The 57,671-nt window shown below is 68.2% G+C and carries 48 protein-coding genes (1 of these 48 running past the window's edge); 17 read left to right on the top strand and 31 right to left on the bottom strand.

The window, feature by feature from the left end; translation table 11 throughout:
• Window positions 1–735, top strand: the 3' portion of a protein-coding gene (locus tag AP428_RS12400; RefSeq protein ID WP_054928114.1) for a xanthine dehydrogenase family protein subunit M. Its footprint begins 267 nt before the window's first position; the window shows 735 of its 1,002 coding nt (coding positions 268–1,002); the start codon falls outside the window, past its left edge; the stop codon is at window positions 733–735.
• Window positions 732–2,957 carry a xanthine dehydrogenase family protein molybdopterin-binding subunit gene (locus AP428_RS12395; protein ID WP_054928113.1) on the top strand — a complete coding sequence of 742 codons (2,226 nt, stop codon included), beginning with the start codon at window positions 732–734 and terminating at the stop codon, window positions 2,955–2,957. The genes AP428_RS12400 and AP428_RS12395 overlap by 4 nt, the downstream gene beginning before the upstream one ends.
• 21 nt (window positions 2,958–2,978) lie before the next feature.
• Here AP428_RS12395 and AP428_RS12390 read toward each other — a convergent pair whose 3' ends face one another.
• On the bottom strand, window positions 2,979–3,899 hold the full coding sequence (locus AP428_RS12390; protein WP_054928112.1) for a LysR substrate-binding domain-containing protein: 921 nt from the start codon (window positions 3,897–3,899) through the stop codon (window positions 2,979–2,981).
• 111 nt (window positions 3,900–4,010) lie between these two features.
• Between AP428_RS12390 and AP428_RS12385 the strand changes: the two genes are divergently transcribed.
• Complete coding sequence (locus AP428_RS12385) at window positions 4,011–4,649, top strand: glutathione S-transferase family protein (RefSeq protein ID WP_011546356.1); 639 nt, start codon at window positions 4,011–4,013, stop codon at window positions 4,647–4,649.
• 69 nt (window positions 4,650–4,718) lie between these two features.
• Here the strand turns inward: AP428_RS12385 and AP428_RS12380 are convergent, their stop codons facing one another.
• Complete coding sequence (locus tag AP428_RS12380) at window positions 4,719–6,002, bottom strand: MFS transporter (protein ID WP_054928111.1); 1,284 nt, start codon at window positions 6,000–6,002, stop codon at window positions 4,719–4,721.
• 106 nt (window positions 6,003–6,108) lie between these two features.
• Here AP428_RS12380 and AP428_RS12375 point away from each other — a divergent pair, with 106 nt between their 5' ends.
• The 3 genes from AP428_RS12375 to AP428_RS12365 all read left to right on the top strand — a co-directional run bounded on the left by AP428_RS12375 (window position 6,109) and on the right by AP428_RS12365 (window position 7,865).
• Window positions 6,109–7,152: a LysR substrate-binding domain-containing protein gene (locus AP428_RS12375; protein ID WP_054928154.1), complete on the top strand. Its 1,044-nt coding sequence runs from the start codon at window positions 6,109–6,111 to the stop codon at window positions 7,150–7,152.
• Between the two features lie 93 nt (window positions 7,153–7,245).
• Complete coding sequence (locus tag AP428_RS12370; protein WP_077179876.1) at window positions 7,246–7,485, top strand: type II toxin-antitoxin system Phd/YefM family antitoxin; 240 nt, start codon at window positions 7,246–7,248, stop codon at window positions 7,483–7,485.
• Window positions 7,485–7,865 carry a type II toxin-antitoxin system VapC family toxin gene (locus tag AP428_RS12365; protein ID WP_027811667.1) on the top strand — a complete coding sequence of 127 codons (381 nt, stop codon included), beginning with the start codon at window positions 7,485–7,487 and terminating at the stop codon, window positions 7,863–7,865. Before AP428_RS12370 ends, AP428_RS12365 begins: the two co-directional genes overlap by 1 nt.
• Window positions 7,866–7,886: 21 nt before the next feature.
• Here AP428_RS12365 and dapA read toward each other — a convergent pair whose 3' ends face one another.
• Window positions 7,887–8,780: a 4-hydroxy-tetrahydrodipicolinate synthase gene (gene dapA, locus AP428_RS12360; RefSeq protein WP_054928110.1), complete on the bottom strand. Its 894-nt coding sequence runs from the start codon at window positions 8,778–8,780 to the stop codon at window positions 7,887–7,889.
• Between the two features lie 452 nt (window positions 8,781–9,232).
• On the opposite strand from dapA, the gene AP428_RS12355 reads away from it, so the two are divergent.
• Complete coding sequence (locus tag AP428_RS12355) at window positions 9,233–10,252, top strand: sulfate ABC transporter substrate-binding protein (RefSeq protein WP_011546350.1); 1,020 nt, start codon at window positions 9,233–9,235, stop codon at window positions 10,250–10,252.
• A gap of 164 nt (window positions 10,253–10,416) precedes the next feature.
• On the top strand, window positions 10,417–11,385 hold the full coding sequence (locus tag AP428_RS12350) for an ion channel (protein ID WP_054928109.1): 969 nt from the start codon (window positions 10,417–10,419) through the stop codon (window positions 11,383–11,385).
• A 32-nt stretch (window positions 11,386–11,417) separates the two neighbouring features.
• Here AP428_RS12350 and AP428_RS12345 read toward each other — a convergent pair whose 3' ends face one another.
• The gene (locus tag AP428_RS12345) at window positions 11,418–12,032 is read right to left on the bottom strand and encodes a glutathione S-transferase family protein (protein WP_012329338.1); all 615 of its coding nucleotides are present in this window, start codon (window positions 12,030–12,032) and stop codon (window positions 11,418–11,420) included.
• 391 nt (window positions 12,033–12,423) lie between these two features.
• Between AP428_RS12345 and AP428_RS12340 the strand changes: the two genes are divergently transcribed.
• Window positions 12,424–12,981, top strand: a complete 558-nt coding sequence (locus AP428_RS12340) for a DapH/DapD/GlmU-related protein (protein ID WP_011546348.1) — start codon at window positions 12,424–12,426, stop codon at window positions 12,979–12,981.
• Window positions 12,982–15,007: 2,026 nt separating this feature from the next.
• Complete coding sequence (locus tag AP428_RS12335; RefSeq protein ID WP_054928108.1) at window positions 15,008–18,580, top strand: indolepyruvate ferredoxin oxidoreductase family protein; 3,573 nt, start codon at window positions 15,008–15,010, stop codon at window positions 18,578–18,580.
• A 96-nt stretch (window positions 18,581–18,676) separates the two neighbouring features.
• Here AP428_RS12335 and AP428_RS12330 read toward each other — a convergent pair whose 3' ends face one another.
• A complete protein-coding gene (locus tag AP428_RS12330; protein ID WP_054928153.1) occupies window positions 18,677–20,344 on the bottom strand; it encodes a Na+/H+ antiporter in 1,668 nt (555 codons plus the stop codon).
• Between the two features lie 306 nt (window positions 20,345–20,650).
• On the opposite strand from AP428_RS12330, the gene AP428_RS12325 reads away from it, so the two are divergent.
• The 4 genes from AP428_RS12325 to AP428_RS12310 all read left to right on the top strand — a co-directional run bounded on the left by AP428_RS12325 (window position 20,651) and on the right by AP428_RS12310 (window position 23,728).
• Window positions 20,651–21,937 (top strand): EAL domain-containing protein, encoded by a 1,287-nt coding sequence (locus AP428_RS12325; protein WP_011546344.1) that lies wholly within the window; start codon window positions 20,651–20,653, stop codon window positions 21,935–21,937.
• Between the two features lie 157 nt (window positions 21,938–22,094).
• Entirely contained in the window at window positions 22,095–22,481 is a 387-nt protein-coding gene (locus tag AP428_RS12320; protein WP_054928107.1) for a hypothetical protein, read from the top strand.
• Window positions 22,482–22,488: 7 nt separating this feature from the next.
• Window positions 22,489–22,893 carry a hypothetical protein gene (locus tag AP428_RS12315; RefSeq protein ID WP_054928106.1) on the top strand — a complete coding sequence of 135 codons (405 nt, stop codon included), beginning with the start codon at window positions 22,489–22,491 and terminating at the stop codon, window positions 22,891–22,893.
• A gap of 109 nt (window positions 22,894–23,002) precedes the next feature.
• On the top strand, window positions 23,003–23,728 hold the full coding sequence (locus tag AP428_RS12310) for a copper homeostasis protein CutC (protein WP_053524072.1): 726 nt from the start codon (window positions 23,003–23,005) through the stop codon (window positions 23,726–23,728).
• 97 nt (window positions 23,729–23,825) lie between these two features.
• Here the strand turns inward: AP428_RS12310 and AP428_RS12305 are convergent, their stop codons facing one another.
• The 6 genes from AP428_RS12305 to AP428_RS12280 all read right to left on the bottom strand — a co-directional run bounded on the left by AP428_RS12305 (window position 23,826) and on the right by AP428_RS12280 (window position 29,769).
• Window positions 23,826–25,181 (bottom strand): cytosine permease, encoded by a 1,356-nt coding sequence (locus tag AP428_RS12305; RefSeq protein WP_054928105.1) that lies wholly within the window; start codon window positions 25,179–25,181, stop codon window positions 23,826–23,828.
• A 221-nt stretch (window positions 25,182–25,402) separates the two neighbouring features.
• Entirely contained in the window at window positions 25,403–26,398 is a 996-nt protein-coding gene (locus tag AP428_RS12300; protein ID WP_006483468.1) for a biotin-dependent carboxyltransferase family protein, read from the bottom strand.
• On the bottom strand, window positions 26,388–27,263 hold the full coding sequence (locus AP428_RS12295) for an allophanate hydrolase subunit 1 (RefSeq protein ID WP_054928104.1): 876 nt from the start codon (window positions 27,261–27,263) through the stop codon (window positions 26,388–26,390). Before AP428_RS12295 ends, AP428_RS12300 begins: the two co-directional genes overlap by 11 nt.
• Window positions 27,260–28,717, bottom strand: coding sequence for an acetyl-CoA carboxylase biotin carboxylase subunit (locus tag AP428_RS12290; protein WP_054928103.1), 1,458 nt, complete (start codon window positions 28,715–28,717; stop codon window positions 27,260–27,262). Before AP428_RS12290 ends, AP428_RS12295 begins: the two co-directional genes overlap by 4 nt.
• 4 nt (window positions 28,718–28,721) lie before the next feature.
• Window positions 28,722–28,964 (bottom strand): acetyl-CoA carboxylase, encoded by a 243-nt coding sequence (locus tag AP428_RS12285; RefSeq protein WP_027812637.1) that lies wholly within the window; start codon window positions 28,962–28,964, stop codon window positions 28,722–28,724.
• 22 nt (window positions 28,965–28,986) lie between these two features.
• Window positions 28,987–29,769, bottom strand: coding sequence for a 5-oxoprolinase subunit PxpA (locus AP428_RS12280; protein WP_054928102.1), 783 nt, complete (start codon window positions 29,767–29,769; stop codon window positions 28,987–28,989).
• Between the two features lie 259 nt (window positions 29,770–30,028).
• On the opposite strand from AP428_RS12280, the gene AP428_RS12275 reads away from it, so the two are divergent.
• Window positions 30,029–30,946, top strand: a complete 918-nt coding sequence (locus tag AP428_RS12275) for a LysR family transcriptional regulator (protein WP_006483476.1) — start codon at window positions 30,029–30,031, stop codon at window positions 30,944–30,946.
• 79 nt (window positions 30,947–31,025) lie between these two features.
• Here AP428_RS12275 and bioB read toward each other — a convergent pair whose 3' ends face one another.
• The 9 genes from bioB to aceK all read right to left on the bottom strand — a co-directional run bounded on the left by bioB (window position 31,026) and on the right by aceK (window position 41,165).
• Window positions 31,026–32,045, bottom strand: a complete 1,020-nt coding sequence (gene bioB / locus AP428_RS12270) for a biotin synthase BioB (protein ID WP_006477646.1) — start codon at window positions 32,043–32,045, stop codon at window positions 31,026–31,028.
• Window positions 32,046–32,086: 41 nt separating this feature from the next.
• Window positions 32,087–32,806, bottom strand: coding sequence for a dethiobiotin synthase (gene bioD, locus AP428_RS12265; protein WP_054928101.1), 720 nt, complete (start codon window positions 32,804–32,806; stop codon window positions 32,087–32,089).
• Window positions 32,803–34,023, bottom strand: coding sequence for an 8-amino-7-oxononanoate synthase (bioF, locus tag AP428_RS12260; protein WP_054928100.1), 1,221 nt, complete (start codon window positions 34,021–34,023; stop codon window positions 32,803–32,805). The genes bioD and bioF overlap by 4 nt, the downstream gene beginning before the upstream one ends.
• On the bottom strand, window positions 34,020–35,366 hold the full coding sequence (bioA, locus tag AP428_RS12255; RefSeq protein WP_197285594.1) for an adenosylmethionine--8-amino-7-oxononanoate transaminase: 1,347 nt from the start codon (window positions 35,364–35,366) through the stop codon (window positions 34,020–34,022). Before bioA ends, bioF begins: the two co-directional genes overlap by 4 nt.
• A gap of 515 nt (window positions 35,367–35,881) precedes the next feature.
• Complete coding sequence (locus AP428_RS12250) at window positions 35,882–37,153, bottom strand: dienelactone hydrolase family protein (RefSeq protein ID WP_023476792.1); 1,272 nt, start codon at window positions 37,151–37,153, stop codon at window positions 35,882–35,884.
• 106 nt (window positions 37,154–37,259) lie between these two features.
• Complete coding sequence (locus AP428_RS12245) at window positions 37,260–37,691, bottom strand: YchJ family protein (RefSeq protein ID WP_054928098.1); 432 nt, start codon at window positions 37,689–37,691, stop codon at window positions 37,260–37,262.
• 42 nt (window positions 37,692–37,733) lie between these two features.
• Window positions 37,734–38,411 carry an SDR family oxidoreductase gene (locus AP428_RS12240; protein WP_011546335.1) on the bottom strand — a complete coding sequence of 226 codons (678 nt, stop codon included), beginning with the start codon at window positions 38,409–38,411 and terminating at the stop codon, window positions 37,734–37,736.
• A gap of 112 nt (window positions 38,412–38,523) precedes the next feature.
• The gene (gene can / locus AP428_RS12235) at window positions 38,524–39,291 is read right to left on the bottom strand and encodes a carbonate dehydratase (RefSeq protein WP_011546334.1); all 768 of its coding nucleotides are present in this window, start codon (window positions 39,289–39,291) and stop codon (window positions 38,524–38,526) included.
• 56 nt (window positions 39,292–39,347) lie between these two features.
• Entirely contained in the window at window positions 39,348–41,165 is a 1,818-nt protein-coding gene (aceK, locus tag AP428_RS12230) for a bifunctional isocitrate dehydrogenase kinase/phosphatase (protein ID WP_054928097.1), read from the bottom strand.
• Between the two features lie 302 nt (window positions 41,166–41,467).
• Between aceK and AP428_RS12225 the strand changes: the two genes are divergently transcribed.
• Window positions 41,468–42,547 (top strand): MBL fold metallo-hydrolase, encoded by a 1,080-nt coding sequence (locus AP428_RS12225; protein WP_054928096.1) that lies wholly within the window; start codon window positions 41,468–41,470, stop codon window positions 42,545–42,547.
• 16 nt (window positions 42,548–42,563) lie between these two features.
• Here the strand turns inward: AP428_RS12225 and AP428_RS12220 are convergent, their stop codons facing one another.
• The 6 genes from AP428_RS12220 to argS all read right to left on the bottom strand — a co-directional run bounded on the left by AP428_RS12220 (window position 42,564) and on the right by argS (window position 50,795).
• Window positions 42,564–44,219, bottom strand: a complete 1,656-nt coding sequence (locus AP428_RS12220) for an ABC-F family ATP-binding cassette domain-containing protein (RefSeq protein WP_054928095.1) — start codon at window positions 44,217–44,219, stop codon at window positions 42,564–42,566.
• 192 nt (window positions 44,220–44,411) lie between these two features.
• Entirely contained in the window at window positions 44,412–46,016 is a 1,605-nt protein-coding gene (locus AP428_RS12215; RefSeq protein WP_054928094.1) for an ABC transporter substrate-binding protein, read from the bottom strand.
• Window positions 46,017–46,494: 478 nt separating this feature from the next.
• Window positions 46,495–47,268, bottom strand: coding sequence for an SDR family oxidoreductase (locus AP428_RS12210; protein WP_054928093.1), 774 nt, complete (start codon window positions 47,266–47,268; stop codon window positions 46,495–46,497).
• Window positions 47,269–47,287: 19 nt separating this feature from the next.
• Entirely contained in the window at window positions 47,288–47,926 is a 639-nt protein-coding gene (locus tag AP428_RS12205) for a thiol:disulfide interchange protein DsbA/DsbL (RefSeq protein ID WP_011694426.1), read from the bottom strand.
• 70 nt (window positions 47,927–47,996) lie between these two features.
• The gene (locus AP428_RS12200; RefSeq protein WP_027809035.1) at window positions 47,997–48,893 is read right to left on the bottom strand and encodes an SPOR domain-containing protein; all 897 of its coding nucleotides are present in this window, start codon (window positions 48,891–48,893) and stop codon (window positions 47,997–47,999) included.
• Window positions 48,894–49,013: 120 nt separating this feature from the next.
• Entirely contained in the window at window positions 49,014–50,795 is a 1,782-nt protein-coding gene (gene argS, locus AP428_RS12195) for an arginine--tRNA ligase (protein ID WP_054928092.1), read from the bottom strand.
• A gap of 200 nt (window positions 50,796–50,995) precedes the next feature.
• Here argS and AP428_RS12190 point away from each other — a divergent pair, with 200 nt between their 5' ends.
• Window positions 50,996–51,319, top strand: coding sequence for a DUF1840 domain-containing protein (locus tag AP428_RS12190; protein ID WP_006489103.1), 324 nt, complete (start codon window positions 50,996–50,998; stop codon window positions 51,317–51,319).
• A 314-nt stretch (window positions 51,320–51,633) separates the two neighbouring features.
• Here AP428_RS12190 and AP428_RS12185 read toward each other — a convergent pair whose 3' ends face one another.
• The 5 genes from AP428_RS12185 to AP428_RS12165 form a co-directional block, all read right to left on the bottom strand.
• Window positions 51,634–52,221 carry a hypothetical protein gene (locus AP428_RS12185; protein ID WP_054928091.1) on the bottom strand — a complete coding sequence of 196 codons (588 nt, stop codon included), beginning with the start codon at window positions 52,219–52,221 and terminating at the stop codon, window positions 51,634–51,636.
• Window positions 52,222–52,408: 187 nt separating this feature from the next.
• Window positions 52,409–55,138 carry a methionine synthase gene (gene metH, locus AP428_RS12180; protein WP_374104997.1) on the bottom strand — a complete coding sequence of 910 codons (2,730 nt, stop codon included), beginning with the start codon at window positions 55,136–55,138 and terminating at the stop codon, window positions 52,409–52,411.
• A 29-nt stretch (window positions 55,139–55,167) separates the two neighbouring features.
• A complete protein-coding gene (locus tag AP428_RS12175) occupies window positions 55,168–56,235 on the bottom strand; it encodes a homocysteine S-methyltransferase family protein (RefSeq protein ID WP_054928089.1) in 1,068 nt (355 codons plus the stop codon).
• 201 nt (window positions 56,236–56,436) lie between these two features.
• On the bottom strand, window positions 56,437–56,694 hold the full coding sequence (locus AP428_RS12170) for a DUF3567 domain-containing protein (protein ID WP_006477667.1): 258 nt from the start codon (window positions 56,692–56,694) through the stop codon (window positions 56,437–56,439).
• 253 nt (window positions 56,695–56,947) lie between these two features.
• Window positions 56,948–57,671, bottom strand: a 724-nt coding sequence (locus tag AP428_RS12165) for a DUF3108 domain-containing protein (RefSeq protein ID WP_156349312.1), incomplete at its 5' end; no start/stop codon positions are given.

The raw sequence follows: 57,671 nt of genomic DNA, 5'->3' as shown, positions 1-57,671 counted from the left end.
CTGCTGTCGCAGGCGCTGCTCGCCGGCGCGTCCGCGCAATTGCGCAACATGGCGACCGTCGGCGGCAACCTGATGCAGCGCACGCGCTGCCCGTATTTCTACGATCCCGCGTTCGCACAGTGCAACAAGCGCGAGCCGGGCAGCGGCTGCGCGGCGATCGGCGGCCACAACCGGATGCACGCGATCCTCGGCGCGAGCCCGCAGTGCGTGGCGGTGAACCCGTCGGACATGAGCGTCGCGCTCGCCGCGCTCGACGCCGTCGTGCAGGTGAGCGGCCCGCGCGGCGCACGGCAGATTCCGATCGCGTCGTTTCACCGCTTGCCGGGCGACCGGCCCGATCTCGACACGACGCTCGAACCGGGCGAACTGATCACCGCGGTGGACTTGCCGCCGCCGCGCTTTGCCGACCATGCGCACTATCTGAAAGTGCGCGATCGCGCGAGCTACGCGTTCGCGCTGGTGTCGGTCGCGGCCGCGCTGCGGATGGACGGCCCGCGCGTCGCCGACGCGCGAATCGCGCTCGGCGGCGTCGCGCACAAGCCGTTGCGTGCGACGGAGGCGGAAGCGCATCTCGCGGGCCGCACCCCGACCGACGCGACGTTGCGCGAGGCGGCCACGCTGGCGTTGCGCGATGCGCGGCCACTCGACGGCAATGGCTTCAAGGTCGCACTCGCGCAGCGGGCGATCGTCCGTGCGGTCGGAACGGCAGCCGCTGCCACGGGAGGTACCGCATGAACACGTTGACGGGACAACCGCTCGACCGGGTCGACGGTGTGCTGAAGGTGACGGGCGGCGCGCATTACGCGGCCGAATTCTCCGATGCGCGGCTCGCGCATGCGGTGCTCGTGACGAGCACGATCGCGTCCGGCCGCATCGAATCGATCGATGCGGCGCGCGCCCGCGCGATGCCGGGCGTGCTGATCGTGATCACGCACGAGAACGCGATGCGGCTGCCCAACGGCGGCCGGCCGCCGCTGTCGCCGCCCGCCGGGCGCCGGCTCACGTTGCTGCAGGACGACACGGTGCGCTACAGCAACGAACCCGTCGCGGTCGTCGTCGCCGAAACGCTCGAGCAGGCGACCGACGCCGCGCATGCGGTGCAGGTGCGTTATCGCGCGAGCGATGCGGTGGTGGATTTCGCGCAGGCGAAGCGCGGCGCGCGCGTGCCGCCGAAGCAGCAGGGCCGCGCGATGGATACGCAGCGCGGCGACGTCGAGGCCGGCCTGCGCGAAGGCGCGGTACGCGTCGACGCAACCTATACGACGCCGATGCAGCACCACAACCCGATCGAGCCGCACGCGACGATGGCGCGCTGGGACGGCCCGACGCTCACGCTGCACGACGCGACGCAGGGTGTGTCGAGCGCGAGCACGGCGGTGGCCGCGGTCTTCGGCATCGCGCCGGAACACGTGCGCGTGATTTCACCGTTCCTCGGTGGCGGCTTCGGCTGCAAGGGTTCGTCGTGGTCGCACGTGTCGTTGTGCGCGATGGCCGCGAAGCAGGTCGGGCGCCCGGTTCGTCTCGCGCTGACGCGGCCTCAGATGTTCGGTCCGGTCGGCGGGCGGCCGTTCACCGAGCAGCGCATCGTGCTGGCCGCACGCCAAGATGGAACGTTGACCGCGATGCGCCACGACACGATCGCCACCACGTCGACGTTCGAGGACTGGATGGAGATGTGCGGGATGCCGTCGCGCATCATGTACGCGGTGCCGAACCAGGCAACCACGCATCGGATCGTGTCGCTGAACGTCGGCACGCCGACGTTCATGCGCGCGCCCGGCGAGGCGTCGGGCTCGTTCGCGCTGGAATCGGCGATGGACGAGCTCGCGTGGCGGCTCGGCATGGACCCGGTCGCGCTGCGGCTCGCGAATTACGCGGCGGTCGATCCGCAGGAGGGCAAGCCGTGGTCGAGCAACAAGCTGCGCGAGTGCTACGAGGCCGGCGCGCGGCGCTTCGGCTGGTCGCGCCGCACCGGCGCGCCGCGCACGATGCGCGACGGCGACACGCTGATCGGCCTCGGGATGGCGGCCGCCACGTATCCGGCGAACCGCAGCGAAGCGTCGGCGCGGGCGCGCATCCTGCCGGACGGCACGGCCGAAGTCGCGTCGGGCACGCAGGACATCGGCACCGGCACCTATACGGTGATGACGCAGGTCGCGGCCGATGCGCTCGGTTTCGCGCCGCAGAACGTGCGCTTTTCGCTCGGCGATTCCAGTCTGCCGCGCGCGCCGGTATCGGGCGGCTCGCAATCGGCGGCAAGCGTCGCGCCCGCCGTGCGCGAGGCCGCGCTGCAGGCGCGCGCGAAGCTGATCGCGCTGGCGATTGCCGACTCCGGATCGCCGCTGCACGGCGCCGCGGCCGACGACGTGACGGTCGACAGCGGCTGGGTCGTGCATCGCGGCGACCCGTCGCGGCGCGATCCGGCCGCGGCGGTGATCGCGCGTGCGGGCGGCCAGCCGATCGACGCGCAGGCGACGGCGAAGCCCGGCGACGAGAAGTCGCGCTATGCGTCCCATTCGTTCGGCGCGGTGTTCGCCGAAGTGCACGTTGACGCCGAGCTCGGCACGATTCGCGTGCCGCGCATCGTCGGCGTCTACAGCGTCGGCCGCCTGCTCAACGCGAAGACGGCGCGCAGCCAGTTGATCGGCGGGATGGTGTGGGGGCTCGGCACCGCGCTCGAGGAAGGCTCGCATCTCGACGTGCGGCACGGCCGCTTCACGAACGCGAATCTCGCCGAATATCACGTGCCCGTGAACGCGGACATCGGCGAACTCGACGTGAGTTTCGTCGACGAAAACGACACGCATTTCAATCCGCTCGGCATTCGCGGCATCGGCGAGATCGGCATCACCGGCGTGCCGGCCGCGATCGCCAATGCGGTCTATCACGCGACCGGCGTGCGGGTGCGCGATCTGCCGATCACGCTCGACAAGGTGGCGATGCCGATGCGCGCGTGAGCGTCGGCATCGGCATTGGCGTTAGCGCCGCGGCGTCCTGCGCCGCACTTCGCTGCGCAGCCAGTCGAGCCAGGTGCGGATCGCGGCTTCGTGCGGATGGCCGGGGCGCCACACGACGTAGTGCGCGTACACGTCGGTGATGCGTACCGTCGACACACGCACGAGCGTGCCGTCGGCGAGTTCCGGCTCGATCAGCGAGCGGCGCGCGAGCGCGACGCCGCGGCCTTTCAGTGCCGCGTCGATCAGCGCGTTCGTGTCGGTGAAGCGCGGCGCGCGCGCGGATTCGGTGAGGTCGAGCCGCGCGGCCTGGCACCACGGTTCCCACGGCTGCGCGGTATGGCGCAGCAACGTCGCGCGCACGAGATCGGCCGGCGTACGCGGCGCGACGCCGTCGCGATTGCGGTATGCAGGGCTCGCGACCGGGAAGATCGTCTCGTTCATCAGCTTCTCGGCGACGACGCCGGGCCACGTGCCGGGCCCGTAGCGCAACGCGACGTCGATGCGGTCGCGCTTGCGCAGCGGCGCGAGCGCCACGTCCGGATGCAGCACGATCGAGATGTGCGGATGCGCGGCGGAGAAGCGCGGCAGGCGCGGCGCGAGCCAGCGCTCGGCGACGCTCGGCAGCACGCTCACGTTCAGCGTTACGTCGCAGGTGCGCGGGCGGCGGCGCACCGCCAGCGTCGGCTCGAACGCGCGTTCGAGCACGCTCAGGCCCTGGCGAACCTGCAGTGCGAGGGCATGCGCGGCGTGCGTCGGCGTCGCGCCGTTGCGTTCGCGCGTGAACAGCGGATAGCCGAGCTGCGCCTCGAGCGCGCGAATGTGCTGGCTGACCGCGCCTTGCGTGAGTGCGAGTTCGTCGGCCGCGCGCGTGAAGCTCTGCAGCCGCACGGCGGCTTCGAACGCGCGCAGCGTCTGCAGCGGAGGGAGGTGGATGCGTCGCATACGGGTATTAGTATCACTAATGTCCGAGCACGACAATTCATCGTTTGCCGCGCATCGGCATGCGTTCCTACACTCGGTTCCGTCTTCCACAGCCCGTCGGGCCACCCCGCCATGAACGCCTATCGTCTCTATCTTTCGCCGGGCGCCTGCTCGCTCGCCGCCCACATCGCGCTGGAGGAAACCGGCGCGCCGTTCGACGTCGAGATCGTGTCCGTGCGCGAGCAGCAGAACCTCGAAGCGCGCTATCTCGCGATCAACCCGAAAGCGCGCGTGCCCGTGCTCGCGATTCCGGGCGAGCCGCGCGTGCTGACCGAAACGCCGGCGATCCTCACGTATCTCGCGCGCCGCTATCCGGATGCGCAATTGCTGCCGCTCGACGATCCGCTGCGCGAGGCGCGGTGCCACGAATGGCTCGCCTGGCTGGTCGGCTGGGTGCATGGTGTCGGTTATGGCGCGCTGTGGCGGCCGGGCCGCTTCATCGACGATCCGGCGCTGCACGGCGCGGTGAGCGCGCATGGGCGCGGCACGATCGACGCCGCGAACGCGTCGATCGAAGCCCTGCTGGCCGACGGCCGCACGTGGGCCGAGCCGGGCGCGCATTCGATCGTCGATCCGTTCCTGCTCGTGCTGTATCGCTGGGGCGTCGCGATCGGGCTCGACATGACCCGGCATCCCGCATGGACCGCTCATGCACAGCGCGAGGCCGAACGGCCGGCCGCGCGGCGCGCGCTGGCGCGCGAGGCGGCCTGACGAGGGGGAGCGGGCGTCGCGGGTCTTTGCTGCGACGCCCGCGTCGCCCGAGTGAAACGGGCGGGGCGGCTATTTCGCCGCGAACAGCGGGTAGGTCGCGCCCGCGACCAGCGCCGCCGCGAGCCACACCACGCTCCACGAACTCGCGGCGAGCAGCGGCGGAATCGCGAGCGGCGTCGCGAACAGCCCGAGGTAGACGACCGTGTTCGCCATCCCGAGCGCGGTGCCCGCGTGGTTCGCGCCGGCGAGCGTCGCGAGCTCCGTGTACGCGACGCCGTGCCACGCCGACACACAGATGCCGGCGAACACGAGAATCGCGACGATCGCGGCGAGCGGCACATGCGGGCTGCCGGCCGTCGCCGCCGCGAGCAGCGTGAACGACCCGGCCGCGACGAACACGGAGCCGCGCAGGTACGCGCGCCGGTTGCCGTGCCGGTCGGTGTGGCGGCCGCTCCAGACGCGCATCACCATCGCGCCGAGCTGCAGCGCGACCATCGCCGCGCTGATGCCGGCGAGGCCGAGCCGGCCGAAGTCGTGCAGGAACACCGTCGCGAACGTGAGTACCGCGAACTGCGGCGCGCACAACAGGCCGATGCCGAGCACGATCCGCCACACCGGGCGGCTCGCCAGCGGATTGCGCGTGGGGCTGGCGGCCTGCGGCCGTTGGGCCGCGCGAGGCGTGGAGACGTGTGGGGCGAGGTGCGCCGCGGCCGGCTCGGCGGGCGGCTCGTGCAGCCAGCGCCACGTGAGCGCGGCCGATCCCGCGCACAGCAGCATCAGCGCACCGAACACCGCGGCGAAGCCGGCATGCGACGCGAGCGACGGCAGCAGCGCCGCGCCGAGGCCGCCGCCGAGCGGCACGGCCGTCTGGCGGATGCTCATCGCGAGCCCGCGTTCGCGCTCGCCGAACCAGCGCATCACCGCGCGCCCGCTCGAGCCGTTCACGCTGCCGCCGAGCAGGCCGACGCAGCACATCGCCGCGACGACGCGCATCAGCGGCGGCACCGCGTGCGCGGTCGGGACGATCGTGCACACCATCAGCGCGAGCATCGCGGCCGTCGCGACGAGCCCGGTCAGCAGTACACGGCGGTCGCCGAAGCGGTCGGCGGCGATTCCCCACGGCAGCTCGGACAGCGCGACGCCGAAGCCGAGCGCGCCGAGCACGAGGCCGAGCGCGCCGTTGTCGAGGTGATAGGCCGAGCGCATCCACACGGCCGTGGTCGGAATACCGGCCGCGGCGGCCGAAAAGCTCAGGTTCGCGGCGACGCCGGCCGCCAGCACGCGCCAGCGATGGGCGGGCCCGCGCACGTCGCGGGCAAGCGAGGAGGGAGAAGCGATGCACGACGTATCCATGACGACAGGCCCGGTTCGAAGTTGACGTCCACAGTCTGGCGGCCTACATTCATCCTGAAAATCGGAAAGTTTTTGATGAATCGTTCGATAAATCAGGATGATTGAGATGCCCGGACAAGACATTCCGCGCGACGGCGGCGAGCCGCTCGCGGGGGCCGATGCCGCGCTGGCGCGGCCCAACTTCGACGTCGCGGCGCTGCGCAGCCTCGTCGCGGGCGTGGATCTCGGCAGTTTCGCGAAGGCGGCCGACCGCGTCGCGCGCTCGTCGTCGGCGGTGAGCGCGCAGATTCGCAAGCTCGAGGAGCAGGCCGGCACGCCGCTGTTCGTGAAAGCCGGGCGCGGGCTCGCGCTGACCGACGCCGGCGACGCGATGCTGCGCTACGCGCGGCGGATGATCGAGCTGAACGACGAGGCGGCCGCGGCCGTGCGGGGCGTGAAGCTCGACGGCTGGGTCCGGGTCGGGCTGCAGGAGGATTTCGGCGAGGCGATCCTGCCGGACGTGCTCGGGCGGTTCGCGCGCGCCCATCCGAAGGTGAAGATCGAGGCGCGCGTCGCGCGCAACGCCGATCTGCTCGACCGGCTCGATGCGAACCAGCTCGATCTGGCGCTCGTGTGGGGCGATCCGGCGTCGGCGGCGCTCGTGTCGCGGACGGGCGTCGACAGCGAGGCGATCGCGCAGGTGCCGATGCAATGGATCGGCGCGGTGGCGGGCGGGGGTGTCGGGATGATGGACGGCGGCGGGGATGCGGGTGGGGAGGGCGGTGTGCGCGGTGAGGGCGGCCGTGCCGTGCGTGCGACGGACGAGCCGTTGCCGCTCGTCGTGTTCGACCGGCCGTGCCGGTTCTTCGGCGCGGCGACCGATGCGCTCGACCGTGCGGGCGTGCCGTGGCGCGTCGCGTTCACGACGCCGAGCCTAGCCGGCTTATGGGCGGCCGCGGCGGCCGGTCTCGGGCTGACGGTGCGCTCGCATTACGGGCTGCCCGCGTCGGTGCGCGTGCTCGATGCGGCGTCGTGCGGGCTGCCGGCGCTGCCGAGCCTGCCGCTGATCCTGCTGCGGCGCACGTCGTCGGCGACGCCGACGGTCGATCGGCTCGCGCGGATCGTGACGCAGGCGGTGGGGGAGGCGACGGAGGGAGCGCTTGCGGCGTGATTCCGGACGCGACGACCAGCCAGTGTCCGAGCGGCTGGACGTTCGGCCTATTGGAGCAATGACGCGAATGTCGTAACAATGGTGGGTCACTCAATGGAGCTCATCATGCAAGTTGCCACTGTTCCCGAAGCCACGCTCGATCTGCAGCGGCTTCTCGATGCCGCGATTGCCGGCGAACGTGTCGTGATCACGCAGGCCGGCAAGCAGGCGGTCCGGCTCGTGCCGCTCAGGCCGATTCATCCGTACGGGGCCATGGAGGGCGAGATATGGATAGCCGACGACTTCGATGCACCGCTTCCCGACGATTTGTTGGACGCGTTCGAAGGCAAGTAATGCGACTGCTGTTCGATACGCATATCTTTCTCTGGATGGTTGCGAATAATCCGAAGCTGAGTGTTCGCGCGCGCAGGTTGATTGATTCCGCAGACGAAGTGTTCATCAGCAGCGCGAGTATCTGGGAAGTGGCCATCAAAGCCAGCAAGGGGAAGCTGGACGTCGATGTGGATCGGCTGGTCGACAAGCTCAAGATGAGTCAATACCGGGAACTGCCCGTTCGGGCCGCACACGGTGCGGCCGTTCGTCATCTTCCCCATCACCACGGCGACCCGTTCGACCGATTGCTGGTCGCGCAGGCCTCGTACGAGCCGATGGTGCTCATCACCGCCGACGGCCACCTTGCGCAGTATGGTGCGTCAAGAATCTTGACGGTCTGAAACAGTTTCGGGATCGAGTCCCTACGCTGTAGCAGCCGCCGACGCGGACGCTTCGAGCTCCGCACGGAGCTTGTCCAACCGCTCCCGCAACCCCTCGCTCGCCGGCACGAACGGCAGCCGCAACCCGTCCTCGCACCACCCCTGCGCGGCGAGCACGGCCTTCACCGGCGCCGGGTTGGGTTCTGCGAACAGCGCTGCGACGAGCGGCTGCAGCGCGACCGACAGGCGCCGCGCATCGGCGAGCCGCCCGTCGCGCAGTAGCGCATGGATGCGCACATGCCATTCGGGCAGCACGTGGGCGCTGCTCGCGATCGCGCCGTGCGCCCCCGCGCACATCGCCGCGAAATTCTGGTTGTCGTCGCCGGACAGGATCGCGAGCGGCGTGTCGTGCACGAGCCGGCTCATCCGGTCGAGCGTACCGCCGCATTCCTTGATGCCGGCGACGCGCGAGTCGCACGCGAGCGCCTGCAGCGTGTCCAGTTCGACGTTCACGCCGGTGCGGTACGGGATGTTATAGACGAGCACCGGCAGGTCGGCCGCGTCGACGATCGCTTCGACATGGCGGCGGATGCCGTCCTGCGTCGGCCGTACGTAGACGGGCGGCGTGACGAGCAGCCCGTCGGGGCGCAGCGCCGCGAGTTCGCGCGCGCGGGCGGCCGCGAAGTGCGTCGCGCTCGCGGTCAGCCCGACGACGATCGGCAGCGCGGGCGCCGCATCGCGCAGCGTCGCGAACACCGCGTCCTGTTCGCGCGCGTCGAGCAGCACGCCTTCACCGGTCGTCGCCCCCGCGACGAAGCCTGCGATGCCCGCGGCCACATAGTGGCGTGCGAGCCGCGCGAGCGCTGCATGGTCGACCTCGCCATGATGAAACGGCGTGATGATCGGCAGCCAGATACCTTCGAAACGTGTGTTCATGCAAAGCCTCATGGTGGAAACGGAGTGAGAAGGAACCGTTCCGCCGGCGGTGTGCCGGAGCGAGGCGTGCGTGCAAGGAGAAAGAAACGACCTGCGGGCATCCCGTCCGGCATTCGCCTGACGGGACGCGACGTCCCCGTCAGTCGAGGAGTCGTTTTTTCAGTTTCAGCCCGGCCGCGCGCGCACCTGCCGCGACGGCGGCGAGGATCGAGGGCGAGCGCAGGGTAGCGGACATGGATGAACCGTGAGTGGGCTGAGCGGCGATCTTAACACCGGGGCGGCGGCGCGCGCGAGCCCCCGGCCGCCGTTTAGCAGAATTCGAGATTTGCTTTCCACGACTGATTGGAAGGCGCGCCGCGGCCGGCCGCTAGAATGCCCGCTTACGTTTCGATGACAGCGCGTACGCGTGCGGTCACGCACATTCACCACCACTGGAAACGGGGCATATCACGATGGCAAGCATCAAGGGGATCGGCCGCTGGCTGCACACGGGTGCGGCGGCGGCGCTGGTCGTGGCGGCGACGGCCGCGCACGCGGACACGTCGATCCTGAACGTGTCGTACGACGTGACGCGCGAGCTGTACAAGGACATCAACACGAGCTTTGCCGCCGCCTACAAGCAAAAGACCGGCGAGACGGTCACGATCAAGCAGTCGCACGGTGCATCGAGCGCGCAGGCGCTGTCGGTGCTGCAGGGGTTGCAGGCCGACGTCGTGACGATGAACCAGCCGAACGACATCGACCTGCTCGCCGAGCGCGGGCAGCTTCTGCCCAAGGACTGGCGCGCGCGCTTCCCGGACAACAGCTCGCCGTACTCGACGACGATGGTGTTCCTCGTGCGCAAGGGCAACCCGAAGGCGATCAAGGACTGGAGCGATCTCGCGAAGCCGGGCGTCCAGGTGATCATCGCGAACCCGAAGACGTCGGGCAACGGCCGCTATGCGTATCTCGCCGCATGGGGCTTCCAGAAGCAGAAGGGCGCGACCGACCAGCAGGCCCTCGACTTCGAGAAGGCGATCTTCCGCAACGTGCCGGTGCTCGATTCGGGCGGCCGCGGCGCGACGACGACGTTCACGCAGCGCGGCATCGGCGACGTGCTCGTCACGTTCGAGAACGAAGTCGCGCTGATGGACACGGGCGCGTCGGGCGCGCAGTTCGACGCCGTGTATCCGTCGGCGAGCATCCTCGCGGAGCCGCCCGTCGCCGTCGTCGACAAGGTGGTCGACAAGAAGGGCACGCGCAAGGTCGCGCAGGCGTATCTCGACTACCTGTACACGCCGGAAGCGCAGGAGATCATCGCGCAGCACCATCTGCGCCCGCGCGATGCGGCCGTGCTGAAGAAGCATGCGGCCGAGTTCAAGGCGCTGAAGACGTTCAGCGTCGAGCAGGTCTTCGGCAGCTGGGCGAACGCGCAGAAGACCCATTTCGCCGACGGCGGTACGTTCGACCAGGTGATCGTCGACCGGAAGTGAGCGCGGCGCGCGCGACGCGCGGGTTCGCATGACGACGCAGCCGGCCGCTCGTGCGGCCGGCTTTTTTACGCCTGCGCGGCGCGTTGCCGTTCCAAACCGGCCCGCATTCCCGGCCGCCGCCGCGCGTGCTACGCTCATCGCCTCCCTGCAACCGGCGCCGCGCGATGAACGTCGATTCGTCCTCCCCAGCCTCCCGCGGCCATGGCCGCAAGATCTGGTCGGGCACCCGCCCGGTGATCGCGTACGGGATGCCGCCGCTCGGCTGGCGCGACTTCTACCATCGCGCGCTGACGGTCAGCTGGCCCGTGTTCTTCCTGTCGCTCGCGGTGCTGTTCCTGCTGCTCAACGGCGGCTTCGCGACGCTCTACCTGCTCGGCTATGCGCCGATCGCGAACCAGTCGCCGGCCGGCTTCGGCGGCGCGTTCTTCTTCAGCGTCGAGACGCTTGCGACCGTCGGCTACGGCGACATGCATCCGCAGACGGTCTATGCGCACCTCGTCGCGACGTTCGAGATCTTCGTCGGGATGTCGGGCATCGCATTGGCCACGGGGCTCGTGTTCGCGCGGTTTTCGCGGCCGCAGGCGAAAATCCTGTTCGCGCGCTACGCGATCGTGCGGCCGCTCAACGGCCGGATGACGCTGATGGTGCGCGCCGCGAATGCCCGCCAGAACGTGATTGCCGAGGCGCAGGCGAAACTGCGGCTGATGCGCGTCGAAGGCACGCACGAGGGCTACTCGCTGCGCAAGATTCACGACCTGCCGCTCGTGCGCAACGAGCATCCGATCTTCCTGCTCGGCTGGAACCTGATGCACGTGATCGACGAGTCGAGCGCGCTGTTCGGCGAGACACCCGAGTCGCTCGCCGCGCGCGAAGCGTCGCTGCTGATCACGATCGAGGGCTCGGACGAGACCACCGCGCAGGTCATGCAGGCGCGTCATGAGTGGGCGCATGACGCGATCCGCTGGGGCCACCGCTATGTCGACCTGATGCACGATGAGGACGGCATCACGCACATCGATTACACGCATTTTCATGAAGTCGTGCCGATCGACGTCGATACCGACGAGCGCGGTTCGCCGGGCGTGGTGATCGACGCGGGTGCGTCGGCGCCGGGGCCGGCCGCGCAGGCGTGATCAAGGGCGGCGGGGCGCCGCCCCGTCGCGCGTCATGCGTGCAGCAGACGCGCCGCTTCGCGCTGTTCGATCGCGACCGCGCGGCGGAACGCGTCGCGGTCCTCGGCGCGTGCGACGTAGTCGCCGAGCACGCCTTCGTGCGGCAGCAGATGCGCGTCGAACGCGATCTTCAGCGTGCTGGCGAGCAGCAGGTCGGCCGCGGTGAAGCGTTCGCCGACGAGCCAGCGGCTGTGGGCGAGCGCTTGTGCGAGGGCGCGCTGCACGCGCGTGATATTGCCCCAGCCGAATGCGACCGGGTTGCCCGACGCGCCGGTGAATTTCTCGGCCATCGCCGGTTCGAGGCAGGTCGGCGTGAAGAACATCCACTGGAGGAAGCGGCCGCGCAGCGGATCGTCGGGCGCGACGCCGAGCCCGGCGTCCGGGCAACGGTCGGCAAGATAGAGCAGCACGGCGCCCGATTCGGCGAACGGGGCGCTGCCGTCGTCGAGCGCGGGCAGCTTCGCCATCGGGTTGACCTGCACGAACGCGTCGCTGCCCTGTTCGTGCGAGCGCAGGTCGATCGGCACGAGTTCGTACACTCCGCCGATTTCCTCGAGCATCCACAGCGCCCGGAATGCCCGGGTCTTCGGCCAGTAGTAGAGCTTCATCGCGCCTCCGCGTTTGGGTGCTGCTGTCGATCCGGTCGATGCTCAAGCGTACCCGAGCGCGGGAGGTTGGGACAGGGGCGTCCGGCTAGGGGCGCCCGGCCAAGGGCGCTCCGCTAGGGGTACCAGGTTTGGTTGCACGCAGCTGATTCGATGCGCTGGGGCAGCGGTGAATCGCGGGAGATGACCCGCAGAGCCTTGTGTGACTGAAGTTCGTAATATAACTAGTTATAGCAAAACTAGTTATGAAAATTCAAAAAATCCTTGGCGCGAACCAGCATTGCTACACTGCGCCCGGCTCATTGCCCAGTACCCACGCATACGGTAACGCAATCGCCCGGCCGCGCTCGCCGACGCATCACGCACCACCGCACTCACCGGAGACAAGTCACGCATGGCAACCGACGATCGCACCACGATCATTCCGCGCAGAACGCCCGAATCGGCGGCCATGGTGGCCGAGGTCAAGCGGGCGATGGCGATCACCGCGCGGCTCAACCGCCTGACGTTCGACGATGCGGCGGACGTACGCGCATTGTTCGGTGAACTGATCGGCACGCAGGTGGACGACGGCTTCGTGCTGATCCCGCCATTCCATGCGACGGGCGGCGCCGGCATGAAGCTCGGACGCAACGTGTTCGTCAACCAGAACTGCACGTTCTACGACCTGGGCGGACTCGAGATCGGCGACGACGTGATGATCGGCCCGAACGTCAGCCTGATCACGTCCGGTCATCCGGTCGAGCCTTCGCGGCGGCGCGACGGCGTGATCGCGAAGCCGATCGTGATCGAGCGGAACGTGTGGATCGGCGCGGGCGCGACGATCATCGGCGGCGTGACGATCGGCGAGAATGCGGTCGTCGCAGCCGCGGCCGTCGTTACCCGGGACGTTCCGCCGAATACGCTGGTCGGCGGCAATCCGGCGAAGATCATCCGGTCGATTGCCGAATAACGTCGCCCGGGTGTGCGCGCCGGTGCGATGAGGCATCGGCGGAGGGATGTGGACAACCGCTCACCACGCTCACTCGAAACGCTGTGCATTTGAACGGTGAGCGTGCCGCCGAGGCCGTCCCGACAAGCCTTTCCAGCTTTTCCCGATTGTCACGCGCCGAGTCGTCCGTCGATCGGCAGAGGAAGATCCGGGCGTGCGCCGGTTGTGGATATCTGCGGCCCGAAACGACTCGGCGCGCTGTGGTTTTCACAGGTGAGGGTGACCGGACGCTGCGCGATACATGAAGCGGGTTGTGGACAACTCGCGGCAAATCGAAGCGAAATGCTGTGAAAGTCAACGGTGAGTGTCGCGCCCGATCTGGCGGTGTGCCTGCATTGGCGCGGGTTTCCGGTCGTTGCCGTGGTTCGGAGCGCCGCGCATTCTAGCCGAATGGCGCAGCGTGCATGACCGCGATCTGCAGACCCGACACGTCGACATCCGGCTCCGGCCCCCAATCGAAGGGCTGTGCATTCTAACGGTGAGCGCCGGCGCGTGCTTCGCAATATGCAGATTTCGACGTGCCTGTCCGCGTTCTCCAGCGACTCGGCGCGCTGTGCAATTCAATGGTGAGCGTGAGCCGGCGATCGGCGCGAGGGCCGTCGGAATGCTGCCGTTCGACTGCCGATGCCGCACGAGCGCTGTTCCTGTCCGACCCGAGCGCAAGGTGGGAGCAACGACGACGCGCGTGCCCGTGTGGATATCCGTCGGCAGAAACGACCCGCGGCACTGTGTATTTCGACGGTGAGCATCCGTGCCCGACCGCATGACGAGCCGCTTCCGGTATGGATTGCCACTCGTCGGTAGCCTTCGAAGCGTGCTTCTCTTATCGATCGAGCGCGTTCGCTCATGTGGATATCCATCCGTCGAAACGACTCGCGGCACTGTGTATTTCGACGGTGAGCATCCGCACCCGATCGGTTGACGAGCCGCTTCCGGTATGGATTGCCACTCGTCGGTAGCCTTCGAAGCGTGCTTCTCTTATCGATCGAGCGCGTTCGCTCATGTGGATATCCGTCCGTCGAAACGACTCGAGGCACTGTGTATTTCGACGGTGAGCATCCGTGCCCGACCGCATGACGAGCCGCTTCCGGTATGGATTGCCCCTTGGCGGTACGCTTCGAAACGTGCGTCAGCTATCGATCGGAGAACGCACGTCCATGTGGATATCCGGCCTGCTCAAGCACTCGAAGCGCTGTGGTTTTCAACGGTGAGAGTGCGCGTATGGCCGGGAGGCAACGCAGTTCCGCACGTGGACAACTACCCCGCCAGCCAGTCGAAGCCCTGTGTATTTCAACGGTGAGAGCGAGCCGGCAATCGCTCGACCAGCGTGTTCAGGCGAGATGTCCAGCCGGCAAACTCACTCTCGCCCCTGTGTATTCGAACGGTGAGCGCAGACGGAGGACCGACGAAACGCGCGGTTTCCGATGTGGATATCCGCCGCCGAAATTCACTCGCCAATCTGTGAATTTCAACGGTGAGCGCCCCGCATGCCGATTCCTGATGTGGATATCCCGGCCCCGACGCCACTCGAAACGCTGTGCAATCGAACGGTGAGCGCGCGAGCCGATCGACAGAGCGGCGCGGCATTGTGGACATCCGACGTCGCCAGCCAATCCGAATGCTGTGCATTCCAACGGTGAGGGTGACGGCCCGATGCCCCGAAACCCTTGTCGCAAGGGGTTCGAGCGCCATCCACCCTGCTGACGGTGAGCCCCGCGGCACGCCCCGCCTTTTCCGCCGGACCATCCGACCACCGCGACACGCCTCCCCATCACACTCCGGCCGCCCCGCGCGAGAACTCTCTCAAATCCCGTCAAAAAGCTGCGCAGTTTTTCTCACGGCAGGCCCCTCCGAGCAAGATGAGAAAAAACATTCTCGGCCGCGCGCGAAAAAATAGAGCCATTCGCTGCCGGCACCCTGCGTCGTCCGACGCCCCGCCGCGCACGGCCCAGAACAGCACGACAGCACAATCCGGAGACATCCCCTCATGACCGCCCGCCTGCCCGTCGACGGCACGCCTGCCCTGTCCGACTACCGCCTGACCGACAACCTGACCGCGACGCGCGGCCGGATCTTCCTGACCGGCACGCAGGCGCTGATCCGCCTGCTGCTGATGCAGCGCGCAGTCGATACCGAACAGGGGCTCAACACGGCCGGCTTCGTCAGCGGCTATCGCGGTTCGCCGCTCGGCATGGTCGACCAGCAGCTGTGGAAGGCGAAGAAACTGCTCGACGCCAGCAGCGTGCGCTTCCTGCCCGCGATCAACGAGGAACTCGGCGGCACGGCCGTGCTCGGCACGCAGCGGGTCGAGGCCGACCCGGAGCGTACGGTCGAGGGCGTGTATGCGATGTGGTACGGCAAGGGCCCGGGCGTCGATCGCGCGGGCGATGCGCTGAAGCACGGCAACGCGTACGGTTCGTCGCCGCACGGCGGCGTGCTGGTCGTCGCGGGCGACGATCACGGCTGCGTGTCGTCGTCGATGCCGCACCAGAGCGACTTCGCGATGATGGCGTGGCACATGCCGGTCGTGAACCCGTCGAACATCGCCGACATGCTCGAATTCGGCCTGTACGGCTGGGCGCTGTCGCGCTACTCGGGCGCGTGGGTCGGCTTCAAGGCGATCTCGGAAACGGTCGAGTCGGGCTCGACCGTCGACCTCGATGCATTGCAGACGCGCTGGCCGGCGCCGGCAGGCTTCACGCCGCCGGCGGGCGGCCTGCACAATCGTTGGCCCGACCTGCCGAGCCTCACGATCGAGGCGCGTCTCGCGGCGAAGCTCGACGCGGTGCGCCATTTCGCGCGCGCCAACAGCATCGACAAGTGGATCGCGCCGAGCGCACAGGCGAACGTCGGCATCGTCACCTGCGGCAAGGCGCACCTCGACCTGATGGAAGCGCTGCGCCGCCTCGACCTGACGGTCGCCGATCTCGACGCGGCCGGCGTGCGGATCTACAAGGTCGGCCTGTCGTATCCGCTCGAAATGACGCGCATCGAAACCTTCGTCGACGGGCTCGCCGAAGTGCTGGTGATCGAGGAGAAGGGCCCGGTCATCGAGCAGCAGATCAAGGACTACCTGTACAACCGCACCGAAGGCGCCCGCCCGCGCGTGCTCGGCAAGCACGACGCGGCCGGTGCGTGCCTGCTGTCCGAGCTCGGCGAGCTGCGTCCGTCGCGCATCCTGCCGGTGTTCGCGGCATGGCTCGCGCGGCACAAGCCGGCGCTCGACCGGCGCGAGCGCGTGGTCGATCTCGTCGCGCCGCAGATCCTGTCGAACGAGGCCGACGCGGTGAAGCGCACGCCGTATTTCTGCTCGGGCTGCCCGCACAACACGTCGACGAAGGTGCCGGAAGGCTCGATCGCGCAGGCCGGCATCGGTTGCCATTTCATGGCGTCGTGGATGGAGCGCGACACGACGGGGTTGATCCAGATGGGCGGCGAGGGCGTCGACTGGGCCGCGCACGCGATGTTCACCAACACGAAGCACGTGTTCCAGAACCTCGGCGACGGCACCTACTTCCACTCGGGCATCCTCGCGATCCGCCAGGCGGTCGCCGCGAAAGCGAACATCACGTACAAGATCCTCTACAACGACGCGGTCGCGATGACGGGCGGCCAGCCGGTCGACGGCAGCATCTCGGTTCCGCAGATCGCGCGGCAGGTCGAGGCGGAAGGCGTGTCGCGCTTCGTCGTCGTGTCGGACGAACCGGAGAAGTACGACGGCCATCACGGGCAGTTCCCGACCGGCACGACGTTCCATCACCGCAGCGAACTCGACGCGGTGCAGCGTGAATTGCGCGAAACGCCGGGCGTCACCGTGCTGATCTACGACCAGACCTGCGCGGCCGAGAAGCGTCGCCGCCGCAAGAAAGGCGAATTCCCCGACCCGGACAAGCGCCTGTTCATCAACGACGCGGTGTGCGAAGGCTGCGGCGACTGCGGCGTGCAGTCGAACTGCCTGTCGGTCGAGCCGCTCGAGACGCCGCTCGGCCGCAAGCGCCGCATCGACCAGTCGTCGTGCAACAAGGACTATTCGTGCGTGAACGGCTTCTGTCCGAGCTTCGTGACGGTCGAAGGCGCGGCGCTGAAGAAGGCGGCCGGCGCCGCATTCGACGAAGCGGCGCTCGCCGCGCGTGTCGACGCGCTGCCGGTGCCGGCGACGCACCTCGACGCGGCGCCGTTCGACATGCTCGTGACGGGCGTGGGCGGCACCGGCGTCGTGACGGTCGGCGCGCTGATCAGCATGGCCGCGCACCTCGAAGGCAAGAGCGCGTCGGTGCTCGACTTCATGGGTTTCGCGCAGAAGGGCGGCTCGGTGCTGTCGTTCGTGCGGATCGCGTCGAGCGACCGCTGGCTGAACCAGGTGCGCATCGACACGCAGCAGGCCGACGTGCTGCTCGCGTGCGACATGGTCGTCGGGGCGAGCGCCGAGGCGCTGCAGACGGTGCGTCACGCGCGCACGCGGATCGTCGTTAACACGCACCGGATTCCGAACGCGTCGTTCGTGCAGAACCCCGACGCGAACCTGCATGCGGACGCATTGCTTGAAAAAATGCACCACGCGGCCGGCGACGGCTACCTGTCGAGCTGCGACGCGCAGGCGCTCGCCGCGAAATTCCTCGGCGATTCGATCGGCGCGAACATCCTGATGCTCGGCTACGCGTGGCAGCTTGGCCTCGTGCCGGTGTCGCTCGCCGCGATGATGCGCGCGATCGAGCTGAACAACGTCGCGGTGCCGATGAACAAGCTCGCGTTCTCGATCGGCCGGATGGCGGCCGGCGACGCGGCGGGCCTCGACGCGTTGTGGAACGCGCGTCATGCGATGGCCGTCCACGCCGCGCCGGAGACGCTTGCCGAGCTGATCGCCGATCGCGAGGCGCGTCTCGACGCGTATGGCGGTGCGCGCTATGTCGAGCGCTATCGGGCGCTGGTGAACGCGGCGCGCGCGAAGGGCGACGATGCGCTGACGCGCGCGGTTGCGACGACGTTCTACCGGCTGCTCGCGGTGAAGGACGAATACGAAGTCGCGCGGCTGTACACGGACGACGCGTTCCGCACGGCGCTCGAAGCGCAGTTCGAAGGCGTGCCGGGGCAGACGTACCGCGTGAAGTTCAACCTGGCGCCGCCGACGGTCGCGAAGGCCGGCAGCGACGGCAGCACGCCGAAGAAGCGCGTGTTCGGCCAGTGGATGTGGCCGGTGTTCGGCATGCTGGCGCGCGTGCGCAGCCTGCGCGGCACGTGGCTCGATCCGTTCGGCCGCACGGTCGAGCGCAAGATGGAGCGCGCGCTGGCCGACGACTACGAAACGACGCTCAAGCGTGCGTTCGCCGCAATGACCCCCGGCAATGCGGCGCAGGTCGTGCAACTGGCCGACCTGCACGCCCGCGTGCGCGGCTTCGGTCACGTGAAGGTGCGCAACCTGGCCGGCGTGAAGCGTGCGGAACGCGAGCTCGCGCTGCAGCTCGGCATCGACGCGGCGACGAGCGCGGCCGTGCAGCATGCGCTCGACGAGATGAAGGGCGCGGGGACGCTGAAGGGGATTCCGGTCGTCGTCGCGAAGTAACGCGAACGTGAGTGGATGTGAAAACGGCGATGCTCGTGCGAGCGTCGCCGTTTTTTTATGGTCCTCGGTGGCTGCGCGCAGGCCGCAGCCGGCCCGTCAAACAATGCCTTTCTTGCGCGTCGACAGCGCGGTTTCAGACAGGTCGATCTCGCGGAGCAGCTTCGTCAGCGTCTCGTCGGAAATCTTGCTGTCGCTGCGCAGCCGGTACAGCGCCGAGCGTTCCGCGCGCACGGCCGCGATCCGCATCTGCAGCTCCATCGTTTCGGCCTGCTGCGCTTGCGCGCGCGGCGTGGGGCCGTCGTCGGCCAGCGCGGCGAGCCGGCGGCGATATTGATCCATCACGCGCGCGGAGATGTCCGCGCAGCGCGCCGCGCCCGATTCGTCGAGATCGGCCGAGATCGCGTCGTGCGACGAATCGACCGCGCGGATCGCGGCCTGCGCGGCGGCCGAGCGTGCGATGCGCTCCTCGTTGCCGAGCGGGTTGCGCGTCGAGCGCACGCCGCGCAGCAGCAGCGGCAGGCCGATCACCCCGACGATCAGCGAGCCGAGGATCACGGCCGACGCGATGAAGATCGCGGTGTCGCGGCCCGGCAGCGGCGCGCCGTCGGACAGCGCGACCGGAATCGACAGCACGCCGGCGAGCGTGACCGCGCCGCGCACGCCGCCGACCGTCATCACCGCGATCGTGCGTACGCCGGCCATCGTGCCGGCGAGGCCATGGCGCGCGGCGCGGCGGCTCGCGAACCAGCGCAGCAGCCACACCCACAGGAAGCGGATCGCATACAGCGCGAGCATCATCGCGCACACGTTGAAGATCATGCGGCCGACCAGCGCGTCGCTCGTATGGTGCGCGTCGACGAGCGCGCGGCCGATGATGTGCGGCAACTGCAGCCCGAGCATGATGAACACCATGCCGTTGAACACGAATTCGATCATCGCCCACGTGCTTTCGGCGCGCACGCGCGACGCGACGGTGCTTTTGCGCGAGAAGCTCGTGTAATTCATCATCATCCCGGCCGACACGGCCGCGAGCACGCCCGACAGGTCGAGGTGCTCGGCGAACAGGTAGGCGGCGAACGGCACCAGCAGCGTCATCACGATGCCGGGGGCCGGATCGCCTTCCTGCTCGGCATTCAGGAAGCGCGTCGACAGCGCGCTGAACACCCACGACACGATCGCGCCCGTCGCGAGCCCGCCGGCGGCGACGATCACGAATGTGACCGACGCGGCGCGCAGCGAGAACACGCCGGTGAGCGCGGCCGCGATCGCGAACTTCAGCGCGACGAGGCCCGACGCGTCGTTCATCAGCGCCTCGCCTTCGAGGATGTGCATCAGTTGCGGCGGAATGCGGCCCTTGCCGGCGATGCCGGACAGCGCGACCGCGTCGGTCGGCGACAGCACCGCAGCGAGCGCGAACGCGATCGGCAGCGGCAACTCGGGAATCAGCCAGTGTGCGAAGTAGCCCACTGCGAGTACCGTCATGAACACGAGCCCGAACGCGAGCATCAGGATCGCGCGGCGCTGCAGGTAAAGCTCGCGTTTCGGAATCCGCCAGCCGTCCGCGAACAGCAGCGGCGGAATGAACAGCAGCATGAAGATCTCGGGATCGAACGTGACGTGCAGGTTCAGCTTCGGCCACGCGAGCATCGCGCCGAACGCGATCTGCATCAGCGGCAGCGGCAGTTGCAACGGCAGGAGGCGCGTGACGGCGCCGGACAGTGCGACGGTCAGCAGCAGAATGAGGACTGTGAAAACGATTTCCATCGATACGGCGAATGACGTGAAATGAAACGATCGTACGGAGTGTAGCGTGCCGACGTGACGGGCGCGTTCAAGCGGTCGGTGCGTGCGCACGGAAATGGTGCGCGAGTAGCGCGCCACGGTGGTGCGGTGGCCGCGTGCGGCCGCGCGGCGCATGGGTTCTGCGCGCCTTGCACGGAGCTTGCTTGAAGGTGGGCAGCCACCCGGCCCGCGCCGGGCAACCGAGGGTCCAACCATGACATTGCGCGCCGTCCCGTTCGTCGTCCGTTTCGCCGGACGTCGCGTTCGATTGCATCACCAGGAGGAAGCATGACGATCGTGCAACAGGAGCGTCCGGCCGCCGCGTCGCCGTACCGGTTCGAGCGGGAGATGAGCTCCGGCCTCGAACGGCTGGCGACGCAGCACCGCGACCTGACGCTGACGACCGTGTTCCAGCCGATATTCAGCCTGTCGCATCAGCGCGCGGTGGGCTACGAGGCGCTGCTGCGCGCGCACGATGCGCTCGACCGCGCCGTGTCGCCGCTCGACGTGTTCGGCGAAGCCGCGCGCCGCGACGAGCTGCTGCAGCTCGACCGGCTCGCGCAGGCGCTGCATCTGGAGAATTTCGCGCTGCTCGGCGCGGAGCGCGAGTGGCTGTTTCTCAACGTCCATCCCGGCGTGCTCACTGACCCGTTCCAGGCGGCCGCGCTGCTCGCGAACCTGAAGCGGCTCGGCATGCCGCCGCGGCGCATCGTGCTCGAGGTGCTCGAACAGCGCGCGGACGACGTCGAGCGGCTCGCGGAAGCCGTGCGCGAATTCCGCACGCACGGCTTCCTGATCGCGCTCGACGATTTCGGCGCGGGCCACTCGAACATCGAACGGATCTGGCAACTGAACCCGGACATCGTGAAGCTCGACCGCATCATGCTGTCGCACGCGGCGCACCGCACCGGGCTCACCGCGATCCTGCACGGGCTCGTGACGCTGTTGCACGAGGCCGGCAAGCTGGTGCTCGTCGAAGGGATCGAGACCGAGCACGAAGCGCAGATCGCGCTGTCGTGCGAGGCCGATTTCGTGCAGGGCTACTACTTCGGCCGCCCGGCGCCGGGGCTGCCCGACAGCGCGGCCGCCACCGGCTGCATCGGCGAGCTGACCGAGCGCTTTCGTCAGCAGACCGAAGCGCGCGAGCGGCGCGACACGCAGCGGCTCGCCCCGTACCTGCGCGCGTTCGAACGCGCGGCCGAGCGCCTCGAGGCCGGCGAGCCGCTCGACGAGGTGTGCTGGAATTTCCTCGCGCTCGACGCCGCCGCGCGCTGCTTCCTGCTCGACGCGCAGGGCCGGCAGTCGGGCCGCAACGTCGTGCTGCGCGCCGATCGCGCGCTGGCCGAGGCGCGCTTTTCGCCGCTGGCGGACGCGCAGGGCGCGAACTGGCTGCGCCGGCCGTATTTCCGCTCGGCGATCGCCGAGCCGGGGCGCGTGCAGGTCACGCGGCCGTACCTGTCGATCAACGAGGCGCAGCCGTGCGTGACGCTGTCGGTGGCCGTGCGCGTCGGCGATGCGCAGCGCGTGCTGTGCGGCGATATCGACTGGCTCGACGACGACGCGCAGGCCGCGTAGCGACGCACGGCTCGCATGCGGAGAGGGCGCGCGGGGCTGCGGGGGCGGCCGTTGCGTTCACCGTGCGCTTCCCCGACAATGGCGCGAGCGCGGCCGTCGTGACCGCGCGCGCCGTCCCGGGGGCCACCATGGCGGCGAATATAAAAAGGAAAACACCATGAAAAGACCGATTTCGCTGACCATCCTCGCGTGGATCATCATCGTGACCAACGCGATCACCTGCGTGTATACGCCGTTCTCGATCGGCATGCCGACCACCCAGGCGCTGCTGTCGCACTACCTGCTGCCCGTCTGGGCGACGCTCGGCATCAGCGTGATCATCGAAGCCGCGAACGTCGTGATCGGCATCGCGATCCTCAAGGGGCGCGAGTGGTCGCGCAAGGCCTACCTCGCGACGTCGGTGTTCGGCTTCGCGTTTTCGTTCGTCAACATGCCGAAGTCGATGTTCATGGTGCTGATTCCCGGCTTCCTGCTGTTCGCGGTGTTCATCTATCTGCTGTTCCGGCGCCCGGCGACCGCGTATTTCCGGCACGCCTTCGCGTGACCTTCGCGTGAGCGTCGTGCGCAACGCGCTGGCGATCGTGCTGTTCTCGATCGCCGGCTTCTGCGTGATGGCCGCGCAGATGGCCGCGTTCTTGAAAGTCGGCCAGGCGGGCGCGACGGTGGTATTCGTCGCCGTGCTGTTCGCGGTGTCGGCCGTGCTGCTGGCCGCCGGCGCGTTTGCCGGCGTATTCCGGCCGCGTGCGCGCGGCGCGGGCATCACGTTGCTCGTCGCGGCCGCGACCACGGCGCTCGGGATGCTCGGCTGGGGGATGCTCGTGCTCACACCGGCGATCGTCGACGTGATGCAGCAGCAGGGCGCGTACCTCGACGCGCGCATGTTCCGGTTCGTGTCCGGCACCGCGGTGACGGCGTTGTCCGCGCTCGTCGGCGTGTGGCTCGTGCGGCGCGGCTGACGTACTGGGCTGAAGTCCGCGGCTGAAGTCCGCGGCGGCCGCGACGCTGGCGTCCGTCACGCGGCTCGGCTAGGATGCGCGAATTGTCCAGACGATTCGCGGGCCGCCCATGAACCGACACGCCGCTTCCTCCGTTCTCCTCGAAGTGATCGCCACGACCGTCGGCGATGCGAAGGCCGCCGCCCGCGCGGGCGCCGACCGCCTCGAACTCGTGACCGCGATCACCGAAGGCGGGCTGACGCCGAGCGTCGGCCTGATCGAGGCCGTCGTGGCCGCCGTGCCGATTCCGGTCAACGTGATCGTGCGTCCGCACAGCCGCTCGTTCGTCTATGACGCCGACGACCTGCGCGTGATCGAGCGCGACGTGCGCGCGGCGGTCGCGGCCGGCGCGAACGGGGTCGTGTTCGGCGCGCTCGACGCGCATGGCGACGTCGATCTCGGCGCGCTGGCCCGGATCGCGGCGGCCGCCGACGGGCGCGCGCTCACGTTTCACCGCGCATTCGACGTCGCGCGCGATCTGAACGCCGCGTTCGACGCGTTGCTGCGCGTGCCGGCCGTCACGTCCGTGCTGACGTCGGGCGGCCATCCGTCGGTGCTCGATGCGGTCGCGACGATCACGCGGCTCGTGCGGCAGGCGGCGGGCACGACCTGCACGGTGCTGGCCGGCTCGGGGCTCACGATCGACGCGGTCGGCGACTTCGTTCGCGCCACCGGCGTGCGCGCGGTGCATTTCGGCTCGGGTGTGCGGCCACGCGGCGAGGTGCTGGCGCCCGTCGACGCGCAACGCGTCGAGCGCGTGCGCGCGGCGCTGGACGGCGCGGCGTCGCACGTGTGACGCGCATGCCGAAGCTGCGCGTGGACTCGTCGAGAAGACTCTTGATCCGCGACGCGCAGGGCAGTCGGATGCAGACGATCGGCCAAGCCGCGGCGCGTCACGTGTTCCGCACGAACCAGGTCCGCTTCGCGGTGCCGAGCAGCGCGCGATAGACGAGCCACGACACGACGAAGGTGGCCGGCGCCGACAGCGACGCGGCGAACCCGGTCGCCTGGTTCAGCACGAGCCCCGCGAACGCGCCCGCGAACCACGCGGTCAGGCCGCCCGGATTGAACACCGGCACGTGCGCGTCGCGGCATTCGACGTCGTCGCCGACGAGCTGCCCGTAGCGCGCCGACAGGATGTGCGCGAGCGCGACGCCGACCCACGCGACGACGAAGATGCCCTGGTACGCGAGCGCTTGCAGGATCCGCGAGAAGATGTCGGCCATCATCAGCGCATAGACGACCGCGCCGACCACGACCGCCCACACGAATTTCGGCGCGCGCAGCCCCGCGACCTTCTGGAAGAACGCCTGCATGTTGACGGTCGCGAGGTAGTAGTTCGCGGTATTGATGCGCGACTGCGTGACCCACACGAACAGCAGCCCCCACACGCCCATCAGCTTCAGCAGCGCGAGCACGACCGACACTTCCGACAGCGTGCCGAGCCCGGGAATCGTGCTGACGAGATAGATGCCGGCCGCGCCGTTGACGAGGAACGTGACGAGGTAGAACGGCATCCCGAAGTTGAAGCGGCCGTGATAGCGGGCGTCGGCCTTGCGGCCGAAGCGCGCGTAGTCGAACGTGAACATCATCAGCACCCATACGCCCATGTAGTAGACGAAGCACTGCCACCAGCCGCCGGCCGGGGCGCCGCCCGCCGGCCCGAAATCGAGCCACGCGGCGTGATAGTCGTACTCGGCCGTCGCGAGCCCGACCGCCGCGAGCAACCCGAACAGGTAGAACGGCAGCAGCACGCCGTTGAACTTGTCGAGCCAGTGCTGCACGCTGCCGAACACGAGCGGCACGCTGTAGCAGACGACGATCAGCGCGGCCCACTTGTAGTCGAGCGCCGGAAACTGGTGATGCGCGGCGACCGCGATCACCGAGCCCTCGAACACCGCGTAGTAGATCGCCGTCGCGAAGAAGATCAGCGTCGCGAGCGCCGCGCCCGCGCTGCCGAACAGCACGCGCGAGAACAGCGCGACCGACAGGCCGGTACGGATCGCGTAACGGCTGATGATCGAATTGACGATGCCGTACGAGACGACCGACAGCGCCATCCCGATCAGCGCGTTGCGCGCGCCGTAGGTGAGCGCGAGCGTCGCGCCGACGACGATGTAGAACACCGCGCTGCAGACGGCCCACCACGCCATCGTCAGCGCAAAGGGCGGCATGCGTGCGTGATCGGGAATGGCGAGCGTCGACAGGTCGAGATCCTCGTCGGTGCGGGCCTGAGCCAGGTTGGCCATGAGCGTGCTCCTCGATGAGCGAAACAGCGGACGACGTCTGGGCCGCGGCTCATGCGAGCCGCGGGGTTGCCCCGACGTCGGGGCGGGCAACCGGTCCGGCGAAAACGGCGCGCAGGCGTTCCCGCCGCGCCGCGCGCGGCCGCACGGATGGGAAACGGAAGCGAAGGATGAAAGCGGAGGGCGGCGCACGGCGCCCGGCGCGACGGCCGGGCGCGTGGCGCTCAGTCCTTCAGTACGGCGCGCAGCAGCGCGAGGCGCCGCTGGTACTCGCGGCGCGCGGCGAGCGCGTCGGCCATCGTCACGCGCACGAAGCGCGCGCGATGGTTCGGCTGCATCTGGCCGATCAGGTCCATGTCGGCGCTGATGACCGTGCCGATCGTCGCATAGCCGCCGCCCGACACCGCATCGCGATGCAGGATGATCGGCTCGACCCCGGCCGGCACCTGGATCGAGCCGATCGGATAGCACGCGTCGACGATGTTCGACGGATCGGCCCCGGCGCCGAACGGCTGCTCGCGCGGCCGGAACTGCAGCGGCCGGCCGTTCTTGTAGCGGTAGCCGATGCGGTCCGCCTCGGGCGCGACCGTCCATTCGTCATCGAAGAACGTGTGCGCCGACGCGTCGGTGAGCCGGTAGTGGTACAGCCCCGGCAGCACGCGCAGTTCGACCTGGCTGTCCAGCGGCCGGCTGACTGACGCCGGCAGCTCGCGCCCTTCGCGAAGCGTGCCGCGCGCCGCGCCGATCGGCAAACGGTCGCCTTTCTGCAGGCGCCGGCCCGCGTGGCCGCCGATCGCGCCGAGCGTGTAGGTCGAGCGGCTGCCGAGCACGACCGGCACGTCGATGCCACCCGCGACGGCCAGGTACGCGCGGGCGCCGCCCTTCACGTAGGCGAACGACAGCACGCTGCCTGCGCGAATCCACAGCGCGACGTTGCAGCGCTGCCCGACGCCGTCGATCTTCGGGGTCATCTCGGCGCCCGTGACGGCGACCAGCGCGTCCGCATGGAACAGCAGCTCCGGGCCGAGCAGCGTGCATTCGAGCACGGCCGCCTGTTCCGGATTGCCGACCAGCAGGTTCGCCGCGCGCGACGCGTACTGGTCGAGCGAGCCCGACGGCGGGATGCCGACGTGGTAGTAGCCTTGCCGACCCGTATCCTGGACCGACGTCGCGAGGCCGGGTTTCACGACCTCGATCAGGTTGTGCGCGTCAGCGGGCATGCAGCACCTCGACGAGAGAACGGTTGACCGCATCGGGATCGCGCCGGAACGCGTCGAGCGAGAATTTCACGGGGCGCGCGCGCAGCGAGAAGGTACCCGCTTCGACGGCCGCCACCGCGGCGTCATAGGCGTCGCGATCGATCGGCTGGAACTTCACGATGTCGCCGGGCCGGAAGAACACCATGAAATCGCGCAGGTAGTCGAGCCGCTGCGCGGGATCGAAGATCGGCGCCGGCGTCACGCCGAACATCTGGTAGCCGCCCGCGCCGCGCACCGAGTAGATGCAGCCGAAGCAGCCGCCGTGGCCGACCGTCAGCTTCGGCGTGTCGGTGCGCGGCCGCAGGTATTTCGGTACTTCGAGCTGGCGTGCGCGCTCGACCATCTGGTACATGAACGGCAGGCCCGCGACGAAGCCGACCATCGACACGAACCACGGCGAGCCCGAGTGCGCGGCGATGAAGTCGTCGACGTCGCGCTTGCCGTTGATCCGCGCCGCATATTCGAGGTCGGTCGACGACGGGTCCTGGTGACGCTCGCGAAACCGCATCAGCGTCTCGTGCGTCCACGGGTCGTTGTACAGCACCGGCACCTCGACGATGCGCGTATCGAGTTCGAGCGGCGCGTCGCCGACCTCGGCCTCGATCGCCTTGAGCAGCGCGACGAGCGTGTCGGGCTCGATCACGTCCGGGTCGTAGCGCACCTGGTAGGACGCGTTCGCCGGACAGATCTCGGTGATGCCCGGCACCGCGCGCCGCTGCAATTCGCGCGTGATCGCCGTGCCCTTGAAGAAGGCGTCGAGCGACATCGCCTCGCTGATCTCGACGAACACGAACTCGTCGCCGCCGAACGTATAACGGGTCGTCACAGGGCCTCCCCGACGCGCGCGGCGTCCGCGGTTTCGTGCTGCCGGGCGGCGGCCGTTGCGGCCTCGCGCCATGACGGCATCCACGCTTCGAGAAAATTCGTGTGATAGCGGCCCGCGCGCACGTCGTCGTCCGCGAGCAGCGCGACGTGCAGCGGCGCGGTGGTCTTCAGGCCGCCGACCTGCAGCTCGCCGAGCGCGCGAGACAGACGCCGCAATGCGGCCGCGCGGCTCTCGTCGTGCACGATCAGCTTCGCGAGCAGCGAATCGTAGAACGGCGGCACGACGTAGCCCGGATAGAGCAGCGAATCGACGCGCACGCCCGGGCCGGTCGGCCACACCAGTGCGTCGATCCGGCCCGGATTCGGGCGGAAATCCTGCAGCGGATCTTCCGCGTTGATCCGGCATTCGAGCGCGGCGCCTCGCATCGCGATGTCGGCCTGCGCGAACCGCAGCGGCTCGCCGTCGGCGATGCGCAGCGTTTCGCGCACGAGATCGATGCCGGTGATCGCCTCGGTCACCGGATGCTCGACCTGGATGCGCGTGTTCATCTCGATGAAGTAGCACTCGCCGCGCGCATCGTCGAACAGGTATTCGAGCGTGCCCGCGCTGCGGTAGCCGACTTCGCGCGCGAGGCGCGTGGCCGACGCGCACAGCGCGTCGCGCTGCGCCGGCGTGAGCGACGGCGACGGCGCTTCCTCGAGGATCTTCTGGCGGCGCCGCTGCAGCGAGCATTCGCGCTCGAACAGGTGGACGACGTCGCGGCCGTCGCCGAGCACCTGCACCTCGATGTGCCGCGCTCGCGCGATGAAGCGTTCGAGATAGACGCCGCCGTCGCCGAACGCGGCCTGCGCCTCGCGCTGCGCGAGCGGCAGTTCGGTGTCGAGCTGCGCGGCGTCGTGCGCGACGCGGATGCCGCGCCCGCCGCCACCCGCGGCCGCCTTGATCATGATCGGATAGCCGATGCGCGCGGCGACCGCGCGGGCCGCGTCGAGCGACTGGACGACGCCGTCGCTGCCCGGCACGGTCGGCACGTTCGCGCGCCGCGCGGTGTCGCGGGCGCGCGCCTTGTCGCCCATCGTCGCGATCACCTGCGCGCCCGGGCCGACGAAGATCAGCCCGGCCGCCTCGACCTGCGCGGCGAACGCCGCGTTCTCGGACAGGAAGCCGTAGCCCGGATGGATCGCGTCCGCGCCGCATTGCCGCGCGGCGTCGAGGATCGCGGCCGGATTCAGATAGCTCTTCGCCGCATGCGACGACCCGATGTGGATCGCTTCGTCGGCCATGCGCGCGGCGAGGCTGTCGCGGTCCGCGTCGCTGACCACGGCGACCGCGCGCATGCCGAGCTCGCGTGCCGCGCGGATCACGCGCACCGCGATTTCGCCGCGGTTCGCGACCAGCACGGTCTTGATCCGCGACGGTCGATAGAAGGTGTCGGGGGCGTTTGCCGGCTTCATCGCATCACCCCTCGATCCGCATCAGCACCTGGCCGGCGTCGACCGGCTCGCCATCGTCGACGAGCAGCTCGACGACGCGGCCGGCCGCATCGGCTTCGATCTCGGTGAACTGCTTCATCACTTCGACGAGGCCGACCACCGCGCCGGCCGCGACCGTCGCATCCACCGCGACGTAGTAGTCCGCCTCGGGCGACGGGCGCCGGTAGAACGTGCCCGGCAGCGGGCTGACGATGTCGTGCAATGCCATCTTGCGTCTCCTTGAATCGGGTTCAGTGATGAGCGGCGAGCGGTCGCGGGCCGGCGGTCCGGATGCCTTCGCGGACCAGCGCGTCGCGCGTTTCGCGCACGAGTTCGAGCGCGCCGGGCGTGTCGCTGTGGATGCAGACCGAATCGAAATCGATGTCGATGTCGTCGCCGTCGATCGTGCGCACCTTGCCGTCGATGCACGCACGCAGCACCTTGTCGGCCACCTGCTGCGAGTCGAGGCGCCCGACGCGGCGCGTGAACACGATGGAGCCGCTGCGGTCGTAGTCGCGATCGGCGTAGAACTCGCGAATCACCGGCTGTTCGTACTCCCTCGCCACGCGATACGTGACCGACGCTTCCATGCAGTACAGCCACAGGCCGGGATCGACGCGCTGCAGCGTCTCGATCAGCAGCCGCGAGAACGCCTCGTTGGCCGCCGCGTGCATGTAGAGCGCGCCGTGCGGCTTGACGTGCTGCAGGCCCACGCCGTTGAGCCGCGCGAACTCGCGCAGCGCGCCGAGCTGATACAGGATGTCGTGGACGAGCGCCTGCGGCGTTTCGGTGATCGTGCGGCGACCGAAGCCCGCCAGATCGCGAAAGCCCGGATGCGCGCCGATCCCGACGCCGGCGTCGCGCGCGAGCTGCACCGTGCGCGCCATGATGTTCGGGTCGCCGGCATGAAAACCGGTGGCGATGTTCGCCGAGCTGATGAGCGGCATGATCTGCTCGTCGACGCCGTCGCCGATCGTCCACGGGCCGAAACCTTCGCCCATGTCCGAATTCAGGTCGACACTGTGCTTCCTCATACGGTTCGTTCCTCCAGGTTCTCCGGTTTCGCGTGCGCCGCAGCGCGTGTCGACACCGTGTTGAACGCAGGTTAGCCGTGCGGGGTGCGTCAAAATAGTTCTATTTTTATATGCGAGCGTATCGATTTTTCAGATATCGCGGGAAGCGGCCGCCCGGCGCCGCGGCAGGCGGATGTGCGCGGGTCGGGCGGGTCCGGATTGCCGCGAAACGGACGGTTGATATGATGGTTGCCCTGCCCCCATCAGTTTTCCACCGCGCATGGCCCTGACGCTCAGACAGCTCAAGTACTTCGTCGCGACCGCCGAGCTCGGACAGATCTCGCAGGCCGCGATCCAGCTCACCATCTCGCAGTCGGCCGTGACGAGCGCGATCAAGGAACTGGAGGACAGTCTCGGCACGCAGCTGTTCGTGCGCACGTCGGCGGGCGTGACGCTGACCGATACCGGGCGGCGTTTTCTCAATCACGCGTACACGATCCTGTCGTCGGTCGACGAGGCGATGCGGATCCCGAATCTCGAAAGCACGCTGACCGGCACGCTCGCGATCGCCGCGAGCTACACGGTGCTCGGCTACTTCCTGCCGCATCACGTGCTGCGGCTCAATACGCTCTATCCGCGCCTGACGATCCACCTGCACGAGCTGAACCGCGAGTCGATCGAGGAAGGGCTGATCGCGGGCCGCTACGACATGGCCGTGCTGCTCACGTCGAACGTGTCGAATCCGGAGCTCGTGCTGGAGCCGGTGATCCATTCGGTGCGCAGGCTGTGGGTCGGCGCGCATCATCCGCTGCTGCGGCGCGAGAGCGTCACGTTCGCGGAGGTCGCGCACGAGCCGTTCGTGATGCTGACGGTGGACGAGGCCGGGCAGACCGCGCTGCGTTACTGGAACGAGACGCCGTACCGGCCGAACGTGATCCTGCGCACCTCGTCGGTCGAGGCGGTGCGCAGCATGGTCGCGAACGGCAGCGGTGTCGCGATCCTGTCCGACATGGTGTATCGCCCGTGGTCGCTCGAAGGGCGGCGCATCGAGACGATCGTGCTGCGCGACCCGGTGCCGCCGATGAGCGTCGGCCTCGCGTGGCGCAAGAACATCGAGCTCAGTCCCGCGATGCACGCGGTGCGCGACTATTTCCGGCACACGTTCATGGAGCCGCGCGCACTGGGCGGCGCGACCTAAGTGGTGCGCGCGGACGTAAAAAAGCCGGGGCATGCCCCGGCTTTTTCGTTGGCGGGCGCGGCGCGCCGGCCGTTGCCGCTTACGCGTTGTCCGACAGCGCGTCGGCCTGGCTCGCGCGGATGCCGAGGCGCTCGAACAGCGCGCGGTCGCGCTGCGTCTGCGGGTTGCTGGTCGTCAGCAGCTGGTCGCCGTAGAACATCGAGTTCGCACCGGCGAGGAAACACATCGCCTGCATCGCGTCGTCGAGCTGTTCGCGCCCGGCCGACAGGCGCACGACGGCTTTCGGCATCGTGATGCGCGCGACCGCGATGGTGCGCACGAACTCGAACGGATCGAGCGGCGCGGTGCCTTCGAGCGGCGTGCCTTCGATCGCGACGAGGTTGTTGATCGGCACCGATTCCGGATACGGGTTCAGGTTCGCGAGCTGCGAGATCAGGCCCGCGCGTTCGCGGCGCGATTCGCCCATCCCGATGATGCCGCCGCAGCACACGTTGATGCCCGCGTCGCGCACGCGATCGAGCGTGTCGAGGCGATCCTGGTACGTGCGCGTCGAGATCACCTGGCCGTAGAACTCCGGCGACGTGTCGAGGTTGTGGTTGTAGTAGTCGAGGCCCGCATCGGCGAGCTGTTGCGCCTGTTCGTCCTCGAGCATGCCGAGCGTCATGCAGGTCTCGAGACCGAGCTCCTTCACGCCGCGCACCATCTCGGTCAGCGCCGGCATGTGGCGCTCCTTCGGGTTGCGCCACGCGGCGCCCATGCAGAAGCGGCTCGCGCCGTTCGCCTTCGCCGCGCGCGCGGCGTCGAGCACCGTGTCGACGTCCATCAGCTTCTCGGCCTTCAGGCCCGTGTCGTGATGAGACGACTGCGAGCAGTAGCCGCAATCTTCCTCGCAGCCGCCCGTCTTGATCGACAGCAGCGTCGACAGCTGCACCGCGTTCGCGTCGAAGTGCTCGCGATGCACCTGCTGCGCGCGGAACATCAGGTCGTTGAACGGCAGCTCGAACAGCGCGACGACGTCGGCGACGCGCCAGCGCTGCGACGCCGGGGCGGCCACGGGGATCGCGGCGGGTTGCACGGCGGCGGTCTGGGCTTGGGTCATTTCGTTTTCCTGTCCTGGGCGGGATTGGGGGATCGGTTGGGTCAATGCCGCGCGGTGCGCAGCGACTCGACGAGCGCGGCGATGTCGAGCATCGCCGCGGCGGATTCGGGGGCGGCCGGCGTCATGTGAGCGATGCGGCCGATGAGTGGCGCGCGGTGCTCGCGCGCAAGCCAGTCGCGAATCGTCGCGACGTTCTCGTCGGCGAACGACATGGCCGGGTCGACGTGGTTCGCGACCCAGCCCGCGAGCGTGAGGCCGCGCTGGCGAATCGCATCGGCCGTCAGCAACGCGTGGCTGATGCAGCCGAGCCGGACGCCGACCACCAGCACGACGGGCAGGCCCAGCGCGACCGCAAGATCGGCGGTGTCCTGCGTATCGTTCAGCGGCACGCGAAAGCCGCCGACGCCTTCGACGACGACCACGTCCGCGCGCGTCAGCGCCTCGCGATGGCACGCGACGATCGTGTCGAGGTCGAGCGTCACGCCTTCCTGCGCGGCGACGATATGCGGCGCGGCCGGCGCTTTCAGCAGGAACGGCGTGCGCAGTTCGGGCGGCAGCACGACGTTCGCGGCGGCGTCGAGCTGGTCCGCATCCTCGTTGCGCCACACGCCGTCGCGTTCGTACGCGCCGGCCGCGACCGGCTTCAGCGCGGCCGCGCGCAGCCCGTGCCGCGCGAAGCCGTGCAGCATCGCGGCCGACACGAAGGTCTTGCCGATCTCGGTGTCGGTGCCGGTGACGAAGACGGAGAGCGGGGCGCTCATGCTGCTGCCTCCTGCCGGGCCGCTCCAACGGAGGCCGCGGCCGCCTCGCTGGCCTCGATCAACGCGGCTTCGAGCCTGGCGAGATCGTCGAACGAATGCGCGGCCGACAGCGACACGCGCAGCCGCGACGTGCCGGCCGGCACCGTCGGCGGCCGGATCGCGGGCACCCACAGGCCGTGCGCGTCGAGCGCGCGCATCGCCGCGAGCGTCGCGTCGTTGCTGCCGATCACGAGCGGCTGCACGGCCGTGTGCGAATCGACCGGCTGCCAGCGCGTGTTGCGCAGCAGCGCGCGCGTGCGTTCGATCAGCGCGGCGAGGTGCGCGCGGCGCGCGTCGCCTTCGTCGCCCGCGATCACCTTGAGGCTCGCCGACACGGCATGCGCGACGGCCGGCGGCGCGGCGGTCGTGAAGATGTAGCTGCGCGCGCGCTGGATCAGCCATTCGATCACGGTTTCATGCGCGATCACGAACGCGCCCGCGACGCCGGCCGCCTTGCCGAGCGTACCGACGTACACCAGATGCGGCGAACGCAGCGCGGCGGCCGCGAGCGCGCCGCGACCCTCCGGGCCGAGCACGCCGAAGCCGTGCGCGTCGTCGACGACGAGCCACGCGCCGTGGCGTTCGGCCAGCGCGACGAGCTCGGCGAGCGGCGCGATGTCGCCGTCCATGCTGAACACGGTGTCGCTGACGATCAGCTTCGTTTCGGCCTCCGATGCGTCGAGCAGCGCGGCGAGCGCGGCCGTATCGGCGTGCGGATAGACCTGCACGTTCGCGCGCGACAGCCGCATGCCGTCGATCAGCGACGCGTGGTTCAGCGCATCGGAGAAGATCGTCGCGCCCTTGCCGGCGAGCGCCGTCATCGCGGCGAGGTTCGCCATGTAGCCGGTGCTGAAGTACAGCGCGCGCGGCGCGTCGGAGAAGCCGCCCGAGAAGCCCGCGAGTTCGTCTTCCAGTCTGGCGTGCGCGCGCGAATGGCCGCCGAGCAGGTGCGAGCCGCCGCTGCCGGCGCCGTAGCGCTGCGCGCCCTCGGCGAACGCGGCGACGAGCGCCGGATGCGCGGCGAGGCCGAGGTAGTCGTTGCTCGCGAAGCCGACGATCTCGCGGCCGTTCACGGTCATGCGCGCGTCGCACGCGGTGTCGGCGATGCGGCGCACGCGGCGCAGCCCTTGCGCGTCGAGGTCGGCGAGGCCGCGTTGTAGGGTGTCGAGCAGGCTCATCGGCCGAGGTCCTCCAGCGTCGCGTCGAGCGTGTCGCGCGTGCGCTGCGCGAGCCACGCGATGTCGTCGTCGCTCATCACGTATGGCGGCATCAGGTACACGGTCGTGCCGATCGGGCGCAGCAGCAGCTCGCGTTCGAGCGCGTGTTCGAAGAAACGTCGCGAGAAGCCGCGCGCCGCGTCGCCGTCGAGCGTGACGTCGAACGCGAACAGCGTGCCGCGCTCGCGCAGGTGGCGCACTTGGCGGTGCGCGTCGAGCGGCGCGAGCGCCGCACGCAGCGTCGCCGATTTGCGGGCATTGCTCGCGAGCACGTCGTCGCGCGCGAACAGGTCGAGCGTCGCAACGGCCGCGCGGCACGCGAGCGGGTTGCCGGTGTACGAATGCGAGTGCAGGAAGCCGCGCGTCGTGTCGTCGTCGTAGAACGCCGCGAACACGTCGTCGCGCGTGAGCACCAGCGACAGCGGCAGGTAGCCGCCGCTGATCCCTTTCGACAGGCACATGAAATCGGGCCAGACGCCGGCCTGCTCGCACGCGAAGAAGGTGCCGGTGCGCCCGCAGCCGACCGCGATCTCGTCGGCGATCAGGTGCACGCCGAATTCGTCGCACAGCGCGCGCAGCCCGCGCACGTACGACGGATCGTGCATCGCCATGCCGGCCGCGCATTGCACGAGCGGCTCGACGATCAGCGCGGCGATCCGGTCGGCGCGTTCGACGAACAGGCGCCGCACGTCTGCGAGCGCGCGGCCCGCGACGTCGGCGGCCGTCTCGCCCGGCAGCGCGCCGCGCGCGTCGGGCGACGCGACCACGTGCGCGTGGCGGATCAGCGGGTCGTACGCATCCTTGAACAGCGCAACGTCGGTCACGCCGAGCGCGCCGATCGTCTCGCCGTGATAGCTGTTCGCGACGCAGACGAATTCCTGCTTGTCCGCGCGGCCGCGGTTGCGCCACGCGTGGAAGCTCATCTTCAGCGCGATCTCGACGGCCGACGCGCCGTCGGATGCGAAGAACGCATGGCTGAGCGTGCGCGCGGTGAGCGCGTGCAGCCGTTCGGCGAGCTCGATCGCGGGTTCGTGCGTGCAGCCGGCGAGCATCGCGTGCTCGAGCGTGTCGAGCTGGTCCTTCAGCGCCGCGTTGATGTCCGGGTTCGCATGGCCGAACAGGTTGACCCACCAGGAGCTGATCGCGTCGAAGTAGCGGCGGCCGTCACGGTCGTACAGCCACAGGCCCGCGCCGCGCGCGACGGGGACGAGCGGCAGGCGCTCGTGATGCTTCATCTGGGTGCAGGGGTGCCAGACCGCGCGCAGGCTGCGCGCGACCCAGTCGTCGGTGGCTGGCGTACTCAAGGCGACTCCGGGGGTAAAACGACCGCGCGGCATCGACGGGATGCCGCGCGGCGGGACACGAAACGCGCAGAGATTAGCGTGTTCCGCCGGACGTTGCACTAGCGGTTACAAACGCCGCACAGCCTTACTGGGCGGGAGTTCGGCGCAGTTCGGGGGTGCTCGGAACGGAACGCGGCGGATCGGGCGAAATGCGCGCAGATGACGACGTTCGAGTGACACCCCCGGGCAGAAAAAAATCGTGGGCCGGGGCGCGATGGAGCGGCGAAATAGGGGGAGCGATGAGGGTGAGATGCTGACGGCGACAAGGGGGCGAACTTGTTGTGCGCGGGGTCGATCGACGCGGGGCGGCGCAACGCCGGACGACCGGACGAAATCTGGCGCGAATTCAGGTTGATTGCTCGTAAAAGCGAGCATTACGCGGCGTGTGCTCGATTTGACGAACAGGCGGCGGAGTGCCGCGGTGACGTTGAATCGACGGCGCGCGAAGGGGAAGCGGGAGAAACGACAACCGCGCGTCAGCGCGAAGCCAGCGCGCGCGTATCGGTGGCGCGGGTGTTGTCGTCGCCGTTGTCGGCCGTCTGCGTCGTGCTGTCGTTCCACACGACGCGGTCGTTGACCGCATACAGCCGGCAGGCGCCCGCGCCTTGCTTCGCGCAGTTGTCGAGCGCGAGCGCCATCGGATCGTCGCCGCCTTCGGCCCACGACCACGCGCCTTCCGACGACACCGCGAACGCGCGGCTCGGATGCTGGTTCAGGAAGCGGCGATAGCCTTCGCGGCCGGCTTCATCGACGTAAGGCACCGCGTTGACCGCGTCGATCGACGCATAGCCGGTAGCCTTCGGTTCGTGCGGGTTCGCGACCGCATAGCGCACCGCGGTCGGCAGGTTCAGTTCGGCGAGGAACGCGTGCACGGCCGGCCACCAGACGGGCACGCCGTCGCGATCGACGATCAGCCGGTGCGCATCGTCCTTGTAGCGGCCGAAATCGATGAACTGCGCCTGCGTGCCGTGCGACACGTACGCATCGTGCATCTGCGCGACGAGCGCGGGCGTCCACACCGAATCATTGTCGCCGTACAGCCACAGCGACCGCACGGCCGTGTGCGCACCGTATTGGTCGAACGCGTCGACGAGGTTGCGCTGCCAGCCGTCGCACAGGTCCTGGCGCAGCCCGCCGGAGAAGTTGATGATGCCGCGCACGCCCGCCGCGGCTTCGGTGCCGTAGGCGACCGACACGAGCCCGCCGTGCGACGTGCCGGCGACGACGATGCGCGACGCATCGACGTACGGCTGGCGCGCCATGTAGCGTACCGTCGCATCGACGTCCGCGGCCTGCGCGAGGCCGTTCTTGCCGACGTTGCAGCCTTCCTGCCGGTACGTGCCGTCTGAACCGGCGAAGCCCTGGCGATTCGGCGCGATCACCGCATAGCCGCGGCGCACGAATTCGCGCGCGAACGCGAGCGGCCGGCTGCGCGGCTGCTGATGGAGATCGCCGGTATTTTTGCCGTGGTTGAAGACGACGAGCGGGAACGGGCCGGGGCCGTTCGGCTTGAAGAGCGTCGCCTCGAGCGTGACGGCGCCCGACGCGTCGGCCGGAATGCGGAGGATCTGTTCGTTGAGGTCGGCGGCAACCTGCGGCAGGTTCGCGTCGGCGTAGTCGAAGTGCTCGGCGTGCGCGAGCGACCCGCTGGCGCCTGCACCCGTGTTGGCGCTCGGCAGCGTACCGGCCTGAGCGGCCGACAGCGCACAGGCCGCCATCCATCCCACCAATACCTTGCTGAACGCCATCCGTAAGCCCTGCCATGCAACATGACCAATTCGAGCCCATCGTAGCCCGACAAAATCAGGTTGTGCAATGCGGGAATAACCCGGCGTCTGACATGGCAACTATTTGTCAGCGTTCACTTACTTCGCCGTCGACATAGCGCCAGAATCCCTGCTCGTCGCGCTCGAAACGGCTCGTCTCGTGCAGCCGGTAGGCGCGGCCGCCGACCTTGTAGCGGGCCACGAATTCGACCTCCGCGTGCCGGTCGTCGAGTGGCGCGTGGCGTTTGACCGCGAGGCCCAGCCAGCGCGCGTCCGGCGCGGTGGGGTCGGTGTCGAGATCGGGCGGGCAGGTGCGCGCGGCCCACGTCGCGCGCAGGTAATCGGTCGCGCCGAGGACGTACGCGCTGTACCGCGAACGCATCAATTCGAGTGCGGTTGGGACGGCTTCGCCGCCGTCGATGAAGCGGCCGCAGCAGGCTGCATAGCGCGGCGCCGGCGATTTAGCGGGCGCGGGAGACGCGCCGCCGCACGGGCACGCGTCAGGTCGGGTCAAAATCATGCGAAATGTGAATTAACAACGCTGAGTTGCCGGCCGGCGCACTCACCAGCTCAGCTCGACGCCGTCGTACTGGAAGAACCGGCCGTTCGCCTGGGACACGTCCGAAGCGGATTCGGCGATCACGCGACGCATGCCGGTCACGCTCGTTTCCGGATCGATCGCGGCCTGCGCGCCGCCCATGTCGGTGCGCACCCAGCCGGGATGCAGTGAAATGCACGCGGCATGGCGCGTCTGCAGCGACGCGATGCGCAGCGCGTCGTTCAGCGCGGCCTTGCTCGCGCGGTACAGCCAGCCGGTCGTGCCGGTCGCCTCGGCGATGCTGCCCATCCGGCTCGACACGACGGCCAGCACGCCGCGGGCGTCCTCGACGAGCGGCAGCAGGATCGGCAGCAACTGCATCGGCCCGCGCACGTTGGTATGCATCACCGCGTCGAAATCCTCGGCGGTGATCGTCTCGACGCCTTCGGTGCGCGGCCCGTACACGCCCGACACCAGCACGGCCGCATCGAGCCGTTCGCCGTCGAGCTTCCAGCCGAGCGCCGCGATCTGCTCGGGCCGCGCGATGTCGAGCGCATGCGGCTGCGCGCCGAGCGCGCGCAGCGCGTCGAGCGATGCCGCGTCGCGTGCGGTGGCGATCACGTTCCAGCCGTCGCGCCGGTATTGCCGGACGAATTCGCGGCCGAGGCCGCGCGATGCGCCGACGATCAATACGGTTTTCATGTCCGTCGCTCCTTGGATTGGCGCCGCCGTGGCAGTGCCGGTGTCAGATCCGTTCGATGCGTGCCGCGCCCGCGCGGCAGCCGCCGCCGGGCAGCTGGCGCGTCACCGCACGTTACTGCGCGTCGTCGCACGGCTTCAGCGTGGCGGCGACCGCCTGCGCGACGCCGTCGAGCTGCGCGGCGTCCGCCGCGACCATGTCGTTGTCGGGCGCATGTTGGCCGCGCGCGGTCAGCGCCGCCACGCAGCGCTTGTAGGTTGCGTCGAGCGCGTCGAAGTTCGACACGGACATCCCGAGGTTGCGCATCCGGCCGTCGTGCACGCCGTACACGAGCCCGTGCACGGTGAGCGACTGGCCGCGCGCCCACGCGTCGTTGACGATCGTCGTGCGGCACACGTTGACGACCTGTTCGATCGAATTCAGCTCGATCAGGCGACGGTAACGCGCTTCGCCGACCGGCCATTCGTCGAGCAGGGCCGCATGGCGCTCGCGCACGTCCTGCACGTGATGCAGCCAGTTGTCCGCGAGGCCGACGCGGCGGTTGTGCAACGCCGCGTTTACGCCCGAGCAGCCGTAGTGGCCGACGACCATGATGTGCTTCACGCGCAGGATGTCGACCGCGAACTGGATTACCGACAGGCAGTTCAGGTCGCTGTGCACGACCACGTTCGCGATGTTGCGGTGCACGAACACTTCGCCCGGCGGCAGGCCGATGATCTGGTTCGCCGGCACGCGCGAATCCGAGCAGCCGATCCACAGATATTCCGGCGCCTGCTGGTCGGCGAGCCGTGCGAAGAAATCGGGATCGTCGGCGAGCTGGCGCTTGACCCAGGCATCGTTGTTGTCGAACAGATGTGAAAGCGGATTGTCTTGGGTAGTCATCGGTGTGGATTCCGTTGGCGGAAATCAAGTCGATATCGGATCGGGTGTTGGCGGCGTCAGGCGGCGCGCTGCGCGTCGCCTGCGCCGTCGTTCTCGCCCGTCGCGCCGAAGCGCGCGGGGTAGCGCACGCAAAAACGCAGGGTCGCGTCGTACGGATAAAAATCGGGCAATTCGCCCTGCATCAGCTTGTCCTTGCTCGCCTGCCACAGCGCGGGGTCGAAAAAGTCCGCGTGATGCTTCATGAAGACGCTGCGCACGCGCGGGTCGCCGAGCAGGAACGGCCCGTAGGTCTCCGGAAAGATGTCGTGCGGGCCGACGGTATACCACGGTTCGCCGGACAGCTCGTCTTCCTCGTTGCGCGGCGGCGGCACGCGCCGCACGTTGCAGTCGGTCAGGTATTCGATCTCGTCGTAGTCGTAGAACACGACGCGGCCGTGGCGCGTGACGCCGAAGTTCTTGTACAGCATGTCGCCGGGGAAGATGTTGGCCTTCATCAGCTCCTTCACCGCGTTGCCGTATTCCTTCACGCCGTGCTCGACGTCCGCGTCGCTGCCGTTCTGCAGGTACAGGTTGAGCGGCGTCATCCGGCGCTCGATGTACAGGTGCTTGATCACGAGCTTGTCGTCCTCGTATTCGAGCAGCGACGGCACTTCCTTCTCGAGTTCGCGCACGAGCGCGTGATCGAGCCGCGCGAGCGGCAGCGCGACGCTCGAATACTCGAGCGTGTCGGCCATCCGCCCGAGGCGGTCGTGGCGCTTCACGAGCTGGTACTTCTCCATGATCTGCGCGCGCGTCGTTTCCTTCGGCGGCGGGAAGTGGTCCTTGATGATCTTGAACACGTACGGGAACGACGGCAGCGTGAACACGAGCATCACGAGGCCCTTGATCCCGGGCGCGATGATGAAGCGGTCGCTCGAATGCGACAGATGGTGCAGCAGGTCGCGGTAGAACAGGTTCTTGCCCTGCTTCTGCAGCCCGACCGACGTGTAGATCTCGGCCTTCGGCTTGCCCGGCATGATCGTGCAGAGGAAATCCACGTACGCGGACGGCACGCCCATGTCGACGAGGAAGTACGAATGCGAGAAGCTGAAGATGATCTGCAGCAGGTCGCGGCGCAGCAGCACGGTGTCGAGCGCGAGCACGCCGGGGCGCACGTGGCGGATCGGCACCGCGAACGGCAGCACGCGGTCGGCGTTGATGATGCGGCCGACGATGTACGCGCTCTTGTTGCGGAAGAACAGCGACGACAGCACGTGGATCTGGAAATTCGGCGCTTCGTCGAAGTGGCCGAATTCGTCGTCGATCGCCTGCATCACGCAGCCGATGTCGCGCGTGAGATCCTCGAACGGCGGGTCGAGCTGGAAGTTCGTGACGATGCGCTCGAGCGTGACCGCGAGCCCGTCGGTGCCCGGATAGTACGCGCGGTAGGTCGGTTTCGCGGCCGGCTCGTCGTTCTCCAGATACTCGGTCGAGATCGCCGGGCGCACGAAGATGAAATCGTTGCTGAAATACGAGCGGTGCAGGATCTTGCAGCACACCGAATTGAAGAAGGTTTCCGCGCACTCGGGCTGGCGGTGCGACGTGAGCAGGCCGATGTAGTGCAGCTTGATCTGCTGCCACACTTCGTCGTCGATGTTCTCCGCGTCGTATTCGTCTTCCAGCACCTCGACGCATTCCTTCACGCGCTCGTCGTACGACGTGATCCGCTCGCGCGCGAGCCGCTGCAGCCCGTGCCAGTCGCCGCGCTCGAACAGCGTCTTCGCATCGACCGCCGCTTCGCGGAAGATCCGGTAATGGCGATCGAAGTATTCGAGCATCGTCTGCGCGACGTCGAAACCGATCTGCGACGACAGCAGTTTGGGGAAGTGATTCATCGCGTGCAGGCTCGTTCAAGGGGCTGTAAGCACCCGCCATTTTAGCGCCCAAGTCGGCGTTTCAATGATTTTCGGCGGGGCGCGTGAGCGGTCGCCAATCGGCGTGTTGCTCGCCGTTAGGGGCCGTTCGGTGCAACTTCGCGTAAAGATACGGGTACGGAACCGATTCTGACACGAACTTTTTTTGACGGGCCGCCGGGCGCCGGGCACGTCTTTCTCGCGACGGCGATAGAATCGACGCACCGCCCGCCGCGCGTGCCGCCGGCGCGCATTCGCACCGATAACGACGAGACGCCCCACCGATGAACGCCCTGGAACACCAACTCGATTACCCCTTCGCCGATAAGCTGCCCGCCGCGGGCGACACGTTCGAGGTCGCGCCCGGCGTGCGCTGGCTGCGCATGCCGCTGCCGTTCTCGCTCGATCACATCAATCTCTGGCTGCTGCGCGACGAGATCGACGGGCAGGCCGGCTGGACGGTGGTCGATTGCGGGATCGCGTCGGACGTGATCCGCACGCACTGGGAGCAGATCTTCGACACGCAGCTCGACGGCCTGCCCGTGCTGCGCGTGCTCGTCACGCACTGCCACCCCGATCACTTCGGCCTCGCGAACTGGCTGTGCGAAGGCGGTGACAAGGGCCGCTGGAACGTGCGGCTGTGGATGACGCTCGGCGAATATATGTTCGGCTGCCTGATGGCGGCCGGCAACGGATCGAACGCGGGCGGCGCGGCCGCCGCCGATCACTTCGCGCGCCACGGGCTGACCGATCCGGCCGCGCTCGACAAGCTGCGCAACCGCCGCAGCTACTACGCGGACCTCGTGCCGGCCGTGCCGCCGCGCTACCGGCGCCTGCGCGAAGGCGACGCGGTGACGATCGGCGCGCGCACGTGGCGCGTCGTCACCGGCTTCGGCCATTCGCCTGAACATTGCGCGCTCCACAGCGAAGCGGACGGCGTGCTGATTTCCGGCGACATGGTGCTGCCGCGCATCTCGACGAACGTGTCGGTGTTCGACCTCGAACCGGAAGCGAACCCGCTCGCGCTGTACCTCGAATCGCTCGGCCGCTACGAGACGATGGCGCCCGACACGCTCGTGCTGCCGTCGCACGGCAAGCCGTTCCGCGGCGTGCGCACACGCATCGCGCAACTGCGCGAACACCACGATGCGCGCCTGGCCGAGGTGCGCGTCGCGTGCGCGGAGCAGTCGATGAGCGCGGCCGATATCGTGCCGATCATGTTCCGCCGCCGCGAGCTCGATATCCACCAGATGACGTTCGCGCTCGGCGAGGCGCTTGCGCACCTGAACCTGCTGTGGCTCGCGGGCGAACTCGTGCGCGAGCAGGGCGACGACGGGGTGCTGCGGTTCCGTACCGCGGGCTGAGCGTTCTTCGTAGCGCTTACGCGACGGGTTCGTAACGCCATCCGTCGCGATGCCACTGCATCGTGTGCGTTGGTTCGAGCGCCGCGAGAAACGCGGCGTCGTGCGACGCGACCACGATCGCGCCGGGGAAGCCGGCCAGCGCCGCTTCGATCGCCCGCACCGATTCGAGATCGAGGTGATTGGTCGGCTCGTCGAGCAGCAGCAGTTGCGCGGGCGTGCCGCGCCACAACGCGCACGCGAGCGCGGCCTTCAGCCGTTCGCCGCCGCTCAGTTGCCGCGCGGGTTGCGTCGCACGCGTCGCGTCGAGTTGCAGCAGCGCGAGACGGCTGCGCAGATCACCTTCGGCAAGGGGCGTATCGAGCAGGCCCAGTTGCTCGACGATCGAGCGCTCGGCGTCGAGCAGCGCGAGCCGCTGGTCGAGATACGCGGCGCTCACGTGCGTCGTGCAGGTACCCGAACGCGGCGCGAGCTCGCCCGCGAGCATTCTCAGCAACGTCGACTTGCCGCAGCCGTTCGGGCCTGTCAGCGCGATGCGCACGGCGCCGCTTGCGGACCACGTGATCGCGTCGGCGTCGCCCGCCACCCGCCACGGCAGTTGCGCGCGTTCGAGCGTGAACAGCTGGCGGCGCGCGCTGACCTCGGTGCCCGGCAGCGATACCAGCACCGGTGCGTCGGCTTCGACGCGCGCGGCCGCTTCCTGCACGCGCGCGTCGAGCGTCGCCTTGAAGTCGCTCTGATGACGCCGGACGGTCCCCATGATCGCGCGCGCGGCGCCCTTGCGGCTCTGACGCGCCATCGACGACAGGTTGGCCGTCTTCGCGTCGCGCAGCGACGCGGCCGCGTGACGCTGGGTCGTGTCGTGTTCCTGTTCGAGCCTGCGCCGTACGCGCCCGCGCTCGGTGCGCGCATGGTCGAGCGCCGCGTGCGCGGCGTCCTGTTCCGCGTCGCGCTGCGCGCGATAGAGCGCATAGTTGCCGCCATATGAACGCGCGCCGTGCGGCGTCAGCTCGACGATGCGTTGCACGCCGGCGAGCAGCGCACGGTCGTGGCTGACGATGACGACGCCGCCGCGCCAGCCGTCGAGCGCCGTGCGCAGCCACGCGCGGCCCGGTGCATCGAGATGGTTGGTCGGTTCGTCGAGTACGAGCAGGCCGGCGCCGGACAGCAGCGCGCCGATCAGCGCCACGCGTGCGACCTGGCCGCCGCTTAGCGCGTGCGCGGGCGTGTCGGCGTGGACGTCGTGCAGGCCGGCCGCGTCGAGTGCCATGCGCAGGCGTTCCGCGAGATCCCAGCGATCGCCGATCAGGTCGAAGTCGTTCGGTGTTGCGTGGCCGTCCGCGAGACGCGCGAGCGCGCTGAGCGGTGCATCGAGCGCGGCGATCTGCGCGACGGTCCGCGGGGCCGCCGCCGCCGTGTCGTCGCGGTCATGATCATGCTGCTGTGCGACGTAGACGACGTGCGCATGCCGCTCGATCGTTCCCGCGCTGGGTGTACGGCAACCGGCGATCAGTTGCGCGAGCAGGCTCTTGCCGACGCCGTTGCGGCCGACGATGCCGGTGGGCGTGCGATCGATGGACAGGTCGAGCGAATCGAACAGCGTGATGCCGTCGTCGAAGCGGAAGGAAACGTGATGAAGCGCGACGAGCGCGCCGGTGGGCGTGGCAGCAGCCATGAGCACCTCCAAAAATGCGTGAAGACCTTCGCGCGCGGCGTGCGTGGCACGGGCGGCGAAAACATTTCGGGAAGGCTTAGTGGTTCACTTTGGCTGGCGTCCGGTATGAGGAACAGGCGCGCAGTGTAGCAAGCGCGGCGCGCGGGCCGCAAGCGAGCGGCGTGCACGCCGTCGCTTGCGCGCCACGCACGGTTACTGCATGGCGACCGTCGTGAAGTTCTGCCGTCCGAACGGACTCACGTGATAGCCGCTCACGTTCGTGCGCGTCAACGCGGCCGCGGTCGGGTAGCCGAGCGGGATCCACAGCGCCTGGTCGTGGATGATCTTCTGCGCGCTTTCATAGAGCTTCGCGCGCTTGGCTTGGTCGGCGGTCGACTTGCCGTCGGCGATCAGCTTGTCGAGCTGCGCATCGCAGAAGCGCGCGAAGTTGATGCCCGACTTCACCGCATTACAGCTGAACAGCGGCGACAGGTAGTTGTCCGGATCGCCGTTGTCGCCGGCCCAGCCCATGAACAGCATGTCATGCTGGCCGAGCTTCGCCTGCTTGATCAGCTCGCCCCATTCGATCACCTTCACCTCGGCCTTCACGCCGATCTTCGCGAGGTCGGCCTGCAGCAGTTCCGCGCCGACCTTCGGGTTCGGGTTCAGCACGCTGCCGGTCGGGCGCGTCCAGATGGTGGTCGAGAAGCCGTTCGGGAAGCCTGCCTGCGCGAGCAACTGCTTCGCCTTCGCGGGATCGTACGCATACGGCGCGACGTCCTTCGCATAGCTCCACGTATTCGGCGGATACGGGTTGTTCGCGGCCGTCGCGGTGTTGTCGAACACGACCTTCAGGTAGGTCGCGCGGTCGAACGCGAGGTTCAGCGCCTCGCGCACCTTGTCGTTGTCGAGCGGCTTCTTCTGCGTGTTCAGCGCGACGAACGCGGTCATGAACGCGGGCGTTTGCACGACCTTCAGCGCGCTTTCGCCTTTCGCGGCGAGCACGTCCTGCGGCTTCGGCGACAGCGCGATCTGGCATTCGCCGGCCTTCACCTTCTGCAGGCGCACCGACGGGTCGGGCGTGATCGCGTAGATCAGCCGGTCGACCTTCGGCTTCGCGCCCCAGTACGTCGGATTCGCGTCGTAGCGGATCAGCGCGTCCTTCGTGTAGCTCTTCAGCACGAACGGGCCGGTGCCGACCGGCTTCGCGTTCAGGTCGGCCTGCTTGCCGGCCTTCAGCAGCTGGTCCGCGTATTCGGCCGAGTAGATCGACGCGAAGCCCATCGTCAGGATCGGCACGAAGGTCGCGTTCGGCTCGTTCAGCACGAATTTCACCGTGCTGTCGTCGACCTTCGTGACCGACTTCACGAGCTTCACGAGGCCCATCGACTGCGCGTGCGGAAAGCCGCTCGCGCCGGCCACCTTGTGCCACGGATTCGCATCGTCGAGCATCCGCGTGAACGTGAACACGACATCGTCCGCGTTCAGCGCACGGCCCGGCTTGAAATAGTCGGTGGTCTGGAACGCGACGTTCGGGCGCAGGTGGAACGTGTACGTGAGGCCGTCGGCGCTCGCTTCCCATTTGTCCGCGAGCGCGGGCACGACCTTCTTCGCGGCTTCGTCGTAGGACACGAGTGTGTTGAAGATCACGTCGGCCGATGCGTTGGTCGTGACGAGCGAGTTGTACTGCACGACGTCGAAGCCGTCCGGGCTCGATTCCGTGCAGACGGTGAGCGGCTTGGCGGCGGCGAGGCCGGGGACGGCAAGGGCGGCGAGGGCCGTGGCCACGGCGGCCGCGGCGAACAGCTTGACGTGCATAGGATCTCCCACGTGGCGTGTGTTTTTCGCTGAATGACGGAGGCAGGCGCGGCCCGGAAGCGGGCAGGGCCGACGCGGCTGGCGAATAGCATACCGTCAAAGCGTGCGACGCGCGAAAAAAGGCGCCGGAACGCGGTGAATTGACCGAAAAACGGCTGCGTTCGCGACGGAATGCGTGTTGGGGCGGCGGTGTGGGCAGGTCAAGAGCGATGCGCGAGGCAACGGCGCCGAGACGGCGGTCGAACGCGAGGCGCTGAGCACATGCGTGGCGCGACTCGAGCGACGAAACAGATACGATCGCGCCAGCGATGCGTGACATGTGGTGCGCCACGGAGTCCGGAACGCGGGAACGCAAGAACGCAAGAACGCAGAAACGCAGAAACGCAGGAGGGCGGGAATCCGCTCGGCTCCGCGCGATCCGACCGCGGCGATCAAGCCGCGCCCCGGCGCGAGACGTGCGCCGGGATCCACGACGCGCTCAGTGCGCGCCGGCCTTCGGCTTGCGCGGCGCCTTTTCGAACAGGCGGTCGTACAGCCAGCGCGGCAGCACGTGCAGCACCTTCGCGACGACGCCCATCTGCCACGGAATCACGCGGAATGCGTGCTGCCGGGCGATCGCGCGTGCCGCACGCGCGGCGAAGCGATCGGCGTCCATCAGGAACGGCATCCGGTACGGGTTGTGCGCGGTCATCGGCGTGCGGATGTAGCCGGGCGCGATCGTCACGACGCCGACGCCGGCCGGGCGCAGCTCGACGCGCAGCGCTTCCAGATACTTGATCGCGGCCGATTTCGACGCGCTGTACGCGCCGGAGCCGGGCAGGCCGCGCACGCCGGCGACGCTCGCGACGCCGACCAGCGTGCCGTGGCGCGCGGCCGTCATCGGGCCGACGAACGGCTCGAACGTCGCGACCATCCCGTAGTAGTTGATGTCCATTACGTCGCGGAACGCCGCGAGATCGCCCTGGCCCGTGACGGCGCCCTGGCTGATGCCCGCGTTCGCGATCACGACGTCGGGGCAGACGTGCGCGGCGATGAACGACGCGGCGGCCGTCGCGAGCGCCTCGGCGTCGCGCACGTCGGCGGAATAGACGGAGATGGACAGCTTCGGGAACCGCCGCGCGAACGCATCGAGTGCATCGGTGCGTCGCGCGACGAGGGCGAGCGTGGCGCCCTGGCGGGCGTATTCCTCGGCCATCGCAAGGCCGAGGCCGCTCGACGCGCCGGTGATGAAGACCTTCAGCGGAGTAGTCATGCCGGCGCGCGGACGGGGATCAGAGCTTCTTGTCCTGAACTTGCTTCACGAGGAAGTCGAGCACCTGCGCGGTACCCGGGATGCTGTTCGTGTAAGCCGGGCCCGTCTTGTACTTGCCCTGGACGACGACCGTCGGCACGCCGTCGATCGCGTAGTCCTTCAGCAGCTTGGCCGACTGGTTCACCTCGCCCTGCACGCTGAACGAGTTGTACGCGTCCATGAACTTCTTCTTGTCGACGCCCTGCGTGGCCAGGAAGTCGGCCTGCGCCTGCGGCGTCAGCAGGTAGTTCTTCTGCTTGTGGATCGCGTTGAAGATCGCCGGCGTGACCTTCTCGGAGATGCCGAGCGCGGACACCGCATAGAACAGCTTCGAGTGCGGGAGGAAATCGTCACGGAATGCGACCGGCACGCGCTTGAAGTCGATGTTGTTGCCCTGCTTCTTCACCCAGGCCTCGATCGTCGGCTCGAATTCGTAGCAGTGCGGGCAGCCGTACCAGAAGAACTCGATCACCTCGACCTTGCCGGCCGGCGCGGATACCGGCTGCGGCGACTTCATCACCTCGAAGTCCTTGCCGGCGGCCGGCGCGGCGGGCGAAGCCTGGGCGAGGCCGGCGGCCAGGCCCAGGGACAGAAGGAGCGTGCTAAGCAGTTTTTTCATGTTGTGAACGTCGAATCAGTTGCTCGGGTTACGGAACGTAACGGGTTCTGCGTGGGCTCGGCCGGTTGGCTTACTGCTTCGTGAAGCGGATCACCGCCGTGTCGACACCTGCATCGGACAGGCGCTGGCGGGCCGAGTTCATATCCTCGAACTTCGAGAACGGGCCGACCCGCACGCGGAAATAGGTCACGCCACTGACGTCGCGCTTCGACACCTTCGATTCGAAGCCCTGGAAGCCGAGGCGCGCACGCTGCTGCTCGGCATCGCCTTCCGTCTTGTACGCACCGACCTGCAGGAAGTAGCCGGTGTTCGCGTCGTTCGCGGTCGGCGGCTTCGCCGCTGCTGCTGCCGCGGCCCCGGCCGACGACGTCGGCTTCGGCGTGTTCGCGGCCTGCTGCTGTTGCTGCTGCTTTTGCGCGGCGGCTTGTTGCGCCTGCTTCTGCGCGGCGAAGCGGGCGAGGTCGTCCTCGCCGCCTTGCTGCTGTTGCTGCGCCTGTTGCGTCTTCTTCGGCGGCGGCGTGGTATCGGCCGGCTTCGGCGCGACGGCGACGCCGTTGCCCGACGACGGCGTGTTCGACGCGGTGGTGTTGCTCGAGCCGGTGGCGCCGTTCGTGTTACCCGACGGCGGCACTTCGACGATCTGCGGCTCGGGCAGCAGGCCGCCCTGGGTCTGGTTCGCGGCCTGGCCGGGCGCGGTGTTCGGCGGCGCCGATTGCGCGGCCTGCGGCACCGGCTGGCCGGGCGTCTTGCCCTGCAGCGCGCGGTTCGGGTCGAACTGCTGCGGCTGGCTCGCGCCGTTGTCGGCCGGCGGCGGCGCGACTTTCGACACGAACGGCGACGGCGAACGCGTGATGTAGAGCGCCACCACCACGGCGATTGCGAGGCCGACGATCAGGCCCAGCACGATTCCAAGAAATGTCCCTCCGGCTTGTTTCGACTGCTTCGAAGTTCGGCGTGGTTGTGCCATTGCTTGAGTCACCTGCAAAAAGAATCGTGAAAAGGCTGCGGCGGGTATCCGACGACGCGCATCCGACGGCGGCCGCTGCCGCAGCCATTCGCGGCCCGGTTCGGGGCCGCGCTGACATCCTTACATCTTGGCGGGCGCGGATACGCCGAGCACCGCCAGGCCGTTCTCGAGCACCTGCCGGGTCGCGGCGAGCAGCGCGGCGCGCGCATTGCGCGGCGCCTCGTCGTCGACCAGCACGCGCTCCGCATTGTAGAACGAGTGGAATTCGCCAGCGAGATCGCGTAGGTAGAACGCGACCGCGTGCGGTGCCAGCTCGTTCGCTGCGTGCGTGAGCATGTCCGGATACTCGGCCAGCTTCTGCATCAGCGACGCCGCTTGCGTGCTCGTCAGCTGCGACAGGTCGGCGCCCGGCAGTTGCGCGACGTCGACGTTGTAGCGCGACTTCAGTTCGTTGAGCACCGAGCAGATCCGCGCATGCGCGTACTGGACGTAATAGACCGGGTTTTCGTCGTTCTGTTTCAGCGCGAGGTCGATGTCGAACACGAACTCGGTATCGGCCTTGCGCGAGATCAGGAAGAAACGCACCGCGTCGCGGCCGCGCGTGATGGTTGCCTCGTCGATCAGGTCGGGGGCCGCTTCCTGGCCCGCGGCCGCGCCGCCCGACCATTCGATCAGGTCGCGCACCGTCACGTAGCTGCCCGCGCGCTTCGAGATCTTCACTTCCTGGCCGTCGCGCATCACGGTGACCATCTTGTGCAGCACGTAGTCGGGATAGCCCTTCGGGATACCGATATGCAGCCCCTGCAGGCCGGCGCGCACGCGCGCGATCGTGCCGTGGTGGTCCGAACCCTGGATGTTGATCACCTTCGTGAAGCCGCGCTCCCACTTCGTCACGTGGTAAGCGACGTCCGGCACGAAGTACGTGTACGTGCCGTCCGACTTGCGCATCACGCGATCCTTGTCGTCGCCTTCGTCGGTCGTGCGCAGCCACAGCGCGCCGTCCTGCTCGTAGGTCATGCCGGCCTTGACCAGCGCGTCGACCGTCTTCTCGACGCGGCCTTCGCTGTACAGCGACGACTCGAGGTAGTACTGGTCGAACTTCACGCCGAACGCCTGCAGATCCATGTCCTGCTCGCGACGCAGGTAGGTGACCGCGAACTTGCGGATCGCGTCGAGATCCTCGACGTCGCCCGTGCCCTTGACCGGCTCGCCGTCGGATGCGGCGACCGTTTCGCCGTTCAGGTAGTCGCGCGCGATGTCGGCGATGTACTCGCCGTTGTACGCGGCTTCCGGCCAGCCCGCGTCGCCCGGCTTCAGGCCGCGCGCGCGCGCCTGCGTCGAGATCGCCAGGTTGCCGATCTGCACGCCCGCGTCGTTGTAGTAGAACTCGCGGTGCACCGCGTAGCCCTGGCTCGCGATCACGTTCGCGAGCACGTCGCCGAGCGCGGCCTGACGGCCGTGACCGACGTGCAGCGGGCCGGTCGGGTTGGCCGACACGAATTCCAGCAACACTTGCTTGCCTTTCTCGCGATCCGACGTGCCGAACGCGCGGCCCTGCTCGAACACGGCGGCGATCACCGCCTGTTTCGCGGCGGCCGACAGGCGCAGGTTGATGAAGCCGGGCCCGGCGATCTCGGCGGCTTCGACGAGGCCTTGCGCGGCCGGCTGCGCGGTGAGGGCGGCGACGATCTGCTCGGCGAGCTGGCGCGGATTCGTGCCGAGCGGCTTCGCGAGCTGCATCGCGACGTTGCACGCGACGTCGCCGTGCGCGGCGACCTTCGGGCGCTCCAGCGTGATGGCGGGGGCGACGAATGCTGCGTCGGCGCCTTTCAGCGCGTGTGCGACCTGCTTGACGCTATCCGCGAGCAGGGCTTCGAGGGTCTGTTTGTGTGCTGGCAGCATGCTGGTAGAAGGCTTCGTTGGTGGCGGCCGGAAACGCCGGCCCGCCGGCACGCTTTTTAAGCGCGCGTTTCAGGGATCGCAGAATTTTAACAGGTGCTAATATGCCGCTCAGGCGGCCCGCGTCCGCGAGGCCGGACGCCGGTCTGCCGGCGTTCCCCAACCGCGCCGCGCAGGCACAACAAGATGAAAAGGGAATTGTCATGATTACGTTCAAGAGCAAGGCGGCACAGGATCTCGACGTGCTGAAGGATTTCGCCGTGTATGTGCTGGGTCTCGTCGGCAAGCAGCTGGGCGAGCGCGGTGTGATCACGCACGACGAACTGGACCACGCGATCGCCAAGCTGGAAGGCGCGGTCGCGCAGGCGAAGCAGGAGCGCGCCGAGCACGCCGGCCATTTCCACGAGGACGAAGCCGACCACGCGCACCATGAAGTGCCGCCGAGCCTGGCGCAACGCGTCGCGCCGTTCCTGACGATGCTGCGCGAAGCGAAGGCCGGCCAGGCCGACGTGCACTGGGGCTTCTGAGCTTCCTTCTTCCTTGCTTGGCAGATCGAAAGGTTCGCCAGACAGGAAAAAGCCCGCTTTCGAGCGGGCTTTTTCTTTTGTCTGATGAAAATTTATGTCGAGCGGATGGCGTGCGCGAAATCGGGGCGGTAGCGCGGCGCCTGCCTTGACCGAAGGATGAAATCCCTTATAATTCAACGCAAGACTATGTGAAAGCGGGTGCGAAAACATAGCGCCGCCCGGGCAACCGGGTCCCACCTGGAGTGGGTATTTCGTCGAACGACGGAAAGAGAATCCCGCATGCGACGGCTGCCGAAAGGCGGCCGTTGGTTTTTCTACGCCCGGATCTTGCGGCCTTCGAGGCTTGCTCGCAGCAACGTGCGCAGCGCGACTTTCCGGGCTTCCCGCTGGCGCCGGTTCAGGCCGCCATCCAGCATGTAGGCCGACTGTACGCGCAGGATGAGCCGGCGTTTCCTGATCCGGTCCTTCGAAACCTCGAAGAACACCGCATACACGCGTTGCGTGCCGTCCGATGCGACCGCTTCCACCGTCACGAAATTGGGTTGCCGTTCATCCGCGACGACGATCCGGCGCGTCGCCAGCCCGACGATCACGCCGCGCAGCAGCTCCCGTGACGCGCGGTACCGGTCTGCGCAGAGCACGCGCGTTTCGCGGCCATCGTCGTAGATCTCGTCATCCGGAATGGTGTCGCGGGTGCGTCCGTCCCATTTGAGGCTGCGCGTAAAGCAGTGGCAGGAGAACAGGACCAGAACCGTCACGTCGAAGCCGGTTTCCAGATCGCAGGTGAATGCCAACGGACGCAGATGGCTCAGATCCCAGCGCTCGCCGCGGTAGATCGTCGGCGGGAACGGGCTCGCGCTGTCCGCTGGCGTTTCGGTGATCCGGATCTCGAAGGTCGACATGGCAGGAAGAACTGAGGGAGAAGGGCGCGTTATGTCGCCCACGCGCGTTGGCCCGAAAGCCCGGCGTTGCAGGACTTCGATCTCGATTATTGAGATTAGTTATCCTGATAAATCAAGTCGTTGTGCGACGCGCCCCTGGATCGGGGCGCGTGGCGATGGAAGCGGCGGGTCGCCGCAGTCGACGCGGTTACAGTTGCGGCGCGAGCGCGCGGCGCGCGTCGTCCAGCGACAGCGCCATGCGTTGCGCGTAGTCCTCGAGCTGATCCTGCCCGATTTTGCCGACCGAGAAGTAGCGGCTGTCCGGGTGCGCGAGATAGAAACCCGACACGCTCGCCGCCGGCAGCATCGCGAGCGAATCCGTCACGCTCATGCCGATCTCGTCCGCGTGCAGCACGTCGAACATGTCGCGCTTCACGAGGTGGTCCGGGCAGGCCGGATAGCCGGGCGCCGGGCGGATGCCCGCGTACTTCTCGGCGATCAGCGCGTCGTTGTCGAGCGTCTCGCCGCTCGCATAGCCCCACAGCTCGCGCCGCACGCGCGCGTGCATCGCTTCGGCGAACGCTTCCGCGAAACGGTCGGCGAGCGCCTTCAGCATGATCGCGCTGTAGTCGTCGTGGTCGGCTTCGAACTGCTTTTCCTTCACGTCGACGCCGAGGCCGGCCGTCACCGCGAACATCCCGATGTAGTCGGCCACCCCCGACTCCTTCGGCGCGATGAAGTCGGCGAGCGAACGGTTCGGCCGCATCACGCCGTCGACCACCGGGCGCACGCTTTGCTGGCGCAGGTTGCGCCACGTGAGCAGCACTTCCGAGCGCGACTCGTCGCTGTAGATCTCGATGTCGTCGTCGTTGACCGTATTGGCCGGCAGCAGCGCGATCACGCCGTTCGCGGTCAGCCAGCGGCCCTGGATCAGGCGCGCGAGCATCGACTTCGCATCGGAGAACACGCGTCGCGCCGATTCGCCGACGATCTCGTCGTTCAGGATCGCCGGGTACGGGCCCGCGAGGTCCCAGGTCTGGAAGAACGGGCCCCAGTCGATGTAGTTCGCGAGCTCGTTCAGGTCGTAGTTCTTGAACATGCGACGGCCGATGAACTTCGGCTTCACCGGCTGGTAGCCGGCCCAGTCGATCCTGGTCTTGTTCGCGCGTGCTTCGGCGAGCGTGACCATCGGCTGCGCCTTGCGGTTCGCGTGCTGGTCGCGGATCCGTTCGTAGTCGGACTTCAGCTCGTCGAGATACTTGGCCGCGCCTTCGTCGGACAGCAGGTTCGACGCGACCGACACCGAGCGCGACGCATCCGGCACGTAGACGACCGGGCCTTCGTAGTGCGGCGCGATCTTCACGGCCGTGTGCACGCGCGACGTCGTGGCGCCGCCGATCAGCAGCGGAATCTTCTTCACGCGGAAGTAGTCGTCGCGCTGCATTTCGGACGCGACGTACGCCATTTCCTCGAGGCTCGGCGTGATGAGGCCCGACAGCCCGATGATGTCCGCGCCCTCGACCTTCGCCTTCGCGAGGATCTCGTTGCACGGGACCATCACGCCCATGTTGACCACTTCGAAGTTGTTGCACTGGAGCACGACCGACACGATGTTCTTGCCGATGTCGTGCACGTCGCCCTTCACGGTCGCGATGACGATCTTGCCCTTCGCGCGCACGTCGCCGCCCGCTTCCGCGAGCAGGCGCTTTTCTTCCTCGATGAACGGGATCAGGTGCGCGACCGCCTGCTTCATCACGCGCGCCGACTTCACCACCTGCGGCAGGAACATCTTGCCCTGGCCGAACAGGTCGCCGACGATGTTCATCCCGTCCATCAGCGGCCCCTCGATCACGTTGATCGGACGGCCGCCGGCCGCGGCGATCTTCGCGCGCACTTCCTCGGTATCCTCGACGATGAAGGTCGTGATGCCGTGCACGAGCGCATGCGAGAGCCGCTTCTCGACCGGCTGGTTGCGCCACTCGAGGTTCTCTTCCTTCTTCGCGCCGCCTGCCTTGAACTTGTCGGCGATCTCCAGCAGGCGATCGGTGGAATCGTCGCGGCGGTTCAGGATCACGTCCTCGACGCGCTCGCGCAGCTCGGGGTCGAGATCGGCGTACACGCCCAGCTGGCCGGCGTTCACGATGCCCATGTCCATCCCGGCCTGGATCGCGTGATACAGGAACACGGTGTGGATCGCCTCGCGCACCGGGTCGTTGCCGCGGAACGAGAACGACACGTTCGACACGCCGCCGCTCACCTTTGCGTGCGGCAGGTTCTGCTTGATCCAGCGGGTCGCCTCGATGAAGTCGACCGCGTAGTTGTTGTGCTCCTCGATGCCGGTCGCGACCGCGAAGATGTTCGGGTCGAAGATGATGTCTTCGGGCGGGAAGCCGACTTCGTTCACGAGGAAGTCGTACGAGCGCTTGCAGATCTCGGTCTTGCGTGCGTAGGTATCGGCCTGGCCGGTTTCGTCGAACGCCATCACGACCGCGGCCGCGCCGTAGCGGCGGATCAGGTTCGCGTGGTGACGGAACGCGTCCTCGCCTTCCTTCAGCGAGATCGAGTTCACGATCGCCTTGCCCTGCACGCACTTGAGGCCGGCTTCGATCACCTCCCACTTCGACGAGTCGATCATGATCGGCACGCGCGCGATGTCCGGCTCCGATGCGATCAGGTTCAGGAAGCGCACCATCGCCGCCTTCGAATCGAGCATCGCCTCGTCCATGTTGATGTCGATCACCTGCGCGCCGTTCTCGACCTGCTGGCGCGCGACGGCGAGCGCCTCGTCGAACTGGCCGTTGAGGATCATCCGTGCGAACGCCTTCGAGCCGGTGACGTTGGTGCGTTCGCCGACGTTGATGAAGAGCGTCCCGGGCGTGACGTTGAACGGCTCGAGGCCGGCAAGGCGCATCATGTGATCGGTCATGGCGGTGCGAATTCTTTTGATGAAGGACGTGGGGCGGTCGGTCAGGCGTTGTCGCTGTACTGGTTCGGCCAGCGGCGCGGCTTCACGTCGGCGAGCGCCTTCGCGATCTCGGCGATGTGTTCGGGCGTCGTGCCGCAGCAGCCGCCCGCGAGGTTCACGAGCCCGGCCTGCGCGAATTCCTTCAGCAGGCCCGACGTGACGTCGGGGGTTTCGTCGAAACCGGTGTCGCTCATCGGGTTCGGCAGGCCCGCGTTCGGGTAGCACGACACGTAGGTGTCGCACAGCTTCGCGAGCTCGGCGATGTACGGGCGCATCAGCGCCGCGCCGAGCGCGCAGTTCAGGCCGAACGTGAGCGGCTTCGCGTGACGCAGCGAATTCCAGAACGCCTCGACGGTCTGGCCCGACAGAATGCGGCCCGACGCATCGGTGACGGTGCCCGAGATCATGATCGGCAGGCGCTCGCCGGTGTCCTCGAACAGCTCGTCGAGCGCGAACAGCGCGGCCTTGGCGTTCAGCGTGTCGAAGATCGTCTCGACGAGGAACAGGTCGACGCCGCCGTCGAGCAGCGCCTTCGCCTGCTGGTAGTACGACGTGCGCAGCTCGTCGAACGTGACGTTGCGCGCGCCCGGATCGTTGACGTCCGGCGAGATGCTGGCCGTTTTCGGCGTCGGCCCGATCGCGCCGGCGACGAAGCGCGGCTTGGTCCGAGTCGCGTATTTCGCGGCCGATTCGCGAGCGAGCTTCGCCGATGCGACGTTCATCTCGACGACGAGATCTTCCATCCCGTAGTCGGCCTGCGCGACGGTCGTCGCGCCGAACGTGTTGGTTTCGACGATGTCGGCGCCGGCCGCGAAGTACTGGTCGTGGATCTCGCGGATGATCTGCGGCTGCGTGAGCGACAGCAGCTCGTTGTTGCCCTTGATGTCGCGCGGGAAATCCTTGAAGCGCTCGCCGCGATACGCGGCCTCGTCGAGCTTGTAGCGCTGGATCATCGTGCCCATCGCGCCGTCGAGGATCAGGATGCGCGATTTCAGCAGCGCGGGCAGGGCGGCGCCGCGCGTGTAGCGCGCGTCGAGCGGGACGGAAGCGGCGAGAGGAGTCGCAGACATGGGCGGAAGACCGGCGAAGACGGAAAACCGTCATTGTAGCCGGTGCGTCAAGGGGGCGCGGGCCCTCGCCGTGCCGGCCTGGCGGCCCGCCAAATGAAAGCCCCCGCCGGCGAGCCGGACGGGGGCAGGATCGGAGTGCACGCGGCGCCGCATCGATGCGCGGCGAATGGCCCGGCCGCGTGACGCGCCGGGCCGCGCTCGTCAGTGCAGCACGACGGGCATCATCATCAGGCTGTCGAATTGTCCGAGGAATTCGTCGACCTCGTCGAGCGACGGTTCATCCTCGATCAGCTGCTTCACGTGTGCGCGGAATCGTTCGGCAAGTTCGCCGTCGATGAAGATTTCGCGCTGCGCGTTCTTGTCGACGATTTCGTATCCGCCGGCATTCATCAGGTGATGGCCGGCCTGCGGCGCAAATTCGACGACGCAGTAGTTGGGGCTGTTGTAGATCATTTGCATGGCGGCACTCCTCTTCGCAGTGGCATCTGGCCTTGTTGTCCCCTAGGTGGGGCAAGCCTTGCCGGTTTCAAGGGGCTTGCGCTGCACACCCCGTTCTCCCGTTGCGTGGGGTGTATCGGTTAGAAGCCGATGTCTATCAAACGTTTCTCATTGTGAGCCGGTGGACTGAAATAGTTGTTAAAGAGTGTCATCGGCCATTTCCGGGAAATCTGTAATCGGTCGAAATTGCCGATTGGCCTGCATTCATTCGCGTTCACTGTGTGACAGTCGACGAGGCCGGTGGTTGCATCGTCGCGGGCGGTGCCGATGGCGCCGGCTCCGCTGGCTGCGCAGGCGATGCATCGGGTGTCGGAGCCGCGGCAGGCGCGTTCGTTGCGCCGCCGGACGGCGCGGCATCGGCAGGCACGCTCGGTGCGACGAGGCGGCCGTGCCACAGCAGCTCGATCTGCGCCCCGTTCGGCTCGCTCTGCACGAGTCGCGCGGGCAGCCAGCCGAGCGACGGCGCGAGCCACATGTCGATGCGGCGCGTGTCGCCGTCGCGGCGCGGCAGGCGCATGAAGTGCCGCGCCGCGATGATGCCGGCCTGCGTCTGCACCTGCTCGTCGCCGATCACGGTGATCGGCCAGGTCTCGCCGCTGTTGTTGTCGATCACGAAGAACTGTTGCGTGACGCCCGGCTTGTAGGCGGCGGGATTGCCGCGCACGAGCCCCGACAACTGCATCAGCATGCTGAAGCGGTCCTGCACGCCGTCGGGCAGCGGCGCGTTGTTCGGCGTGCGCGTGAACACGACTTGCCGGATCTCGCGGTTGAAGATCGCGATGTCTTCCGGCCGCTTGCCGCGCTTCTCGACGTAACGGTCGGGCGCGACGCCGAACGCATCGATGCGGCCTTCGCTGCGATAGGTGAACGGGCCGACGAACGGCACGGGCATCGACACCGACAGGTCGTACGTGTGCCCGTCGGTGCGCCAGTGGATC

The organism is Burkholderia sp. E168m22 (genome assembly GCF_001319805.1).
GTDB lineage: Bacteria > Pseudomonadota > Gammaproteobacteria > Burkholderiales > Burkholderiaceae > Burkholderia > Burkholderia orbicola.
The sequence above is the reverse complement of the archived record's forward strand: the minus strand, read 5'-3'. Positions and strand labels throughout refer to the sequence as shown.

Coding starts and splice junctions, on each gene's coding strand:
- can (WP_011546334.1), bottom strand. CDS start 39,291: ATGACTACCCAAGACAATCCGCTTTCACATCTGTTCGACAACAACGAT.
- AP428_RS12320 (WP_054928107.1), top strand. CDS start 22,095: ATGAAAAGACCGATTTCGCTGACCATCCTCGCGTGGATCATCATCGTG.
- AP428_RS12350 (WP_054928109.1), top strand. CDS start 10,417: ATGAACGTCGATTCGTCCTCCCCAGCCTCCCGCGGCCATGGCCGCAAG.
- AP428_RS12220 (WP_054928095.1), bottom strand. CDS start 44,219: ATGGCTGCTGCCACGCCCACCGGCGCGCTCGTCGCGCTTCATCACGTT.
- AP428_RS12205 (WP_011694426.1), bottom strand. CDS start 47,926: ATGAAAAAACTGCTTAGCACGCTCCTTCTGTCCCTGGGCCTGGCCGCC.
- argS (WP_054928092.1), bottom strand. CDS start 50,795: ATGCTGCCAGCACACAAACAGACCCTCGAAGCCCTGCTCGCGGATAGC.
- AP428_RS12345 (WP_012329338.1), bottom strand. CDS start 12,032: ATGAAGCTCTACTACTGGCCGAAGACCCGGGCATTCCGGGCGCTGTGG.
- bioF (WP_054928100.1), bottom strand. CDS start 34,023: ATGAGCCTGCTCGACACCCTACAACGCGGCCTCGCCGACCTCGACGCG.
- AP428_RS12275 (WP_006483476.1), top strand. CDS start 30,029: ATGGCCCTGACGCTCAGACAGCTCAAGTACTTCGTCGCGACCGCCGAG.
- AP428_RS12395 (WP_054928113.1), top strand. CDS start 732: ATGAACACGTTGACGGGACAACCGCTCGACCGGGTCGACGGTGTGCTG.
- AP428_RS12190 (WP_006489103.1), top strand. CDS start 50,996: ATGATTACGTTCAAGAGCAAGGCGGCACAGGATCTCGACGTGCTGAAG.
- AP428_RS12225 (WP_054928096.1), top strand. CDS start 41,468: ATGAACGCCCTGGAACACCAACTCGATTACCCCTTCGCCGATAAGCTG.
- AP428_RS12365 (WP_027811667.1), top strand. CDS start 7,485: ATGCGACTGCTGTTCGATACGCATATCTTTCTCTGGATGGTTGCGAAT.
- AP428_RS12385 (WP_011546356.1), top strand. CDS start 4,011: ATGAACGCCTATCGTCTCTATCTTTCGCCGGGCGCCTGCTCGCTCGCC.
- dapA (WP_054928110.1), bottom strand. CDS start 8,780: ATGAACACACGTTTCGAAGGTATCTGGCTGCCGATCATCACGCCGTTT.
- AP428_RS12175 (WP_054928089.1), bottom strand. CDS start 56,235: ATGTCTGCGACTCCTCTCGCCGCTTCCGTCCCGCTCGACGCGCGCTAC.
- bioD (WP_054928101.1), bottom strand. CDS start 32,806: ATGAGCGCCCCGCTCTCCGTCTTCGTCACCGGCACCGACACCGAGATC.
- AP428_RS12355 (WP_011546350.1), top strand. CDS start 9,233: ATGGCAAGCATCAAGGGGATCGGCCGCTGGCTGCACACGGGTGCGGCG.
- AP428_RS12290 (WP_054928103.1), bottom strand. CDS start 28,717: ATGAAGCCGGCAAACGCCCCCGACACCTTCTATCGACCGTCGCGGATC.
- AP428_RS12240 (WP_011546335.1), bottom strand. CDS start 38,411: ATGAAAACCGTATTGATCGTCGGCGCATCGCGCGGCCTCGGCCGCGAA.
- aceK (WP_054928097.1), bottom strand. CDS start 41,165: ATGAATCACTTCCCCAAACTGCTGTCGTCGCAGATCGGTTTCGACGTC.
- AP428_RS12210 (WP_054928093.1), bottom strand. CDS start 47,268: ATGACTACTCCGCTGAAGGTCTTCATCACCGGCGCGTCGAGCGGCCTC.
- AP428_RS12200 (WP_027809035.1), bottom strand. CDS start 48,893: ATGGCACAACCACGCCGAACTTCGAAGCAGTCGAAACAAGCCGGAGGG.
- AP428_RS12375 (WP_054928154.1), top strand. CDS start 6,109: ATGCCCGGACAAGACATTCCGCGCGACGGCGGCGAGCCGCTCGCGGGG.
- AP428_RS12185 (WP_054928091.1), bottom strand. CDS start 52,221: ATGTCGACCTTCGAGATCCGGATCACCGAAACGCCAGCGGACAGCGCG.
- AP428_RS12330 (WP_054928153.1), bottom strand. CDS start 20,344: ATGGAAATCGTTTTCACAGTCCTCATTCTGCTGCTGACCGTCGCACTG.
- AP428_RS12380 (WP_054928111.1), bottom strand. CDS start 6,002: ATGGATACGTCGTGCATCGCTTCTCCCTCCTCGCTTGCCCGCGACGTG.
- AP428_RS12250 (WP_023476792.1), bottom strand. CDS start 37,153: ATGGCGTTCAGCAAGGTATTGGTGGGATGGATGGCGGCCTGTGCGCTG.
- AP428_RS12340 (WP_011546348.1), top strand. CDS start 12,424: ATGGCAACCGACGATCGCACCACGATCATTCCGCGCAGAACGCCCGAA.
- AP428_RS12305 (WP_054928105.1), bottom strand. CDS start 25,181: ATGGCCAACCTGGCTCAGGCCCGCACCGACGAGGATCTCGACCTGTCG.
- AP428_RS12370 (WP_077179876.1), top strand. CDS start 7,246: ATGGAGCTCATCATGCAAGTTGCCACTGTTCCCGAAGCCACGCTCGAT.
- AP428_RS12310 (WP_053524072.1), top strand. CDS start 23,003: ATGAACCGACACGCCGCTTCCTCCGTTCTCCTCGAAGTGATCGCCACG.
- AP428_RS12285 (WP_027812637.1), bottom strand. CDS start 28,964: ATGGCATTGCACGACATCGTCAGCCCGCTGCCGGGCACGTTCTACCGG.
- AP428_RS12280 (WP_054928102.1), bottom strand. CDS start 29,769: ATGAGGAAGCACAGTGTCGACCTGAATTCGGACATGGGCGAAGGTTTC.
- bioB (WP_006477646.1), bottom strand. CDS start 32,045: ATGACCCAAGCCCAGACCGCCGCCGTGCAACCCGCCGCGATCCCCGTG.
- AP428_RS12335 (WP_054928108.1), top strand. CDS start 15,008: ATGACCGCCCGCCTGCCCGTCGACGGCACGCCTGCCCTGTCCGACTAC.
- AP428_RS12325 (WP_011546344.1), top strand. CDS start 20,651: ATGACGATCGTGCAACAGGAGCGTCCGGCCGCCGCGTCGCCGTACCGG.
- AP428_RS12170 (WP_006477667.1), bottom strand. CDS start 56,694: ATGCAAATGATCTACAACAGCCCCAACTACTGCGTCGTCGAATTTGCG.
- AP428_RS12390 (WP_054928112.1), bottom strand. CDS start 3,899: ATGCGACGCATCCACCTCCCTCCGCTGCAGACGCTGCGCGCGTTCGAA.
- AP428_RS12300 (WP_006483468.1), bottom strand. CDS start 26,398: ATGCCCGCTGACGCGCACAACCTGATCGAGGTCGTGAAACCCGGCCTC.
- AP428_RS12215 (WP_054928094.1), bottom strand. CDS start 46,016: ATGCACGTCAAGCTGTTCGCCGCGGCCGCCGTGGCCACGGCCCTCGCC.
- AP428_RS12245 (WP_054928098.1), bottom strand. CDS start 37,691: ATGATTTTGACCCGACCTGACGCGTGCCCGTGCGGCGGCGCGTCTCCC.